Here is a 54,121-nt window from a genome sequence, read left to right as displayed (position 1 = left end):
CCCGACGAGATATTCCCCGCAGATGTCGCCCGCGTGGTCAATGAGCAAGACCGCAGGGTCGTTGCCAGCGGGATGCCGATGTTCCTCGAGGAGCATCTGCTCGAAATCGGCGTCAAGGGTCACGACCGGGTCGTCAACTCGCGAAAGATGCTGATCACCGGCGATGCCGGCGATCCGCAATATCTGGTCGGCGTGATCGAGGACGTCACCGAGCGCGTCAACACCCAGGAACGCATCAGTCACCTCGCGCATCATGACGTGCTGACTGATCTGCCGAACCGCAGCGCCTTCAACGCCGCGCTCGACGAGCGGTTGGAGCGGGCGCAGGAGGCGGCGACCAGTTTTGCCGTGCTCAGCCTCGATCTCGACCGCTTCAAGGAGGTCAACGACGTGTTCGGCCATCCCGTCGGCGACATGCTGATGCGGGGGGCGGCGGACCGGCTTGCCGCGGAAGCCGACGGCGCCTTCGTCGCTCGTATCGGCGGCGACGAGTTCATGATCCTGATGCCTGACGACATCAGGCGTGAGGACGTTCTGGCGCTCGCCGAACGCCTGGTCGAGACGATCGGCAAGGAGCTCGAGGTCGACGACTATCTTCCCCATGTCGGCCTCAGCGTCGGCATCGCGTTTTATCCTGATGACGGCGTGAATGCCGCCACGCTGCTCGCCAACGCCGATTCAGCGCTCTATCGTGCCAAGCGCGAGGGCAGGGGGCGGGTGCGCTTCTTCGAATCTGAGATGGACCGGGAGCTGCGCGACCGCAGGCTGTTGCAGCACGATCTGCGACATGCGCTGGAGCAGAACCAGTTCCTGGTCTATTTCCAGCCGCAGGCGCGGGTGGATGGCGAGGTGATCGGCTTCGAGGCCCTGCTGCGCTGGAACCATCCGAGCCGCGGCTTCGTGCCGCCGGACCAGTTCATTCCGCTGGCCGAGGAGAACGGGCTGATCGTCCAGATTGGCGAATGGGTCTTGCGCAAAGCGTGCCGCGAGGCGGCATCCTGGCCGCGGCCCCTGCAGGTCGCCGTCAATTTCTCGCCGGTCCAGTTCCAGGCCGGCGATCTCGAACGTTCGATCCATCAGATCCTGCTGGAGACGGGGCTTGCCCCGACGCGGCTCGAGGTCGAGATCACCGAGGGTGTGCTGATCGGCGATTTCACCCGCGCGCTCAATTTGCTGCGGCGGCTGAAGGCGCTCGGCGTCCGCATCGCGATGGACGATTTCGGTACCGGCTATTCCTCGCTGTCCTATCTGCAGTCGTTTCCGTTCGACAAGATCAAGATCGATCGCGGTTTCATCTCCAATCTAGAGGCGACGCCGCAATCGGCCGCGATTGTCCGCGCGGTCCTGAGCCTCGCGCACGCCCTGAATATCCCGGTCCTTGCCGAAGGGGTGGAGACGGAAGCGCAGCGTGCCTTCCTGGTGCGCGAGGCCTGCGAGGAGATGCAGGGCTATCTGGTCGGCCGGCCCGACTTGATCGAGCGCTATCTCGACCTGGTCGGCCCGCTTGGAACTTTGGCCCGGACATATATTTCCTAACAACGACGCCGAGAGCAGGCGCGCGATGGCCGCAGTAAATCTTTTGCACAACCGCCATCGGCCTGACGCAAATCGGGGCAATAAGCTTTGCCAATGCGAGGGAGGGTCTCATGGAGAACGTACGTCGCTACCGGGCGCTGGCGTCCCTCTGTCGCCAGCAGGCGGCCTACCGGCCGCTTCAGAACTGGGAACTCCTCGGCCAGGCCGAACATTTCGAATATCTCGCCGAGGTCGAGCTCAAGGCGCATTTCGACGCGTGCAATGGGCAACACGACGAGGGCGCCACAGCGCCCACGACGTGGGAGACCCCGGTCGCGGCGTGACGGCGCCTGTCAGGCTCAGTGCGACATCAGCGTCGGGACCGTCATGGCTTCCAGCATGGCGCGGGTGACGCCGCCGAGAACGCGCTCCTGCAATCGCGAATGGCCGTAGCCGCCCATCACCAGGAGATCGAGGCCCTCGTCGGCCGCCAGCGACAGGATGGTCGGCTGGATGTCGGCGCGCGTCGCCGACAGGCCGACCGTGCGGGTCGACAGTCCGCGCCGGCCGAGATGTCTTGCCAGACCGCCCGCTGAAGCTTCGTCGGGGACCGCGTTGGCCTCGTTGACGGTGATGATTACGATCTCATCGGCGCGCGCCAGGAACGGCGCTGCGTCGTGCACGGCGCGGGCGGCGAGGCGGCTGCCGTCCCAGCAGATGCCGATCCGCCCCGCCTTGAAAGCTCCTTGGAAGGTGTAGGGCAGCAACAGCACCGGGCCGCCCGCCTGGAACAGGATCTCGCGCGGCACGTCGTTGTCGAACGAGGCTTCCCCCGGATCGGGCTGAACCACGACGCTGAGGTCGTGCAGGCGCGCCATCTCGCCGAGCGAGCCGGCTGCATCCACCGGGATCGCGCCGAGCGGGCGGCAGGCGTAGGAGATGCCGGCGTTCGCCGCTTCGATTCCGAACACGGCGAGCGCGGCCTCGGCCCGCTCCAGCGCGCGCTCGCGTTCGAGCTCGAACACGGCCGCCACCGCGGCGCCGCCCTCCATCACGTGAGCCGCCCTGGTTGCGACATAGCCGACCGCGACCGCGTCGAGATGAGCGTTGAACTGTGCCGCGAGCGAAATCGAGCCTTCGATCGCGGAACGCATGGGACGCTCGGTAGGGATGTGAACGAGAATGTCCTTGTACATGGGCCGCCTCCGATGAACATCACCCGGTGGCTGCAGTCTTTCACTGCCGGAAGCATCGGCGTTGAGCTGCATCAAATGCGCAAGGACGACCTTCCCCGTGCCGCCCGCTCGCATATTCTTTGCCAAGATTTAATCGGACGGACGGGACGCCGTAAGGTGACGATGTCCATGTTGGATGCAAGGCGACAGCTTCCAACATGGACATTTCGACATGAACGACCGCGTCAATTCCGACACCTCGACGTCCCGCAAGATCTTGAGGCCGCGCCGGCTCGCGCTGCTCGGCACCGTGGCCGCGCTCGGCGTGGCCGCGCTGGCGGCTTCTCCCGGCTCTTCGCCGTTCGCTCTGAACTCCTTCATTGCCCCGGCCCAGGCCGCGGAATCCGCCACGACGCCGCCGGGCTTCGGTGACCTCGTCAGCAAGGTCAAGCCCGCCGTCATCTCGGTGCGGGTCAAGATCGACCAGGCCAACGACAAGAGCGCCATGCTGCAACAGAACCGGATGGATTCGGACGAGGAGACGCCGTTTGACCAGTTCTCCCGGCAGTTCGGCTTTCGTGGCCCAGGCGGCATGAATGGCATGCCGCGCCAGCGCCATCAGATGATCACGGGCGAAGGCTCCGGCTTCTTCATCTCCGCTGACGGCTATGCCGTGACCAACAACCACGTCGTCGACCACGCCGAGTCGGTGCAGGTGACGATGGATGACGGCACGAGCTACACCGCGAAGGTCGTCGGCACCGATCCGAAGACCGATCTCGCGCTGATCAAGGTCGATGGCAAGAAGGACTTCCCGTTCGTCAAATTCGCCGACCAGAAGCCGCGCGTCGGCGACTGGGTGGTCGCGGTCGGCAATCCCTTCGGCCTCGGCGGCACCGTGACTGCCGGCATCGTCTCGGCCAGCGGCCGCGACATCGGCAATGGTCCCTATGACGACTTCATCCAGATCGACGCGCCCATCAACAAGGGCAATTCCGGCGGCCCCGCCTTCGACATGAACGGCAACGTGATCGGCGTGAACACTGCGATCTTCTCGCCCTCCGGCGGCTCGGTCGGCATCGGCTTCGACATTCCGGCCTCGACTGCAAAACTCGTCGTCGCGCAGCTGAAGGACAAGGGCGCGGTGACCCGCGGCTGGCTCGGCGTGCAGGTGCAACCGGTCACCGCTGAGATCGCCGACGGCCTCGGCTTGAAGGAGGCGCGCGGTGCGATCGTCGACAATCCGCAGGACGGCAGCCCGGCGGCCAAGGCCGGCATCGAGGCGGGTGACGTCATCACCGCCGTCAACGGCACCGCGATCAAGGACTCCCGCGACCTCGCCCGTACCATCGCCACCCTGTCGCCGGGCAGCTCCGTGAAGCTCGACGTCTTCCACAAGGGCGGGACCAAGACGCTGACGCTCGCACTCGGCGAGCTGCCGAACGAGCGGCAGGCCAAAGGAAATGGCAGCGCTGACGAGGGCAAGGGGCAGCCGAACGACGGCACGCCGCGTCTCGGGCTCGGCCTGGCTCCGGCCGGTGACGTCCAGGGCGCTGGCCAAAAGGGCGTTGTCGTCACCGAAGTCGATCCGCAAGGGCCGGCGGCGCAGCGCGGCATCCAGACCGGCGACGTCATCCTCAATGTCGGCGGCAAGGCGGTCGCCAATGTCGGCGACGTCCGCTCCGAGCTGGCGCAGGCCAAATCGTCCGGCAAGCGCAGCGTGCTGTTGCAGGTCAGAAGCGCGGAGGCGACGAGGTTCGTGGCCGTGCCGCTCGCCTGAGGCGAACGTCGACCAGCCAAAAAACAAACAAGGCGGCCCTCGGGCCGCCTTGTCCGTTTGCCTTCAGCGTCCCGGGAGGGCCATCGATAACATTCTCGTTAACGGCAGGGACAGTGACTGGGTTCGTCCGAAAAAGCCGTGTTCACTCATCACAGTTCGAAGTTACACCGGTCTTCAGCGGCAACGACGCCGGCAAGACGGGTTGCAAGCGTGGAACTTCGAACTGGCCGCCGCTTTGTGGAGCTGGCCGGTGGTTCGCATTTGATCGGTGCCGACATGGATCGATTGAAGCTCTCGCTGAGGGGGGCGCTGCTCGCGGCGCCGTTCGTGCTTTGGGGCGGAAACGCGCTCGGTCGTGATGACGGCCGCTACGCGGACTCACCCCTCAAGCCATGGTTCGACAGCCTGCGCAGCCACCTCGGTCCCTGCTGTTCGGACGCCGATGGGTTTGCCGTCGCCGATCCCGACTGGGAGTCGCACAACGGGCATTATCGTGTGCGTCTCGACGGGGAGTGGGTCGAAGTGCCTGATGAAGCCGTCATCACCGAGCCGAACCGCGCCGGCCGTACCATGGTGTGGCCGGTGAAGACGGCCTTTGGGGTCTCGATCCGCTGCTTCATGCCGGGCAGCATGATCTGAGACAGGTCAGCGTCAACGCTTGCTGGATTTGCGCTTCGACGATTTCTTGGTTGTCTTCTTGGTTGTCTTTTTGGTCGCCCTCTTCTTGGACGCTTTCTTCTTCGAGGCCTTCTTCGGGACCTTCTTGCCCTTCTTGCGCGCCTTCGACAGTCCGATCGCGATCGCCTGCTTGCGACTCTTCACGCGTCCGCCACGGCCTTTACGGCCGCTCTTTGCCGTGCCCTTCTTGTAGCGTCGCATCTCGCTTTCGACATCGCTGCCGGAGCTGCGCGAGTAGCGACGCTTCTTTGCCTTGCGTGCCATGCATGTTCTCCCTTGGCCGAGGAGAACCGTTCGACCCGGGCATGGTTCCGAAACTGCGCACCCGACATTCCGAGCGCATGCGCAGCCTAGAAGGAATTTGCCAGCTCGATTTCCGCTTCCAGCACCTGGATGCGCCGTGCGGCCTCGGTGAAGGATAGATCGCGCGCATATTGTGCGGGCTGATACGCCTCATCGCTCAGCCGCTTCAGCCTCAGCCCCTGCGCCCGGGTCATCTGCTCGGTGAGGAAGACTCTGGCGTCGTATTTACCTTGAACCTGCATCTGGCTTCTCCGTCCTGAAATCGTGACTTGACTATATGTTCTTATTTTGTTCTAACAAGCCATGGACAACAGAATTAATGAAATTCGACGTAAAATCAGCGTCTTGAGGCTGGAAATGGCCGACGTCGAGGCCGCCGTGCGCGATCGCATCAACGGCGATCGCGATTGCGGCCAGCAGGCCCTGGCGCAGATGGATTTGCGCCGGAGGATCAATCTGCTGGTCGGCGAATGGAAGGCTGCCGGAGGCGGCGACGTGCTGCCCGACGTCCGCGACCGGATGCGTCGTCGTTCGTTGAAGACAGTCGGCAATCCCGAGCGCGCGAACACACGGCGCTGAAAATCTTTGAGGGGGCGCCATGGAGGAAGACCCGGACACTTACCGGATCTTGAGGTTGCGCGCCGAGATTCTCGAACTTGGCTCTGCCATCCGGCAATTGCAGCGCGCGGGTCTCGATGATGCGGCGGCCCAACTTCTGATCGGACGCAAGCGGGCGCAGCTCGAGCATCTCGTGAAGACGAATTCTGTGAGCCTCGGGCTCAACTTGCAAGCGCGCCGGCCGCAATGAGCTGACGCAGGCGCTCGCCGATACGGCGCGCGATTGCCGATCGATCATCGAGACGAAAAAGCCCCGCGCCGCCGCGGGGCTTTTGTCTGAGATGGGCGCCTGAGCTTACTTGGTGTTGCTCATGCCCTTGCTGCTCTGGTTCGTCATGGTGCCGCCCTGGTCCGATCCGGGACCGGAGCCACCTTGGCCGGACGGATCCGCGCCCTTCGAGGACTTGGTGTTGGCGCCGGTGGTCTGTGATGACGACATCGAGGATCCGTGTTTCGCCTTGTGCGACTTGGCCTGCGCGGCGAGCGGTGCAGCGGCGAGACCAGTTGCCAACATCACGGTGAGAGCGAGCTTGGTCGTTGTCATGCGAGGGAACTCCCTGAGTTAAATTGACGCAGGCAGCCAACCGCCATTTACCGCAGGAGTTCCCGACAAAGCATCTGCCCCGCTTCACGACGCTTCAAGATTGCTTGTCCTCAGCGAGGATGAACACCACGCCGGTGAGGGTTGCGCCGATCGCGAACGTCGTCACCAATGTAAGGGCAAAAACGATCGCGGCCTGGCTTCCACCGTGATTGAGCAGGTTGGCGACGGCGGGATTGCACAGGATCAGCGCGAGACTGAAGGCGAGGCCGAGGGCCGCGCCCATCATTGTATGCGTCATCAGCTTGATGAGGCCGGCAGGAGAGACCAGGTCCGACGACTTTTTTGCGCGCATGGGACTGCATCCCGATCTGGCATGCAAACGCGGGCGATAGTCGCCGGTTCCATATAAATGAAGGAATTGTCATCACCGGCTTCATCCGACGTTCATGCCGGCCTTGCGAGGATGAGCGCCATCAAAACGGGACATTCGATATGGGCAAGGTCGTCTTTCTTTACCGCTCACTGGCCTATCGCAACGCCGCCGCGGACATTCTGCGCAAAGCGCGCAAGCTGCCGCGGGGCGCGGAGCGAAGCGCGGCTCGCCGCTATGCCAGGGCGCTACGCGATCTCGCCCGAACGGAGGCCTGGCTCGAAGGCCGGGTCGCGCGCGAACCGCGGATGGCGCAACGTATGACGAGCGCGGCGTCCGGCTAGAGCTTTTGTCATTCCGATTGAATCGAAACGGAAGCTCTCGATTCTCGTCTTGACGCGTTTTCTCGACGCGAAACAGTCTTCACTTCGCTGCGAACGCTCTAACCGGATGCACGCTGCAATTCGGCGGCGCTGGCCTCTTCGAATTTGCCGGATGCGGTTGTCGCCGCCGTCTTGCGTATCAACGGCACCTCCAGACGGCACAACAGGCCCTCGGCTCGCCAATCGAACAGCGCCTGTCCACCGAGCTGCGACTCGACGCTTGCGAGCAAGCTCCGGGTGCCGAAGCCGCGAGATTTCGGAGTCATGACGAGCGGACCGCCGGATTCCTCCCAGCTCAGCGTCAGCACTTGATCCTTGACCTGCCAGCCGATCGTGAGCCGTCCCGACCTGGTCGAGAGGGCGCCATACTTGGCTGAGTTGGTGAAGAGCTCATGCAGCGCGAGCGCGAGCGTCTGGGCCGTCGCCGGCAGCAACTGGACCTCCGGACCGGCCAATATGATCTGGCCACCGAGCGAATAGGGCGCAAGCTCCTCGTCGATCAGCCTGGAGAGCTCGGCGCCCTGCCAGCTCGACAGCGACAGGATGGTGTGCACGCGCGCCAGCGCATTGATGCGTCCCTCGACGGCGTTGACATAGTCCTTGACCTCGTCGGCACGGGTGAGGCGCACGATCGACTGCGCCAACGCCAGCGCATTCTTGGCGCGATGATCGACTTCCCGCGCCAGCAGATTCTGCCGTTCCTCGGCACGCTTGCGTTCGGTGATGTCCACGGTGACGCCGCTCACGCGCACGACGCGACTGCTATCGTCCACGGTTGCTGCCGCCGTGCCGACGCACCAGCGCACCTCTCCGTCGGGCCGCAGGATGCGGAACTCGGTCTCGTAGGCGCGCGCGCCCTTGTTGAATTCGGCGATCGCCTTGCGCAGCTGATCGACGTCGTCGGGATGCAACAGCGCCTGAACGTTGGCCGGGTTGACCTCGAAGCTCTCGGGGCCGACGCCAAAGATGCGATATTGCCCCTCGTCCCACATCCAGTCGCCGGTGATCCAGTCCCAATCCCAGGAGCCCATCTTGCCTGCGGCGATCGCCATGCTGCGCCGCTGCTCGCTCTCGCGCAGCCTCGCGGTGGAGTTCTCCAGCTCCGCCGTGCGCGCGCGGACGCGATCCTCGAGCTCCTGGTTCAGCCGTTCGAGCTCGCGGGTCTTGCGGTAGAGCTCGGCGAACACCTTGATCTTGGCGCGCAGCACCTCCGGCACGACCGGTACCGGCACGTAGTCGACCGCGCCCATCTCGTAGCCGCGCAACCGGTCGATGTCGCTGACCTGGATGGCGGAGATGAAGATCATAGCGGTCTTCTGGAAGCGCGGATGCTCGCGGATCATTGCGGCGAGCTCGAAGCCGTCGAGCTCGGGCATGCAGACGTCGACCAAGATCACCGCGATCTCGGTCTTGAGCAGCAGCTCCAGCGCCTCGCGTCCGGACGAGGCGATCACGAGGTTCTCGCCGAGCTCCTTCAGGATCACCTCATAGGCGAGCAGCTTGGCCGGCTGGTCGTCGACGAGCAGGATGTTGACCTTTTCGTGGTCCATTCGCGGGCCCAACTCAGCGGTGCAGCCACATGCGGATCGCAAGCAGCAATTGATCGGTGTTGACGGGTTTGGCGAGGTAGTCGGACGCGCCGGCTTCGAGGCATTTCTCCCGGTCGCCCTTCATCGCCTTGGCGGTCAGCGCGATGATCGGAAGGCGGGCGAAGGCCGGATTTTCGCGAATGACGCCGATGGTCTGGTAGCCATCCATCTGCGGCATCATGATGTCCATCAGCACGATGGCGATCTCCGGGTTGGATTCGACCAGGGTCACCGCTTCGTTGCCGGTCGTCGCAGTCAGCACTTTCATGCCGCGCCGCTCCAGCACGCTCGACAGCGCGAAGATGTTGCGGGCGTCGTCGTCGACGAGCAGTGCGGTCTTGCCGATCAGGTCCTCGTCGGAACTGTTCAGCTTCTCCAGCATGCGTTGCTTCTCGACCGGAAGTTCCGTGATGACCCGGTGCAGGAACAGCGCGGTCTCGTCGAGCAGACGCTCAGGCGATTCCACGCCCTTGACCACGATGCTACGCGCCATGGTGTGGAGTTCCGCATCCTCTTCCGCCGAGAGTTCGCGGCCGGTGAACACCACGACCGGAATGTTCGACAGCGCCTCGTCGTTGCGGATCTGGTCCAGTACCTCGAAGCCGCTCATGTCGGGCAGCCGCAGGTCGAGCACCACGCAGTCGCATGGCGCCTCGCGCAGCGTCGAGAGCGCGCCTGCGCCCGTGTCGGTCGTTACGATCTCGATGTCGTCGTGGTGCAGCAGCTCGCGGATCGAGAGCTGCTCGGCCTCGTTGTCCTCGACGATCAGGAGCCGCTTGCGCCTGGGACGTGCATATTCCTTGATCTGCGTCAGCGCGGCCGCGACGCCTTCGGTCGTCGTCGGCTTGTTGACGAAGGAGAACGCACCACGCGCCAGCGCATGCTGGCGGTCCTCGTCGAGCGTGATGATCTGCACCGGGATGTGACGGGTCAGCGGATTGTGCTTGAGCTGGCTCAGCACGGTCCAGCCGAGCATGTCAGGCAGGAACACGTCGAGCGAGACTGCTCGCGGCTGGTATTGCTTGGCAAGCTCCAGCGCCTCCGCGCCGCGGGCGGCGACCAGCACCTTGAATCCCTTGTCGCGCGCGAGATCGACCAGCACGCGCGCATAATGCGGGTCGTCCTCGACGATCAGGAGGATGCTGTCGCCGGGTTCGAGGCTGAGCCGGTCGTCGGGAAGCTGCTCGATGACGCGCTGCTGCTCCGGCGCGGCCGGCTGCAGCGCCGGCGGCTGGTTGTGCTGCTGTGGCGCAGGCGCCGCGCGGGGGGCGAGCGTCGGGCCGGAATATTTGAGCGGCAAATAAAGCGTAAACGACGAGCCCTTGCCCGTGGCGCTGCGCAGATGGATCTCGCCGCCGAGCAGGCTTGCAAGCTCGCGGCTGATCGCAAGTCCGAGTCCGGTGCCGCCGTATTTCCGGCTGGTGCCGGCATCCGCCTGCTGGAACGCCTCGAAGATCAGCTTCTGCTTCTCCACGGGTATGCCGATGCCGGTGTCGGACACTTCGAACGCGATCACGGCCGGCGCGGAGTTCAGAACCGGGTGATCCGTACCCCAGCCGCCGACGGCGCCGGCGACCTTGAGGCGCACCTCGCCTTCGGCGGTGAACTTGAAGGCATTGGAGAGCAGGTTCTTCAGGACCTGTTGCAGGCGCTTGGAGTCGGTGACGATGCTGCGCGGAAGGCTCGGATCGACGTCGATCTTGAACGACAGATTGCGGTTGTCCGCCTCGTGCCGGAACGGCCGCCCGACGGTCTCGAGCAGGTTCGCGGTCAGGATTTCCTCGGCGTCGACCGTCACCGTGCCGGATTCGATCTTGGACAGATCCAGAATGTCGCTGATCAGATTGAGCAGGTCGGTGCCGGCGCCGTGGATGGTGCGGGCGAATTCGACCTGCTTGGCCGAGAGGTTGCCGTCCGGATTGTCGGTGAGCTGCTGTCCCAGGATCAGGATCGAGTTCAGCGGCGTGCGCAGCTCGTGGCTCATATTGGCGAGGAATTCGGACTTGTACTTCGAGGTCAGCGCGAGCTCGGTCGCCTTTTCCTCCAGGGCGCGGCGGGCCTGCTCGATCTCCTGGTTCTTGCGTTCGACCTCGACATTGCGCTCGGCGAGCTGCTGCGCCTTCTGCTCGAGCTGGTCGTTGGTCTGCTGCAATTCGCGCTGCTGGGTCTGAAGCTCGCCGGCGAGCTGCTGCGACTGCTTGAGCAGGCCTTCAGTCTGCATCGTCGCTTCGATCGAATTGAGCACGATGCCGATGGAGTCGGTGAGCTGCTCCAGGAACGTCATCTGCGAGGTCGTGAAGGAGACGAGCGAGGCGAGCTCGATCACGGCCTTCACCTGGCCCTCGAACAGCACAGGCAGCACGACGAGGTTCTTCGGCGCGACGCGGAACAGCGCCGAGTTGATCGGCACCACGTCGGACGGAATGTCGGCGACCACACGCGGCCGCCTGTCGAGGGCGCACTGGCCGATCAGTCCGTCGCCGAACTGCAACACGCGCTGGTACGGATAGATGCCGTCGCTGGCATAGGAGGCCAGCAGCAGGAGCTGCGGATTGTCCTCGCTCTCGATCTGGTAGATCACGCCGGTATGCGCGTTCACCAGTGGCGACAGCTCGGTGAGCAGCAGCCGGCCGACGGTGGTGAGGTCGCGCTGGCCCTGGAGCATGTTGGTGAATTTGGCGAGGTTGGTCTTCAGCCAATCCTGCTCGGTGTTCACGTCCGTCGTGAGACGGAGATTCGTGATCATCGTGTTGATGTTGTCTTTCAGTTCGGCCACCTCGCCGCGGGCGTCGACCTGGATCGATCGCGTCAGGTCGCCCTTGGTGACGGCAGTCGCGACCTCGGCGATCGCGCGCACCTGCGAGGTGAGGTTGGCAGCGAGCAGGTTGACGTTGCCGGTGAGGTCCTTCCAGGTGCCGGCAGCGCCGGGCACGTTGGCCTGACCGCCGAGGCGGCCCTCGACGCCGACCTCGCGCGCCACGGACGTCACCTGGTCGGCGAAGGTCGCGAGCGTCTCGGTCATGTTGTTGATGGTGTCGGCGAGAGCGGCGACCTCGCCGCGCGATTTCATCGTCAGGTTCTGCTTGAGATCGCCGTTGGCGACCGCGGTCACCACCTTGACGATGCCGCGCACCTGCTCGGTCAGGTTCGCAGCCATCAGGTTCACCGTGTCGGTGAGGTCCTTCCAAGTGCCGGCGACGCCGGGCACCTGGGCCTGGCCGCCGAGCTTGCCCTCGGTGCCGACCTCGCGCGCGACGCGCGTCACTTCGCCGGCGAAGGCGTTGAGCTGGTCCACCATGGTGTTGATGGTGTTCTTGAGCTCGAGGATTTCGCCCTTCACGTCGACGGTGATCTTGCGGGAGAGGTCGCCGCGTGCCACGGCCGTGGTCACTTCGGCGATGTTGCGGACCTGGGTGGTGAGGTTCGCCGCCAGCAGGTTGACGTTGTCGGTCAAGTCCTTCCAGGTGCCGCCGACGCCGGGCACGACGGCCTGACCGCCGAGGCGGCCTTCGGTGCCGACCTCGCGCGCGACGCGCGTCACTTCGGCGGCGAAGGAGCGGAGCTGCTCGACCATGGTGTTCAAGGTGTCCTTGAGCAGCAGGATCTCGCCGCGCACGTCCACCGTGATCTTCTTCGACAGGTCGCCGCCGGCGATCGCGGTCGCGACCTCGGCAATGTTGCGGACCTGAGCCGTCAGGTTCGAGGCCATGAAGTTGACGTTGTCGGTGAGGTCCTTCCAGGTGCCGGCGACGCCGGGCACCTCGGCCTGGCCGCCGAGCTTGCCCTCGGTGCCGACCTCGCGCGCCACGCGCGTCACTTCGCCGGCAAAGCCGTTGAGCTGGTCCACCATCGTATTGATGGTGTTCTTGAGCTCGAGGATCTCGCCCTTCACGTCGACGGTGATCTTGCGGGAGAGGTCGCCGCGCGCCACGGCGGTGGTCACTTCGGCGATGTTGCGGACCTGGGCCGTGAGGTTGCCCGCCATCGAGTTCACGCTGTCGGTGAGGTCCTTCCAGGTGCCGGCGACGCCGGGCACGTTGGCCTGACCGCCCAAGCGGCCTTCGGTGCCGACCTCGCGCGCCACGCGCGTCACCTCGCCCGCGAAGCGGTTGAGCTGGTCGACCATCGTGTTCAGCGTGTCCTTGAGCTGAAGGATCTCGCCGCGCACGTCCACGGTGATCTTGCGCGACAGGTCGCCGCCGGCGATCGCGGTCGCCACTTCGGCGATGTTGCGGACCTGGGCGGTGAGATTGCCCGCCATCGAGTTCACGGAGTCGGTCAGGTCCTTCCAGGTGCCGGCGACGCCCGGCACGCCGGCCTGACCGCCGAGCTTGCCGTCGGTGCCGACCTCGCGGGCCACGCGCGTCACCTCGCCGGCGAAGGCGTTGAGCTGGTCCACCATCGTGTTCAGCGTTTCCTTCAGTTGAAGGATCTCGCCCGACACGTTCACCGTGATCTTCTTCGACAAATCGCCCTTGGCGACCGCGGTCGCGACCTCGGCGATGTTGCGGACCTGGCCGGTGAGGTTCGAGGCCATCGAGTTGACGCTGTCGGTGAGATCCTTCCAGGTGCCGCCGACGCCGCGCACGACGGCCTGTCCGCCGAGCTTGCCTTCGGTGCCGACCTCGCGCGCGACGCGCGTGACTTCGCCGGCGAAGGCGTTGAGCTGGTCCACCATGGTGTTGATGGTGTCCTTCAGCTCCAGGATCTCGCCGCGCACGTCCACGGTGATCTTCTTCGACAGGTCGCCGCCGGCGACCGCCGTCGTCACCTCGGCGATGTTGCGGACCTGTGCGGTCAGGTTCGACGCCATCGAGTTGACGCTCTCGGTGAGGTCCTTCCAGGTGCCGGCGACGCCGAGCACGTTGGCCTGGCCGCCGAGCCGCCCCTCGGTGCCGACCTCGCGCGCGACGCGCGTCACTTCGCCGGCGAAGGCATTGAGCTGGTCGACCATGGTGTTGAGCGTCTCCTTCAGCTGAAGGATTTCGCCCGAGACGTTCACCGTGATCTTCTTCGAGAGATCGCCGCTCGCGATGGCCGTGGCGACGTCGGCGATGTTGCGGACCTGCGCGGTCAGGTTCGAGGCCATGAAGTTGACGTTGTCGGTGAGGTCCTTCCAGGTGCCGGCCACACCGGGCACCTGGGCCTGGCCGCCGAGCTTGCCCTCGGTGCCGACCTCGCGCGCCACGCGCGTCACTTCCGAGGCGAAGGAGTTGAGCTGGTCCACCATGGTGTTGATGGTGTCCTTCAGCTCCAGGATCTCGCCGCGCACGTCCACCGTGATCTTGCGCGACAGGTCGCCGCGCGCCACGGCGGTGGTGACGTTGGCGATGTTGCGCACCTGTGCGGTCAGGTTGCCGCACATCGCGTTGACGGAATCGGTGAGGTCCTTCCAGGTGCCGGCGACGCCGGGCACGATCGCCTGGCCGCCGAGCTTGCCGTCGGTGCCGACCTCGCGGGCCACGCGCGTCACTTCGGAGGCGAAGGAGCGGAGCTGGTCCACCATCGTGTTGATGGCTTCCTTGAGCTGAAGGATCTCGCCACGGACGTCGACGGTGATCTTCTTGGAGAGGTCGCCGTTCGCCACCGCAATCGTCACCTCGGCGATGTTGCGAACCTGGTTGGTCAGGTTGTTCGCCATCGAGTTGACGCTCTCGGTGAGGTCCTTCCAGACGCCGGTCACTTCCGGCACCTGGGCCTGGCCGCCGAGCTTGCCTTCGGTGCCGACCTCGCGCGCCACGCGCGTCACCTCGGAGGTGAACACGCCGAGCTGCTTGATCATGGTGTTGACGATGGTCGCCGACTGCAAAAACTCGCCCCGGAGCGGACGGCCGTCGACGTCGAGCTTGACGGTCTGGAGCAGGTCACCTTGCGCGACGGCGGCGACCGCACGCGTCACCTCGCGGGTCGGCCACAACAGGTCGTCGATCAGCGTGTTGACGGAGCCTTCCATGTCGGCCCAGGAGCCGGAGGCGAGGCCGAATTTCACGCGCTGGCGCGTCTTGCCTTCGCGGCCCACCACCTGGCCGACCAGTTCGAGCTGCTGCGCCATGCGCTGGTTGGCGGCGATGATTTCATTAAAAGTGTCGGCGATCTTGCCGTCGATTCCGAGATAGTCGCCGCTCATCCGCACGGAAAAGTCGCCGCTCCGCATCGCCTGCAAGGCGAGCAGCAATTCCGCCCGGGAATCAGGATCCGACATACCGTTGGCTTTTGGTTTTGGGACGCGACGACCGGACCGTGATGCAGTTCCGGGATCGAGGTCGCTCATACTGATTCCCCCGCAGGCGCCGGCCGAATCCAAGGCGTGACGCGTCTGGTCGAAATAGAGCGTCAGCCTAATTCGAAATCAAGCGCCAAGGTGCGGCGCGAGACGATGGAACCTGCTTTGCTCAGCCCGATGCAAATAACGGCGATCGGCCGATTTGGTTCCATGCCAACCCGGAAAGAAATGGCGTCGGCGGTCCCAGCGGCTCGTTCGTCCGTCACCGCCCATCCTTCGGAACGGACCGCCGAGCCTCGCGGTTAGCCCGCAAAGAGGGAGAACGGACATGAAAGCAGGACTTGCTAAAGAAGGACTTGGCAAAGGAGGACTTGCCAAAGGAGGACTTGCCGCGATCGTCGTCATGCTGTTTGCCGGGTCGGCATTGGCACAGGGCGGTGCCCCCAGCGGTCGCGGGGCGGTGACCGGCGATCCCGCCGCGAGCTCCGCCAGCCCGCAGGCGGATACCCCGACCACCGGAGCGGCGACCCGGTCGAACCCGAGCGGAAGCGGCACCTCATCTTCGGGCGGCAAGGATGACAATGGCGATGCAGGCCGGGACAAGATGCCGGAGAGCGACCGCACCGTGCGACCGCAGAGCCAGCAGCATCATCCGAACGACAAATAAAGCTGGCTACTTGTCCGCCATGGTGCGCTCGGCGTCCTTGACCTGCGCGCGCAGCATCGGGAGCTGCTCGCGCGCGAACGCTGCGAGCGCCGTGTTGTCGGGCGCCGTCAGATAGCGTTCGAGCAGGTTGATGGCCGATTCATATTCAGGAATCTGCGAGGCATAGAAGCTTCGGACGTAGGTCGGTCCGTCCGAAGCTTCGGGCTCGACTAGGCTCGCGCCAGCAGACGACGTCTTGTCGACGCGCGGCTCCGCGCCGATTGCTTGCTGTATCCGCTTCAGCGCCTTGTCGCGCTTGGCGGCCTCCTCGGCGCGCAAGGCGGCGAGGTTCTTGACCTCGGCGTTGCCCTTCAGATCGGTGCTCTCCAGAAGGCCCTGCTGGAAGCGGCTGAAATTGTAGAGACCGCTGATGACGTCGGTTGCGCTCGGCGGACGATCGCCGGGCTTTCGTTCACCGGTGCTGTCGGCAAGCGCCGCGGTGCTGATGAATGCCAGGATGATCGCGGCGAGAACTCGCATCGATGTCAATTGCGGATCGCGTGCAAAGTTCCCTCAACATTACGATCCAGCAAGCGGCTTGCGACGCCGGAGTTCCGTCCCCACGTCTTCTGCATGAAACAGTCTGACATCTTCAGAGATAACGCCGACAACTGTCTCCAGCTCGCCGAGCGCGCCGAGGGACAGCCCGCCCACAAGCGCTATTCGCGCATGGCGGACGCCTGGACGGCGCTCGCTCATGAGCAGGATTGGCTCGATGGCGAGATCGCGCCCGTTGCGGTCCGTTTCCCGCAGAAGCAGGACGCCTGAGCGCTCGCCTTTTCGTGAATCCGCGTGTGAGACCGCTCACGGAATGCAACCGACCAATCCAGGATGATCAGGGAACAGTCAATCGCGTTGGTTTTCGATTCCAGAAGGAGGTTCTGCGATGGCTCCACGTCTGGCTCTTCTTTCACTCATTCTCGCCTTTGGCGTCTCGGTCGCGTTTGCGACAGTGACGACGGTTCGTCAGGTGCAGCTGGAGAACGCATCGGCCGCCGTCCACGCAACGCACAGCTAGGGCGACGCCGGAACATTCGGCGCCGCAGTGCGTAAGCGCTTCGAGATATCAAGAGGCGAAGGCACATCATGGCCCATTCCAACCACGGCATCGTCAGGGACAAGCGGGGAGAGGAGCAGCCCCGCGACAAGCAGCGCGCGCAGTACGTGCACAAGACAGATCCGCAGAAGGCTGATCAGAAAGGCTCGCCGTCGCGGGAGGCGACGCGCGATCCCAGACTGAACGACAAGAGCAAGACGCCGGGCTCCGGCATGACGCCGGATGATTCCGGCGACGCGCCGAGCGGCTAGAGGGACGGTAGTTTTCGCGCGAGGAACGAATCCTCGTGCGCGGAGTGGACAGGTTGCTTCCGGTTGTCATGCCCCCGGTGCGCCGGAAGCAATCTCCAAGGACGGCCCCGGCACTCACCGTGCCGGGGCCGTTCGCTTGTGGAAGGCCTCTACGCCTCAGTCGTCGGTACCGCTCTCGGGATCTTTCTGAGTATGTCCCTCAGTTCCGCGGCCGAACACGCCGAAGCTGCTCGACTTCACACCGGCGGCTGCGTCGACGCCTGCGGCAGCCAGTCCGAACTTGAGGAGCTCGCGGACCGCCGCCGCCCGCGTTGGCATGCGATGCTTGAACCGGAAATCGTCAACGGCGGCCAACTCTTCCGGCGAGAGCATGACCTGAAGGCGTTCGGCGCGAAGGTCTTTCATGGTCGATCACGCAAATTGAGTAGGTTGAGTAGATTACTCAACGAACCAACTTGGCGGGAGTTCCACAAGAGACGAGAACGCCTCCAAATGAGTAAAAATATATAGCAAAATCAATAAGTTATTATTGCAACGACTTTCGCTGTCGCGCATTTCTCATGGAAAGGGAGAGAGACCATGACGGACGAAGTCAGGTTGCCCCGTAAGCTTTCCGAAGAGCCGGAAGGTCCCAAGCCGATGCGCCCGAGCCACCAGAAGGTCATCGAGCAAGTCGAGCGCTGGGCCAACAGCCCGGGCCTTCAGCCACCGAGGACGGAAGATGCGAAGACGATCTGAGCCACATACGTTCGAACAACGTCTCACGGCGCAGAAGCTGCGGCTTGAGCACGAACTGTCGGGCCTGCCGAATGGGCGCCAGCGCGACGTTGTTGTCGCGCGCATCGATCAGCTTCAGACCGCTGCCGAGATGTATGGCTTTCTGATGCTACGGGGCGATGCCGCGGTCCCTCGCTGATTGCCCGATGCGCTCGGTCCGCACCGCGCGGGAGGTGATGCGAAACTTTCGTCGCAACCACCACGCCAATACCGACACGGCCGCCCATACCAGAATGGCAGCCACGAACGCCCCAATCGTGGTTGTCGGAACCACGACGTAAAAAACCAAGGCGAATGCGGCAAGACCGATGCTTCCCAAGCCAGCACCCGCAGCATCGAGCGCTGCGGCCTGCTGTCCGCGTCTCCGTCCGCTGAGGCCGGCTTTTTCCTTGGCGCGGCGCTCATGGCTTTCGATCAGCGTTGCGCTGGCGCAGAAGATGGCGGGAAGCGCGAGGAAGAGCCCGCCGACGGAGACGCCGAAACACGCGCCCACGATCCCCGCGATGACCGTTGCCAGTCCGCCAAGCAGGAAGCGAACACCGTACTCGTACCACCGTGTCTGTTTTAGCGCCGATGGAGACAGCTTGACCAGCATCAGGCGGCACCTCCAAAGCCCGCGAGCAGACCGAAGGCGACGACGAGCCATACGGCAAAAGCGGCGATGGTGGCTGGCAGTGCGCCGAGATGAAACCTCATCAGGAGATGGCAGACGACGAGGCTGTAGCAGGCGAGTGCGATCGCGCCATAGATCATCGTCCAGCTTTCGGCGGCGACATATTGCGGGCCGTGCTGGACGACGGCGATGCTGAGAGTGGCCAGCGCGACCGACGGAGCCGCGCCAAGCAGCCCGGCAAAGCTCTTCGGCTTGAGCATGTCTCCCAGGATCGCGAAGACGGAGACGATGACCCCGCCCGCGATGAAGCGCACGAGATATTCCGTCATGACCGTACCCGCGTGGCAGGAGGCCGCTGCCGTAGCTTTCCGAGTGTGAGCGGCCTGAACAGTCGCTCGACGACGACGCCGAGGGTGAAGCCCGCCACGACGTCACTGGCCCAATGTGCAAGCACGATTACGCGGGTCAACGACAGAGCCACGGCAAGCGAGCGCACCAGCCGGCGTGGGACGGGGTTCAGCAGCCCGGCCGCCGAGGCCAGCGCGCCCATGTGCAGAGCATGGCCGGAAGGAAACGCATCGCGGGATCGCCCCGAGATGGGAACACCGTTGGCATGACCGAGGACTGTCAGTCGGTCGGGCCTCGTCTGGTCGAACAGTGACTTCAGCAGGTGCGGCAGCACCGCAGTCGCCAAGGAGACCGCCAACACGTGATTTGCAGCAGGACGCGCTTCGGGTCGCCGAAGCTGGGCGTAAAGCCATCCAGCCGCAGCGAGCGCGAGCAGCACGTGCTCGTCCGCAGCCCACGTCAAAGTCTGGGCGACTTGCTCGAGGCCTGAATTGGTGTCGTGCGCAATTTCGTTGGCGAGCGCCTGGTCGATCCGGGTGGGTTTTACTTTTACGAGTGCCATCGGTTGGGCGAGCTATCCTTGATGACTGTTTTGTAAATTCTGTATGACAATGAAGGTTCCGGTGGCACGCTAAGCGTAGGCGTCGCGAGCTCGGCGCACGGAGAGATGGCGTCGTCGCCGGGAAGGAGGACGCCGAGGGGCGGCCTCCTCGTCCGACGCGTTACTTTGTCTGGCCGACGCTCGGCGCCTTGCCTAGCTCCTTGGCCATGTCGAGATGGTGCTTGAGCGCCGGCAGCGTCTTGCCGGCCCAGTCCTTCAGCGCGGAATTGTCACCGCCCTTGGCGTAGCGTTCGAACAGCGACACCGCATCTTCATGGGCGCTGACCTGGTAGGAGTTGTAGTCCGAGCTGAAATCCTTGCCCGAGGCGTTCTTGAGCTTGTCGAGCTTGCTCTGGTGCGAGCTGTCGAGCGCCGTCGGCAGGGTCGCTTGCACCTTGCCGTCACCAACGAGACCCTTGAGTTCGGTGCTGGTCTTGGTGTGGTCGGTCACCATCTGCTGTGCGAAGCTCTTCTCCTGCGCGTTGCCCTTCTGCTGGGCGAGCTTGCTCGACTCGATCTCGAACATGTCGCTGATCGCGACCTCCTTGACGAAGTCGGCGGTAGCAGGTGCGACGCCGAGCGCCGAATTGACGCCGGTCTTCTCGCCCAGCGACTGGGCGAGCGCGGGGCCTGCGAGAAGCACGCAGGCAAGGGCGATGACGGTCCGTTTCATGTCTGGTCCCTTCGATTGGGCGCGCAGCCTCTTGCCGCGCGATGTTGCGCCGATCAACACGTCGCACGGGCCGCGGTTCCTAACGACTAATCCGCGGGATTCCGTCCGGTGCGCGGATTGATGGGATCGGTCGGCTTGCGTCGAAGCCGCTCGGGCAGAAACGGTTCAGTGGGGGCGGCCGTGGCGTCGGCACGCACATCGGCATGGCGCTGCGCGCGCTCGTGCGGCGTCTTGTTGTCGTTGAAGTGGTATTTCACGTCGACGCCATCGACGGGGTCATTGACGCCATGCTGGATATCGCGGAAATCGCTCATGGTTCACCTCATTCCTTTCCGGGCAGGATCGTTTCGAGCACCTGCCGCGCTGCTCCCTTGATCATCCCGCTTTCGTTCGGATCGCCCTTCATCAGGGCGAGCGAGAAGTTCTTTGCCTGTTGAAGCGTGATATGCGGCGGCAGCGGCGGCACTTCGGGGTCGGTCTTCACCTCCAGCACGACGGGCATCTCGCTCGCCAGCGCCTGTTCCCAGGCCGAGCCGAGCAGCTGTGGACTATCGACGAAGATGCCGCGCAGGCCGATGAGCTCGGCGAAGCGGGAATAGGAGACGTCGGGAATGCGCTGCGAGGCCTCGAATTTGGGATCGCCGTTGATGATGCGCTGCTCCCACGTCACCTGGTTGAGATCCTCGTTGTTGAAGACGCAGACGATGAAGCACGGGTCGCGCCAGGAGCGCCAGTACTTGGCGGCGGTAATCAGCTCGGCCATGTTGTTCATCTGCATGGCGCCGTCACCGACGAGGGCGATCACGGGGCGGTCGGAATGGGCGTATTTCGCGGCGAGGGCGTAGGGCACCGCGGCGCCCATCGAGGCGAGGCCGCCCGAGAGCGAGGCGGTCATGCCGCGCCGCATCTTCAGGTCGCGCGCGAACCAGTTGGCACAAGAGCCGGAATCACTGGTGATGATGGCGCGGTCGGGCAGACGCGGAGACAATTCCCAGGCGACGAGCTGCGGATTGACCGGCGCGGCAGGCTGATGCGCGCGGTCGTCCAGCGTCTTCCACCATGCCGCAACGTTCTCTTCGATGCTCTGGCGCCAGGCGCCGTCGCTCCTAGATTTCAGTCGCGGCAGCAATGCGCGCAACGTCTCGGCGGCATCGCCCACAAGGCCGACCTCCATGGGAAAGCGGATCGACATCATGCTGGCGTCGATGTCGATCTGCACGCCGCGTGCGCTGCCTTCCTTGGGGAGGAATTCGGCGTAGGGGAAGGCGGAGCCGACCAACAGCAGCGTGTCGCATTCCATCATCATGTCGTAGCTGGGCTCGGTGCCGAGCAGGCCGATCGAGCCGGTGACCCACATAAGATCGTCGGGCAGCGCGGCTTTTCCGAGCAGCGCCTTGGCGCAGCCGGCCGACAGCCGATCAGCGACGGCGATCACCTCGTCGGTGGCGTGAAGCGCGCCGGCGCCGACGAGCATCGCAACCTTCTTGCCTGCATTGAGGACCTCGGCAGCGAGATCGAGATCGGCCTCACGCGGCATGATGCTGGGTGCGCTGTAGCCGATGCCGGAATGCACCGTGCCGTGTGCGCGGGGTGGGTCCTCGTAAGGCTCTTCCTGCAAATCATTGGGCAGGATGATCACGGTCGGGGTCCGCCGCGCCAGCGCGATCCGCACCGCACGATCGATCAGATGTCGCACTTGCGCCGGCGAGGATGCCTGCATGACGTAGGCCCCGGCGACGTCCTTGAACATCGAGAGAAGGTCGAGTTCCTGCTGATAGCTCCCGCCGAGCGCGTTCCGCGCCTGCTGGCCGACGATCGCCAGCACCGGCTGGTGATCCAGGAGCGCGTCGTAGAGCCCGGTGACGAGATGCGAAGCGCCGGGACCGGAGGTCGCGATGCAGACGCCGAGCTCCCCTGAGAATTTTGCGTAAGCGCTCGCCATGAATGCCGCCATCTCCTCGTGCCGCGCCTGCACGAAGCCGATCTTGCCGTCGGCCCGGTTCATCGCGCCGAACACGCCGTTGATGCCGTCGCCGGGATAGCCGAAGATGTGGCGCACACCCCATTGATGCAGACGCTGAACGATGAAATCGGAGACGGTCTGGGACACCATGCGCGGCCTCGAATTCGAGAGCTGTTTTGAAGCTCAGAGAACCACTCGCTCGCTGCGATGTTCCTGCCCGGGTGCGGAACAGCGGCGCACGGAACAGCGGCGGAACGATCGTTCGCCTGTCCGGTTGATTCATGCACTGTCTGAGTGGAGCACTGAGATGTTGAATCAAGCAGAGCTGGACCGCGCCGAGATTGGCCGTTTGATTGGCAGCGACAAGGTCGAAGGAACATCCGTCTATGGTGCCGACCGCAACAGGATCGGCTCGATCGAGCGTGTGATGATCGACAAGATCAGCGGCAAGGTGTCCTACGCCGTGCTTGGGTTCGGCGGCTTCCTTGGGCTCGGGAACGATCACTACCCGTTACCGTGGCAATCGCTGAAATACGACACGGAGCTGGGCGGTTATGTCACCGCGATCACGACCAAGGATCTGCAAAGCGCGCCGAAATACGGCGAGCGAAGCGATTGGAACTGGGGTGATGAAGCCGCAGTTCGTGGCATCAACTCCTATTACGGTGTTCCCTTCGCATAGACGTTGCATGGAAAGGGAGTTCGATGAGCAAGGAACGGCCGACCGACGATCCCCGGGAGCAGAATGACTGGGGATCGCACAGACAGACGGACAAGCCCTGGAAGGGCAATCCGGAGAAGGAACAAGGATCGGACAAGGTGAAGCCCGATCTGGAGAAATGGCACGAGACGAAGACGCACTGACACGAGTGCTTCCCGTGGGAGAACGAGATGAAGCGCGGCGTTGATGACGCCGCGCTTCATTCTTGAGGATCGCGTTCACGAATGGCCATGGGGCTCTCACAAGGCGGAACCATGCTTCGGTGCTGCGGTTAGGCTCGCGGCAGGCGAGGGGGCGGAAAGCCGCTCGCCGCCGGTTGAATCCCGAGAAAGGTGTTGGCCGTGGATGCTCAGACACGGGAACGTGGGTTGTCCGCGGAGCAGCCGCAGAGGGCGAAGGAAGCTCCAAACACGCCTCCTGATCAGACCCGCGACACCAGGGATCAGCAGGCCAAGCCGCCTTCGCTGCGCCAGCGGCTTCGCGAGCATTGGTTGCTCGCAACCGCCGGCGCGATCGTGCTGATCGCCGCGCTCGTTGGCGGTCTGCTCTACTGGCTCGACGCGCGTCATTATGAGTCCACCGACGATGCGTTCGTCGCGGCGCGCAGCTTCTCGGTGGCCTCGAAGGTCGGCGGCTATGTGACCGATATCGCGGTGACGGACAATCAGCATGTCAATGCCGGCGATCTTCTCGCCAAGATCGACGAACGCGACTACCGGATTGCGATCGACCAGGCCATTGCGCAGGTAGCGGCGGCCAAGGCGAACATCGCCAATGTCGAGGCGCAGATCGATTCCCAGCAGGAGCAGATCAAGCAGGCCCAGGCGCAGCTCGAACAGGCCCAGGCCCAGCTTCAGTTCGCGCAGGAGGAGTTCAAACGTGCGGAAGAGTTGGTCGAGAAGGGCGCCGGCACCGTGCAGCGCCAGCAGCAGACCCGCTCCGATCTTCAGGCGCAGCAGGCCAATACCGAGCGCGCCAAGACGGCCGTGACGTCGGCGCAACTCGGCATCAAGACGTTGCAGGCCCAGCTCGAAGGCGCCAAGGCGCAGCTCGGGCAGTCGCAGGCGCAGCTCGATCAGGCCAAGCTGAACCTGCAATACACCAGCGTCGTCGCGGCGCAGTCCGGCCGCGTCGTCAAGCTCTCTGGCGCCAAGGGCACGTTCGCCACGGCGGGACAGAGCCTGATGATGTTCGTCCCCGACGAGGTTTGGATCGTCGCCAACTACAAGGAGACGCAGCTGGGCGACATGCGTCCGGGCCAGCGGGTCGAGCTCCGCATCGATGCCTATCCCGGCCGCAAGCTCACGGGCCATGTCGATTCCGTGCAGCCGGGCTCCGGCACCGCGTTCAGTCTGCTGCCGGCCGAGAACGCCACCGGCAACTACGTCAAGGTGGTGCAGCGCGTGCCGGTCAAGATCGTGGTCGACAACTGGCCGGCCGATCTGCCGGTGGGTCCCGGCATGTCCGTCGTGCCCTGGACCAGGGTGCGATGACGGACGCTACGCAAGGCGGCGCGTCCGCCGGCGGCTGGTCGCCGGAGCGCTCGGCGGCCGGCGGGCACAATCCTTATCTCATTGCTTTCGTGGTCTCGATCGCGACCTTCATGGAGGTGCTCGACACCACCATTGCCAATGTCGCGCTGCGCCACATCGCGGGGAGCCTGGCGGTGGGGATCGACGAGAGCACCTACGTCATCACCAGCTATCTCGTCGCCAATGCCATCGTGCTGTCGATCTCGGGCTGGCTGTCGACCGTGATCGGCCGCAAGCGCTTCTACATGATGTGTGTCGCGACCTTTACGCTGGCTTCGCTGCTCTGCGGCTTCGCCTGGAATCTGGAGTCGCTGGTGCTATTCCGCATTGTTCAGGGGCTGGGCGGCGGCGGCATGGCGACCAGCGAGCAGGCGATCCTCGCCGACTCCTTCCCGCCGCACAAGCGAGGCCAGGCTTTTGCCGTCTACGGAGTCGCCGTCGTGGTCGCGCCGGTGATCGGCCCGACGCTCGGTGGCTGGATCACCGACACTTACACCTGGCACTGGGTGTTCCTGATCAACGTTCCCATGGGAGTGCTGTCGTTGTTCCTGGTCGGTACGCTGGTCAAGGAACCGTCGAGTGCGGAGGAGGAACGGGAAAAGCTGCTCAGCAAGGGTTTGCGCGTCGACTATATCGGTTTCGCCCTCGTCGCGATCGGGCTCGGCTCGCTCGAGTTCGTGCTCGACGAAGGCCAGCGCAAAGACTGGTTCGGGTCGAACATGATCATCCTCTTCGCGGTGCTTTCCGCGGTCTCGCTGCTCGCGCTGATCCCGTGGGAGTTGTCGCGCGAGGATCCCATCGTCGATCTTCGCTTGCTCGGCCGGCGCCAGTTCGCCGCCTGCTTCCTGGTCATGCTCGGTACCGGCGCTGTGCTGATCTCGACGACCCAGCTCTTGCCGCAACTGCTCCAGACCGAGCTGAACTACACGGCGATGCTGGCGGGTCTTGCGCTGTCGCCCGGCGGCGTCGCGACCCTGGTGCTCATGCCGGTGGTCGGCCGCCTCATCAGCATTGTTCAGCCGAAATATCTGATCATGTTCGGCGCTGCCATCGTCGCGTTCTCGATGTGGCATCTCACCGGGCTCACCGGCGACATCACCTATGGCTATGCAGCGCTGTCGCGCATCTTCCTCGCGCTAGGTCTGCCCTTCCTGTTCCTGCCGGTGACGACTGCCTCGTATGACGGCATTCCGCCGGACAAGACCAACCAGGCTTCCGCCCTGATCAATGTTGCCCGCAACATCGGCGGCTCCATGGGCGTCGCGCTGGCGCAGACGGTTTTGGCGCAGCGCCAGCAATTCCACCAGAGTCGCCTGACCGAGCACACCGCGCCCTCCGATCTCGGCTACCAGCAGACCATCGATGCGATGACGCGCTACTTCCAGTCCCAAGGCTCCAATGCGAGCGATGCGGCATCACAGGCGCTCGCCTGGGTCGGCCGCACCTTGCAGCAGCAGGTCGATTTGCTCGCCTATATCGACGTGTTCTGGACGCTGGCGATCATTGCGGTGCTGATGATCCCCACGGCGGCTGTTCTGCGCTCGATTGATCTGAGCGCGCCGGCGCGGGGACATTGACGGGCCTTCCCCCCATCTCAGAGAAATGGTGACCGCAGCACGAGACTGCGGCTAGACTGCACCCAACTTGAGCAAAATTCCGGGAGGTACCTAAGTGAAGACCGCGATCACCGAGCTGTTCGGCATCGAGCACCCCATCATTCAGGGCGGCATGCATTTCGTCGGCTTTGCCGAGCTGGCCGCCGCGGTGTCCAATGCCGGCGGGCTCGGCATCATCACCGGCCTCACCCAGAAGACGCCGGAACTGCTCGCGAAGGAAATCGCGCGTTGCCGCGACATGACCGACAAGCCGTTCGGCGTCAACCTCACCTTCCTGCCGACCTTCGCGGCGCCGCCTTATCCCGAATATATTGCCGCTATCGTCGAAGGTGGCATCAAGGCGGTGGAGACCGCGGGCCGCAGCCCGGAGGCCTACATGCCGGCGCTGAAGGCCGCCGGCATCAAGGTCATCCACAAATGCACCTCGGTCCGCCACTCGCTGAAGGCCGAGCGCATCGGCTGCGATGCCGTCAGTGTCGACGGCTTCGAGTGCGGTGGTCATCCCGGCGAGGACGACATTCCCAACATGATCCTGCTGCCGCGCGCAGCGGAGGAGTTGAAGATCCCGTTCGTCGCCTCCGGCGGCATGGCCGACGGGCGCAGCCTCGTTGCGGCATTGTCGCTGGGCGCAGCCGGCATGAACATGGGCACACGTTTCATCGCCACCAAGGAAGCGCCTGTGCATCAGAATGTGAAGAACGCGCTGGTCGCGGCCACCGAGCTCGACACCCGCTTGATCATGCGCAGCCTGCGCAATACCGAGCGCGTGCTGAGAAACGCCAATGTCGATCGCCTCATCGAGATCGAGCGCGAGAAGGGCGACAAGCTGAAGATCGACGACATCCACGACCAGGTCGCGGGCGTCTATCCCAGGATCATGCTGGAAGGCCAGATGGACGCCGGCGCCTGGAGCTGCGGCATGGTCGCAGGGTTGATCCACGACATTCCCTCCTGCAAGGAACTCATCGACAGGATCATGGACGAGGCGGAACAGATCATCCGCAACCGCCTGATCGGGTTCCTGGATGGGACGGGGGCGTCGCGAAAGTCGCCTGACACCGTCAAACTTCTTAACCACGGCGGCACTTGACCGCTGGAATTGCGCGTGACGCCTCCTAAATAGGGGTAAATTCCCCCTTTCAAAATCAATTTCAGGAGGCGTCCGTGGTCCTGAAGAGCGTTCATTTTGCAGTTGCCGTTGCCCTCCTGCTCGCTGGCGGCGGCATCGCACGCGCTGACGACTACAAGCCCGACGAATATCTCGGTCTCGATCTCTCCAAGGCGGTGCTGTCGCCGAAGCGGCTCGGGCCTGAGACGCAGTTTGCACCGGTGGCTTTGGAGGCACGTGGCGGCAACGAGGCGCAGGGCCGCGCCGAGCCGGTCGACGTGCCGAAGAAGGTTGCCGCCGAACGCGTTCGTGTGGCCGAGCCCAAGGTCGCCCACGCCAGGCCCGCCCAGCCGCGCGGCGCAGCCCGCGCGAAGCTTGTGCATCGTCACCGCAATCCGCTGGATGCGCAGGCGATGGATACCCGCATCCAGACCTGGCCGTGCCGCTCCGGCGGCATCTGTAACTGGAAGCACTAGACGAGGCTGGAGCCGTCATCCGCGCGTCGCAAAACCGTAGGCGGGGAGTCAAGAAACCGTAAGCCGGGAGTCAAGGAGCGCAGGCACCTTCCGTCGCGATTCGACGAAGGTTTCCTGAATGGCAACGCTCCGCGCTTCGCGCGCATGGACCCGGCGGCAATTCCTGGTCCGTTCGACTTCAAGCCTGGCGGTTGCCTCGCTCGGCACGCTCGCGGCACCGTACCTCAGCCGCGCCGCCGATCGTCCACAGATCGCCGGCGGAATCCAGTCCGGCGATGTCTCGGATGGCTCTGCCGTGATCTGGGCGCGCGCGGACCGGGCCGCACGGATGCACGTGGAGTGCTCGACTGTGGAGAGCTTCAGGAGCGTCATAGCGTCGGCCTCAGGCGATGCGTTGCCGGACGCGGACTTCACCGCAAAGCTGCTGCCGAACGACCTCCCGCCTGGGCAGGACGTCTTCTATCGGGTCCGCTTCGACGACATCGCGACTGGCCTGCCCGGCGAAAGCCGTCTCGGCCATTTCCGCACCGCGCCGGCAGTAAGCCAGTCGATCTCATTCGTGTGGTCCGGCGACGTCGCGGGACAGGGCTGGGGCATCGACATTTCGCGCGGCGGCTATCGCGGCTATCGCACCATGCTCGACAACCGTCCGGATTTCTTCATCCATTCCGGCGATCACATCTACGCCGATTGCACGATTCCATCCGAACAGAAGCTGCCGAACGGCGAGATTTGGCGCAATCTGGTGACCGAGGAAAAAGCCGAGGCCGCGCACACGCTGGGGCAGTTCCGCGGCAACTACAAATACAACCATCTCGACGAACACTTTCGCGCTTTTCACGCCGAGGTGCCGATGTTCGCGCAATGGGACGACCACGAGGTCACCAACGACTGGTCGCCCACCGGAAGCTACGATACCGCCGGTTATGAGGACGACGGCACCCCGCGCCTCGTCGCGCGCGCCCGCCGCGCCTTCTTCGACTTCATGCCGATCCGCGATATCGGCGCGCAGCAGGGCCGGGTCTACCGCCGCATCGGCTACGGTCCGCTGCTCGACGTCTTCATGATCGACATGCGCAGCTACCGCGATGACAGCTGGAACAAGGGCGGCGATCACCGCGGCTGGATCCTCGGCGCCGAGCAGCTCGCCTGGCTGAAGCGGGAGCTCGCCGCCTCGCGCGCAACGTGGAAGGTCATCGCCGCCGATTTGCCGATCGGCCTCATCAGTCTCGATGCTGTTGCGCTCGGCAATGGGGCGCCCGACCGGCGCGAGCACGAGATCGCCGACCTTCTCAGCTCCATCAAGCGCGCCGGAATCCGCAACATCGTCTGGCTCACCGCGGACATGCACTACACGGCCGCGCACTATTACGATCCCGGCAAGGCACAATTCCAGGACTTCGAGCCGTTCTGGGAGTTCGTCTCCGGTCCGCTGCACGCCGGCAGCTGGGGCCCGGGCGAGCTCGACAACACCTTCGGGCCGGTCGCGATGTACCAGAACGGCTGTAGCGCAGCGCAGGGCGAGAATTTGGCGCCCTGTTTCGGATTGCAATTCTTTGGCCGGGTCGACATCGATGGCCGCAATGGCGTCATGACCGTCACTTTGAAGGACGTGGACAATCGCAGCCTCTGGTCGGTCGACATCGCGCCGCAGCCACAGCTGCGTCCCGCTGTGGTCGCGCAGCATTCGTGAGCACTCTTTCCGCCGTCATGGCCGGGCTTGACCCGGCCATCCACGCCTTGTGGTCAGGCACAGAGAACGTGGATGCCCGGGACAAGCCCGGGCATGACGACGGGAGGCACCACACTCCGGCACTTAACCCGATCTTGATTGGCCGCCCCGGGAGCTCTGGCGCTATAGTTGGGCCCCCGCCATTTCGTTTCCATCCCCGAAAAAGTCTGCTCACGCGGCAACGCGGCGCGACATCGGTGCGATGAACGACGTCAGGAGCCTGTTCATGGACAATCTGAAGACCCAGGCCATCAGCATGCCCAAGCTCGGCCTCGGCACCTTTCGCATGCAGGGCGATGCCTGCCGCGCCGCTGTCGAGAGCGCGCTGTCGATCGGCTATCGCCACATCGATACCGCCGAGATGTATGCCAATGAGGAGCCGATCGGATCAGCCATCGCCGCGTCCCGCCTGCCGCGCGGCGAGTTGCACGTCACCACAAAAGTCTGGCACGAGAACCTCACCCCCGACGTGATGCGGCGTGCCTTCGATGCCAGCCTGAAGAAGCTTCGGCTCGACCATGTCGATCTCTATCTCGTGCACTGGCCCTCGAAGGCTGCGAATTGGGGTGCGGTGTTCGAGACCTTGATGAAGCTCAAGGAGGAGGGACGCACGCGGGCCATCGGCGTCGCCAATTTCACCACGGCGCTGCTCAAGATGGCGGTCGAGGACATCAGGGCGCCGATCGCCTGCAACCAGATCGAATATCACGCGATGCTCGATCAATCGAAGGTGCTGGCCTATCTCGCGGCAAAGTCGATCCCGCTCGTCGCTTATTGCCCGCTCGCGCAGGGGCGCATTGCTTCGGATCCGGTGCTGGCCGAGATCGGTGCAAGGCACAACGTGACCGCCGCGCAAGTGGCGCTGAAATGGCTGCTCGACCAGGACGGCGTCGCCGCGATCCCGAAGGCCTCGCGCCGCGAGAGCCAGCAGGCCAATCTCGATGCGCTGAAGATCACGCTCGACGATGCCGACCGCAACAAGATCGCCGCGCTGCCCAAGGACAAGCGCTGTGTCAATCCGGGCTTCGCGCCGGCGTGGGACTGACCGGAGGCATGTCGCGAACGCAAAGAAAATGGCCCCGTGAGGGGCCATTTCCATTTTGCGTTGCGCGTTAGTCCCAATGATGATGGCGATGGCTGCGCTTGATCACGACCACGCGGTCACCGCGATGGTGACGATGCCAGCCGCGGTCATGATTGTGCATGCGATATTCGGCGCGGGCGCCATACGGGGCGTGATGATGATGACCGCGCTTGATCACCACCGTCTCCGCGCTTGCGAGCGTCGGCGCCGCGATCACGAGTGCACCCAGGGCCGCAACCACATAACCAAGCTTCTTCATGATGTCCTCCTCCAATTCGAATGCACATCTAAACCGCGCATTCACGCGAACGTTCCGGAGGAATCACAGGAGAATTCTGAACAGCTGTTCAGACAGAGCGTGATCATGCTTAAAGCGTAACGCTTAGTCGCAGCGTTGCTGCACTGGTGTCGGCGCGCCTGTCGCGACGTATCTGCCGTCCCTGATCGTGTACTCGCCGCGCTCGCTGCGATTGTAGATCGCGCGCAGGCTGCCGTCCTTCGCCAGCAGCAAGCCGAACTCACGCGTCTGGTGCAGCGAGGGGAAGTACACCATCACATTGAGCAAACCCTCGGCGGTGATTGTGGTCGACACCACCTCGTTCTCGTCCTTGGCCTCGCCGAAATTGCGCCGGTACATCACGCGGCCGTCCTTCCGGATCTCGTAGGTCAGCAGCGCGCCCTTGTCGCGGTTGGGCCGGGCCGCGCAGTCGACCGCCCATGAGCCGAGCAGGCCCCATTGCTCCACCGTCGCCGCCAACGTCTCGGCACCCGCCGTGGGGGTGATCGCCGCCCACAGCATCGCAGCCGCGATCCAGCGGCTCAAACAACGCGTCATGTCCCAGAAGAACCCCCGCCTCGAAGAATTGCAAAATTGTAGCATCCCGCCCGCTTCCGTCCATGGCAGCCGCCGATCGCTCGCGAATTTGATCCGCGTCAATGAGGCCAGTCTTTTCGAGGATAGGATGGCGCTTCCCGAAGGCGAACCTGGATAGAGCAATGCTGAATCAAGTCATGGATTTTGCGGGCGAAGTGCTGCCGGGGAGCTGTGCCGTGCCGCCGTATTCCGAGACCGCGTTTCTGACCGAGCTGGGCGATCGCCTGCGGTCCTCGCGCATGCGCTGCGACCTGTCGCGCCGCGAGCTGGCCCGCCGTTCCGGAATTTCCGAGCGCTATATCGCCCAGATCGAGGCCGGCAAGGGCAATGTCTCGATCGTCCTTCTGCTGCGGCTGGCCTCCGCGATCCACGGCAGCCAGCCCCGGGCGGCTTGAGGAGACGGACTGAAGCGAACCTCAGGCCCGCTTCTCCACATTGGCACTCCGGGCCGGCACGCCGAATTCCTTGCGGCAGACCTCGGCCAATGCAGCGACGCCTTCGCGGATCTGCTGATGCGACGGACTTGCAAAGCACAGCCGCAGGCGCGATCTGGAATGGCTCTTGTTGGTCGACCATTCCGGCCCCGGATTGATCGAGACGCCGGCGGCGAGCGCGGCCTGATACAGTTTCAGCGTATCGACCTGATCGGGTAGCTTGACCCAGAGGAAGATGCCGCCCTTGGGCTCCTCGAATTCCGCCGCGGTCCCGAACTGCTCGTTCAGGGCTTCCATCAGCGTGTCGAGCTTGGTGCGCAGCGCCTTGGTCAGGGCCGGCACATGGCTTGCGAAATGCGGCTTGCAATAGGTGGCGAGCACCATCTGCTCCAGCGCGCCGGAGCCCGCATCCGTCTTCAGCGCCAGCATCCGCGACATCACATCCCAGGGCGCCACGATGAAGCCGACGCGCAGCGCCGGTGCGATCGATTTGGAGAACGAGCCGATATGGATCACGCCGCCGTTCGGGCTCATCGCGTAGATCGCCGGCGGCCGCTGCCCTGACCAGACGAGGTCGGCATAGCAATCGTCCTCGAAGATGGGCACGCCATACTCGGTCGCGAGCCGCACCAGCTCGGCGCGGCGGCTCTCCGGCATGATGCTGCCGGTCGGGTTTTGCACCGTCGGAATGGTGTAGATGTATTTGGGACGGATGCCGCGGTTCTTCAAATCGGCCAGCGTCGCCGCCAGCACGTCCATGCGCATGCCGTCCTTGTCGAGCGGGATGCCGACGACGTTGACGCCGAGCCGGGCGAGGCGGGTCAACGAGCCCTGATAGCTGTCCTGCTCGAAGATCACGGTGTCGCCGCGCGTCAGCAGCGTCGCGTTGACGAGGTCGAGTGCCTGCAGCGAGCCGGAGACGATCATGAGATCATCGACCGTGCAGTTGATGCCGGCATCGCGCTTCAGCTTCGTCACCAGGAATTCGCGCAGGGGCAAATAGCCCTGCGGACCGTGCGCCAGCCCGTAGGTCGCCAGCGACCGGCCTTCCTTTTGCAGGGCGGAATTGGTCGCCTCGATCAAGCCGTCGAGCGGCAATTGCTCGGAATCGTTGTTGCCGCCGACAAAGCTGTATTTGGCAAGGCCCGTCCAGCGCGCAGAAGGGGCCGGCAGCCCTGCGGGAAACAGGGGCGCGAAATCGAAGCTGGACGTCATGGGAGCGTTCCTCGTTTTGTTCTTGTTGAGCGACCGGCCTTGCACCGGGCCGCCTTACTTCTTGCCGGCCGTCCGGGTCGGACGGCCTTACTTCTTTGTGGCCGTCCGGGTCGGACGGCCTTGGCTGATAAAAGCGTAATGCGCATTGGCGACGCCGCCAACCATCAGGGCCTCGACCACGGGCTCGGCGATCTCGCCCGTCGCGGCCCAGTCGACCAGAAAATTGGCCCCGGTCCCGCCGCGCACGTCATCGGTCGGAATGAAGATCGAGATCGTGGCCAGCGGCTTCAGGGCCACCTGCCCCTTCAGGTAGGTCTCGACCTGCTTGCCTGCGGTGTCGAAATAGGCGATGCGTTTGACCACCAGCGGTTGGGTCTCGGAGGCGTTGTGAACACTCAAGGTCACCGAGAAGTCGACGCGCAGCTTGCCCTGGCTCATCGCGACGCTGGAATAGGCGGGCACGTAGAACCCGCCGGAGACGGCAAGTTCTTCCTTCGGCATTGCGGTGAGGGAATCGGCAAAGTTCTGTTCGATATTGACCTTGGATTGTGCGGCGGCGGGTACGGTTAAGGCGAGGGGGCATAGCAGCATTGCTGCGAACAGCCCTTTTCGCATGTGACGAATTGCTCGCTTGCCGCGCTGCAACCCGTCTCTAGGGTGCGGCAAAACGGACCAATTTGGCATGCACGAGCTCATTCGCGACATCACTCTCTGTATTCTGTTTGCCTGGATGCTGGGCCTGCTCGCCCATTTCTCCCGGCAGCCGCTGATCCTGGCCTATCTTATCGCCGGCTTCTGCATAGGTCCATTCGGCGCCGGCTGGGTCCACTCGCAGGAATCGATCAGCGTCATTTCCGAGCTCGGCCTGATCTTCATGCTGTTCATGATCGGGCTGGAGATCGACCTGAAGAAGATCGTGCGGGCGGGAAAGGTGATCCTGTTCGCGGCGGGGGGGCAGCTGCTCGGCGGCTGCCTGCTCGGGGTCCTGTTCTTCGTCGGCATCGGCCTGTCGCTCGGCGGCGGGCATTTCGATGCGGTCTATCTCTGCGTCGCCTGCGCGCTGTCGAGCACCGTGATCATCGTCAAGGTGCTCTACGAGAAGCGCGAGCTCGACACGCTACCGGGGCGCATCACGCTCGGCGTGCTGGTGCTTCAGGACATCTTTGCCATCCTCTTCCTGGCGGTGCAGCCGAGCCTTGCCAATCTGCAAGCCAGCGTCATCCTGCTCTCGATCGGCCGCGTCGCGGTGCTGGTCACCGCCGCGCTGGTGGTCAGCCGCTACGTGCTGCCGCGGCTGTTCCATCAGATCGCCCGGCGCCCCGAGCTGATCCTGCTCGGCGCGCTGGCCTGGTGTTTCCTCGTCGCCGAGACCGCCGAGCGGCTGTCGCTGTCGCGCGAGATGGGCGCCCTGATCGCCGGCGTCTCGCTCTCGACCTTTCCCTACGCGCTCGACGTCACCGCCAAGGTCACCACGCTCCGCGACTTCTTCATTACCCTGTTCTTCGTCGCGCTCGGCATGACCATTCCCATCCCTGGCCTCTCCGTGATCGGGCTGGCGCTGATGATCGCGGCCTTCACGGTCGTGAGCCGCCTCGTCACCACCTTCACGCCGCTCTATCTGATGAAGCAGGGCCTGCGCGCCAGCCTGTTGCCGGCGCTGAACCTCGCGCAGATTTCCGAGTTCTCGCTGGTGGTGATCCAGACCGGCGTCGCCGATCACCATATCGCGGCGCAGACGGCGAACGCGGCCTCCTTCGCCTTCGTGGTGCTCGCGGTGCTCTCGACCTTCGCGATGAGCCGCAGCGACGAGATCACCCGCTGGGCGATCGGCCCCTTGAAGCGGATGGGCCTGCGCGACCTTGACCATGGCAATGGCCATGCCGAGGAGGGGCACGAGGCCGGCCATGGCGAGGCCCGCCGTATCGTCATCCTCGGCTTTTTCCGTGCCGCGAGCGCGCTGCTGGCCGAGATCGAGCGGCAGACGCCGGTGCTGCTCGAGCAGATCACCGTGGTCGACTTCAACCCCAATGTGTACCAGACCCTGCTTTCGCGCGGCTTGCACGTGATCTATGGCGACATCAGCAATGTCGATACCCTGCTCCATGCCGGCATCGCCAAGTCCGAGATGATCATCCTCAGCGTGCCGGATTCGCTGCTGAAAGGCGCCACCAACGAGAAGCTGGTCCGCCACGTCCGCGCGCTCAATCCGACCGCCCTGATCGTGGCCACGGCCGACCTCTTGGCCGACGTCGGCGCGCTCTACGAGGCCGGCGCCAGCTACGTCACCGTGACCCGGCTCAGCGATGCCCACGAGCTGTTCACGGTGATCGAAGCCGCCCAGGCCGGCCTTTTGGCCGACAAGCGCGCCGAGCTCGATCAGCGGATCGGCGAACGGCGCGAAGTGCTGCCTTGACGGCGCCCGGCCGCCTTCCTCTCCGGCTGTCTGCGCCTATATCCTGGTATCCTCGGTGCAAGCCTGGCCTCCGATGGCCCGCTGCCCGGAATATGTGGTTGCGTCCAGGACACTAGCGTCCCGGCCCAAGTCCGGCTAAGCCTCCCGGCATAACCGATAGAGATTGGGACATGCCCGATAACGTTCAGGAAGTCTTGCAGGCCTTTGCCCGGGGTGAGCTCGTGGTCGTCACCGACGACGACGACCGTGAGGGCGAGGGCGATCTGATCGTCGCCGCCTCGCTCTGCACCGCCGAGAAGATGGCCTTCATCATCCGCCACACCTCCGGCATCGTCTGCGCGCCCGTGACCACCGAGGACGCGCGCCGTCTGCGGCTCGATCCGATGGTGGCCCATAACGATTCCGCGCACACCACTGCGTTCACGGTGTCGATCGACTACAAGCCCGATGGCGGCACCGGCATTTCCGCCGAGGAGCGGGCCTCATGCTGCCGGGCGCTGTCCAATCCCAATGTCGGAGCCAACGATTTTGCCCGGCCCGGCCACATCTTTCCGCTGATCGCCAAGGACGGCGGCGTGCTGCTGCGCTCGGGCCATACCGAGGCCGCCGTCGATCTCTGCAAGCTCTCCGGCCTGCCGCCGGTCGGCGTCATCAGCGAATTGATGAACGACGACGGCAGCGTGATGAAGGGCGAGCAGGTCGCCAGCTTCGCCGCCCAGCACAAGCTCAAGCATGTGACCATCGCGGACATGATCGCCTACCGCCAGGCGCGCGAAAAGTTGATCGAGCGGGTCTCGACCTTCGTCACCGAGAGCCCGATCGGACCCTTGCAAGGCTATGCCTACCGTTCGCCGTTCGATTCCATTGCCCACGTCGCTTTCGTCTATAATGGTGTCGGCGACGGCAAGAACGTGCTTACGCGCTTCCACAAGCCGAACATCGTCAAGGACACCTTCACCGGCCACAAGCGAATGGCCGCGGTGCTCGAGCACTTCAAGAAATCAGGCCGTGGCGTGCTGGTTTACTTACGAGACGGCGCGGCCGGTGTCCCCGTGTCCCCGTTGCCCGACGAGAGCGCGAGCGAGGCTGACCGCAACCGCCAGTGGCGCGAAGTCGGCGTCGGCGCGCAGATCCTGCGCGATCTCGGCGTCACCTCGATCCGGCATCTCACCTCCTCGGTGCACGACTACAAGGGCCTGTCGGGCTTCGGTATCGAGATCGTCGCCAACGAGCAGCTTGAAAGCTGACACGCAAGTCATTCCGGGATGGCGCCGAAAGCGCCACACCCGGAATCTCGAAGTTGTAGAGGTGAGTAGATTCCGGATTCGACGCTCCGGGCCGCACTTACGCGGTCCCGTTGCATCGCCCCGGAATGACCGAAACCAGGATGCAATTGCACTTGTTGCCGCGGCGCTTTACTTTGTCGGGCAAATTTTGACGGAACCAGACGAAAGGACGTTTCATGAGCGTGCGCCCTCAGGCCAAGGACAAGCCGGCTGCGGCTTCTTTCCAGTGGGACGATCCGTTCCTGCTTGACGAGCAGCTGACCGAAGACGAGCGCATGGTGCGCGACACCGCCCGCGCCTACGCCCAGGACAAGCTGCTGCCACGCGTCACCAAGGCGTATCTCGAGGAGAAGACCGACCGCGAGATCTTCAACGAGATGGGTGAGCTCGGCCTGATCGGCATCACGCTGCCGGAAGAATATGGCTGTGCCAATGCGAGCTATGTCGCCTATGGCCTCGTCGCGCGTGAGATCGAGCGGGTCGATTCCGGCTATCGCTCGATGAACTCGGTGCAGTCCTCGCTGGTGATGTACCCGATCTACGCCTATGGCGACGAGAACCAGCGCAAGAAGTACCTGCCGAAGCTCGCCAGCGGCGAGTGGGTCGGCTGCTTCGGCCTGACCGAGCCCGATGCCGGCTCCGACCCGGGCGGCATGAAGACCCGCGCCGAGAAGGTCTCTGACGGCTATCGCCTCACCGGCACCAAGATGTGGATCTCGAACGCGCCGATCGCCGACGTGTTCGTGGTCTGGGCCAAGTCGGCCGCGCACGACAACCAGATCCGCGGCTTCGTGCTGGAGAAGGGCATGAAGGGCCTCTCCGCGCCGAAGATCGGCGGCAAGCTCTCGCTTCGCGCCTCGATCACCGGCGAGGTCGTGATGGATGGTGTCGTGGTTCCGGAAGACGCGCTGCTGCCCAACGTCTCGGGCCTGAAGGGTCCGTTCGGCTGCCTCAACCGCGCCCGCTACGGCATCTCCTGGGGCGCGCTTGGCGCGGCCGAGGACTGCATGCATCGCGCGCGCCAGTACACGCTCGACCGCAAGCAGTTCGGCAAGCCGCTCGCCGCGACCCAGCTCGTGCAGAAGAAGCTCGCGGACATGGAGACCGAGATCGCACTCGGCCTGCAGGGCTCGCTTCGCGTCGGCCGCTTGATGGACGAGGGCAAGTTCGCGCCCGAGATGATCTCGATCATGAAGCGCAACAATTGCGGCAAGGCCCTCGACATTGCCCGTGTCGCCCGCGACATGCACGGCGGCAACGGCATCTCGATCGAGTACCACGTGATGCGCCACGTCCATAACCTCGAGACCGTCAACACCTACGAGGGCACCCACGACGTCCACGCCCTGATCCTGGGCCGCGCGATCACGGGCATTCAGGCGTTCTTCTGAGCCCCAGAACGGGCGTGGTTGATATGCTCCGCTGGATCGTCCGCGAAAGCGGACGATCCAGTATTCCAGAGACCTAGCCTTCGCCACAGACGCCTCGGCGTACTGGATACCCCGCCTTCGCGGGGTATGACGGCGAGGGTTGGGGCAGCAGTGCGCAGGTAGTCCCATGTCCGACAATGACGACGTCCCGTTCAACCGCAACTTTCCGCTGAAAGCCGGCATCGTCGAGGAAGTCCGACCCGGCGTGCGCCGCGTGCTCTGTAACAATCCGAGCCCGTTCACCTTCACCGGCACGGTCAGCTACATCGTCGGCAACGGCAATGTCGCGATCATCGATCCCGGTCCGGACGATGCGGCGCATGCGGCTGCGCTGCTCGATGCCGTGCGCGGCGAGACGGTGAGCCATATCTTCGTCACCCACACCCATCGCGACCATTCGCCGAACACCGCGCGGATCAAGCAGGTGACAGGGGCGCCGGTCTATGCCGAAGGCCCGCACCGGGCCTCGCGCCCACGTTTCGAGAGCGAGAAGCACAATCCGGAATCCGGCGCCGACCGCGATTTCGCACCGGACGTCAACCTCGCACATGGCGACGTCGTCGAAGGCGACGGCTGGCGGCTCGAGGCCGTCGCGACGCCGGGGCATACCGCCAATCATCTGGCATTCGCCTGGCCGGAGCGAAAGTTCAACTTCGTCGGCGATCACGTCATGGGCTGGTCCACCTCGATCGTGGCGCCGCCCGACGGCTCGATGATCGACTACATGGACTCGCTCGAGCGGCTCGCCGCACGCGAGGAAGACCTCTATTTCTCCGGCCACGGCCCCGAGATTCCCGACGGCCAGCGCTTCGTGCGCTTCCTGATCCGTCACCGCAAGGCGCGCGAGGCTTCGATCCTGCACCGCCTCGCCAAGGGCGAGACCGACATCCCGACCATGGTGCGCGCGATCTATATCGGCATCGACCCCAGGCTCACGACGGCGGCCGGTTATTCGGTGCTGGCGCACCTGGAAGACCTGGTCGCCCGCGGCGTGGTCGCGACCGAGGGCGATCCGGTGATCGGCGGAACGTATCGGATGGCTTAGGGGTGAATAGCGAGTAGCGAATAGGAAAGGTGGCTTCCATTTGCTATTCGCCACTCGCCATTCGCTACTTCTTGACCGTCTTTGCCGGTGCCTTCGGTGGCGTCACCGGCGTCTTCTTCACTGGCTTGAGCGCGTCGGCATCGGCCGCGGTGTTGAGATCGTCCATGAATTTCTTGACGCGCGCGGCGTTGCTGCCGAGATCGCTGTCGAAATTGCGCGAGGCCGAGCGGATATCGACGCGGGAATCATCGCCGTCCGCCACGAACCTTATCGAAATGTCCTCGCGAAAACCCATGATTGGCGTGCGCGCCACCGCCTCGATGCGGCCGATGCGGCGCGGCGGCTGCGGTGCGCGCTCGTCGATGACGATCCATTTGCGCTTGTTGACGAGCTGGAGCGCGATCGCATAGGCGCGGTCGACGGAGATCTCGAGCTCGACGGGCTCGATATCGGGGTAGAAGTGGCGCTGCTGCTCCGCCGAATACAGGCCGGCATAGACCGCGGTGTTGGTGCCCTCGCCGGTGCGCAGGCGCGCCAGCGCGTCGAAACGCGGCGGATCGATCGGGTCGGTGGTGATGTCGTGAATCGCGGGCAGCTTGCGATATTGCAGGCCGAGATAGGCGGGGTAGGCGAGGATCGCTCCGTCGATCAGGAGGGCAAGCAGGATGCGCGCCATGCCGCGCGAGCCGTTCTGCCAGATCGCGGCAAAGCCGGCGAGCCCGAACAGGATCGAGAGGCCGGCGATCGCGAGCCCGCCGAAGAAGGTTGCAAGCGCCGGCTTCGGCTCCAGGAAATCGAAGCGGACGACGATGACCGACACCACCACTGCCACCACGGCGAACACGGCCAGATTGCGCGCCCAGCTCGCGAGGCTGGACACGGGCTCCGACTGATAGGGAGCGGAAAACCTGCGGGCCATCGAGTGAGCTCTGCCGGGGATTTGGAGCGATGCCGGCCGACTGGGCGCGACGATGGGCAGTTGAGACCACGGCGCGGAGGCAAATTCAAGGGTTCCGCAGGCACCTAGTTCGTCATGCCCGGGCTTGTCCCGCCTGCGCGGCCGAAGCCGCTTCGGCGAGGCGAAGGCCCGGGCATCCACGTTCTTTGGACCGTCGAGCAAGGCGTGGATGGCCGGGACAAGCCCGGCCATGACGTCGTGGAGGCTTCAATGCGTCAAACGCTTGCGCCCTCCAGGGGAGGGTGGCATCGAGCCCTACGCCGCCGCGTTCGGGAAGCGGTAATCCTTGAACTGGTCGCGCAGCGCCGTCTTCAGGATCTTGCCGGTGGCGGTATGCGGAATACCTTCGACGAAGGCGACGTCGTCGGGCATCCACCATTTTGCGATCTTGCCGTCCATGTATTTCAGGATGTCCTCGCGCGTGGCCTGCTGGCCCTGCTTGAGCTGCACGATCAGGAGCGGCCGCTCGTCCCATTTGGGGTGAAATACGCCGATCACGGCAGCTTCCGCCACGGCCGGATGGCCGACCGCGAGATTTTCGAGGTCGATCGAGGAGATCCACTCGCCGCCGGACTTGATGACATCCTTGGAGCGGTCGGTGATCCGCATGTAGCCGTCCTCGTCGATGGTCGAGACGTCGCCGGTGTCGAAGAAGCCGTCCTCGTCGAGAATGTCAGTATCCACCCGGTAATAGGCCTTGGCGACGGCCGGGCCGGCCACCTTGAGGCGGCCGAAGGTCTTGCCGTCCCAGGGCAACTCCTTGCCGGCATCGTCGGTGATCTTCATCTCGACCGCGAAGGGCGCATAGCCCTGCATCTGCAGCACGTCGAGCCGCGCATCGCCGGTTGCGTCGGCAAACGGCGGCTTCAGCGCAGCGACCGTGCCGATCGGGCTCATCTCGGTCATGCCCCAGGCGTGGCGGACGTTCGAGCCCATATCGAGGAAGGCCTTGATCATCGAGCGCGGCATCGCCGAGCCGCCGCAGATCACCATCTTCAGATGCGGCAGCTTGAGATTATTGGCGGCCATGTGCTGGAGCAGCATCAGCCACACCGTGGGAACGCCGGCAGTGTGCGTCACCTTTTCGGTCGAGAGCAGCTCATACACCGAGGCGCCGTCGAGCTTGGCGCCGGGCATGACCAGCTTGGTGCCCTGCGAGGGCGCGGAGAAGGCGATGCCCCAGCTGTTGGCATGGAACAGCGGAACCACCGGCAGCATCGTCTCGGACGCACTGGTGCCGAGCGCGTCGACATTGTTGGCCATCAGCGCGTGCAGCACGTTGGAGCGATGCGAATACAGCACACCTTTCGGGTCGCCAGTCGTGCCCGACGTGTAGCACATCGCGGCTGCCGTGTTCTCGTCAAAGTCCTTCCATTTGAATTCGCCGTCGGCCTCCGCAATCCAGTCCTCGTAGGCGACCACATTCTTCAGCGTCGTCTGCGGCATGTGCGCCTTGTCGGTCAGCACGACGTAGCGTTCCACGCTCGTCAGCTTGTCGGCGATCTTCTCCAGGACCGGTACGAAGGTGATGTCGGTCATCACGATGCGGTCCTGCGCATGGTTGATGATCCAGGCGATCTGCTCGGGGAAAAGGCGGGGGTTGACGGTATGGCAGATGGCGCCGATCCCCATGATGCCGTACCACACCTCGAGATGGCGCCAGGTGTTCCAGGCGATCGTTGCGACACGGTCGCCGAGCTTGATCCCGTCGCGCTCCAGCACCTGCGAGACCTTGAGCGCGCGCTTGTGGATCTCGGCGTAATTGGTGCGATGAATCGGTCCCTCGACCGAGCGTGTGACCACCTCCTGCTTGCCATGAATCCTGGCGGCGTGTTCGATGATCCGGTGGCAGAGCAGGGGCCAATCTTGCATCAAACCAAGCATTCTCACGTTCCTCCGAGAAGTCGCTGGGCGCGTTGTCGCTCTCAGCGTTGGGCCAAAGAATTGCCATGAGTTTTAGCCTGCCGGACTTTCGCCGCAAATGGTCTTGTCGCGGCTATATGTCCGCTGGCGCGGCAATGGTTACCGCCGCGCTTGGGCTATCGCTCGTGCTCACCGAGAGGGCAGAGGCGCGAAAACATACGTCCCCGCTCGATATCTTCGGTATTGCCGCACCACGGCCGCGCGTAGCGGTTCATCCCGCCAAGATCCCGCTGCCGAGACCGCGCCCCGAGGAGGCGCCCAAAGCACCGGACGAGGCCCCGCCGGAAGCTGACGGCAAGCCTTCTCCGGACAAGCCCGGCGCCGACAAGCCTGCCGAGGCCGCGCCGCCACCCCAGAAACCGGTCTCGGCCTGCCGTCTCGCGCTGACCGAGGAGATCGCGATCGCGCCCTCAATTCCGGATATCCGCGGCCCCGGCGCCTGCGGCGGCGAGGATCTGGTGCGGCTGGAAGCCATCGTGCTGCCGGACAAGCGCAAGGTGACGGTCAAGCCGGCGGCGATTCTCCGCTGCACCATGGCGTCCGCGATCGCTGATTGGCTGCGCAAGGACATGGTTCCGCTGGCCACCAGCCTCGGCTCGACCATTGGCGAACTCGATAATTTCGATAGCTTCGAGTGCCGCGGCCGCAACCGCGTCGTCGGCGCGATGCTGTCGGAGCACGGCAAGGCCAATGCGATCGACATCCGTGCCATCAAGCTGACCAACGGGCAATCGATCGGCCTCACCGACCGCACCATGTCGCGCGAGGTGCGCGAGCGCGTGCTGCACTCGGTGTGCGCGCGGTTCTCCACCGTGCTCGGTCCGGGTTCGGACTGGTACCACGAGGACCATATCCATCTCGACCTGGCGCAGCGGCGCAACGACTACCGGATCTGCCAGTTGAACGTCTGGGATCCGCTGCCACAGGTCGCTCCGCTGCTGCCGGCGGAACGCCCCGAGGAGGCGCCGCCGCGCGAGGTCGCGGCCAAGCCCGAGGCACAGGAAGGCGCTGACGACAAGGCGGCGGAGAAGGCTCCAGCACCTGCGGGGAAACCGGCGGCCGATGGCGGCAAGTCCCAGCCGCACAAGCCGGCAACAAAAAAGCGCCGGTGAAACCGGCGCTTTTGGATCTCGGGGATTTTGGAGGCGATCAGTAGCTGCCGGCCTGGCCGGTTTGGCTGCCGCCGAGCGCAAGCCGCGAATTGTAGGGCGAGTCGCCATGCTTCGGCTCCAGCACCACGACGAGGGTGCCGAGCTTAACGCGATCATAGAGATCGATCGCGTCCTCGTTGGTCAGGCGGATGCAGCCTGACGAGATCGAGGCGCCGATATATTCCGGCTGGTTGGTGCCGTGAATGCGGAACAATGTGTCTTTGCCGCCGGAATAGAGGTAAATCGCGCGAGAGCCCATCGGATTGTCCGGGCCGGGTGCGACATAGGTCGGCACGCCCAGGCGCGAAATTTCGCCGGGGGTGGGGTGCCAGGCCGGCCACTCAGTCTTGCTGCCGACCTTGGCAATGCCCGACCAGGCCATGGCCTCTTCGCCGACGGTGATGCCGTAGCGGATCGCCTTGCCGCCCTCCAGCACGTAATAGAGGTAATGGTTGTCGGAATCGACCACGATCGAGCCTGGCGATTCCTTGCGGTGGTACTGCACGATGGCGCGGCGGAACGGCTCCGCGACCGGAGTATTCTCGTACCGGACCTTGGCGAGCAGTTCCTTGTCCTTCGGCTTGAAGGCCTTGGTGTCGGTCGCCTCGAAATGCGTGGCCTGCATGCAGCCCGACAGCAGCAGGCCGGCGGCCAAAATTACCAATTTAACTTTCAGCGACGACATGATTTGGTTCCAATCAAAGCAATACCGTGCGGAAGGCCTGAGCTTACCGCCCAAGTTCCTCGACTCCGTTAATCCCATTATCGTTGAAATCTGCCACAATTCCAGCACTGAAGGCCTTATCCCGCGCTGCGAGACCCAACCTGTGGCTTTTCTGCCGCAAATTTTGCGGGTCTGTGGAAGTTTTGTGGCCGTCAGCCTCAGACTGTCGATTCCGTGCCACAGTTGAGACGCGACTCCGCCACAAATGCCAACGCTTCGTTAATGCGGTTGTCATCGTGAACTTGTCAGAATCGCGCTAAGGGCTGTCATTCTGACGCAGGTTCTCTGGAGTTGTGCATGTTTTCGGTGTTTGTTCCCTCGGAGTCCTCCCTTAAGAAGGCCGTCGTCGAGGACCTCACGGTGCTGCCGGAGAGCGCAGTCTGGATCGATCTCGTCAATCCCAGCGCTGCCGAGGACAAGGCGGTGGAGCGGCTCGCGGGCATCGCCATCCCGACCCGGGAAGACATGCAGGAGATCGAGATCTCCAGCCGCCTCTATATCGAGAACGGCGCGCGCTACATGACCGCGACCCTGATGTGCCACTCCGATACCGACATGCCTCGGACCACGGCGGTGACCTTCATTCTGGGCGACCACCGCCTGGTGACGGTGCGCTACGACCAGCCCAAGCCCTTCGCCCTGGTCGAGGCCAAGCTCGCCCGCTCCTGCACGCCCGCGATCACCGGCGAGATGGTGCTGATGGAGCTGCTGGACGCCGTGATCGACCGCTGCGCCGACATCCTGGAGCGATGCGGCGCCGAGATCGACCAGGTCTCGCACGACATCTTCGAGCCCGAGAGCGAGCGCCACGGGCAGGCCAAGCGATATTCCCAGATCCTGATCTCGATCGGCCGCAAGGGCGATCTGACTTCGAAGGTTCGCGAGAGCCTGGTCTCGATCGGCCGCGTCGTCACCTTCCTCTCGGCGGTGGTTGAGGGCATCAAATGGTCGAAGGACATGCGCGAGCAGCTCAAGACCATGCAGCGCGACGTCGCCTCATTGACCGACCACGCCTCCTATCTCTCCAACAAGATCACCTTCGTGCTCGACGCCATGCTCGGCGTCGTCAATCTCGAGCAGAACAACATCATCAAGCTGTTCTCGGTCATGGCTGTTGTCCTAATGCCGCCGACGCTGATCGCCTCGATCTACGGCATGAACTTCAAGGTGATGCCGGAGCTCGAATGGGTGCACGGCTATCCGATGGCGCTGGTGATGATGCTGATCGCCGCGATCGTCCCGTACTGGATTTTCAAGTGGAAGAAGTGGCTGTAGAAGCATGATCCGGAAAAGTGTGCAGCGGTTTTCCCTCGCGACAAACGCCGAGCGCGTTTGCGCGGAGATCATGCTCAAGCGAAGATCCCTACCGAGACCTTACACCGTTTGCAGAGACATGGCGGTTGGTGTCGCAGAATAGAGCGGGATTGCGGCCACGCGGTGATGCGTGCCTGCCGCCCCAATTCCTCCGGTAAAATTTGAGCGGTGGGCTGAACGTTTGCGCGAAACTTGTCTGCGATAAGCAGTGCGTAGCCGCGAGGAACAACCATGGTTGAAAAACACATAACGTCGCCCCGCAACGTCATCGATCTGGCGAACTATCGTCAGGCGATGACGAGCGGCAAGGCGTCGTCGATGTCGGCACGCATGTGCCGGCACTGTGGTGCTCCGCTGCTCGACGGTGAGAACGACGACGACTGCTCGACTGCATTCAGCACGGCCGCTCCGCGGCCGCGCGACCGGTCACGTCGGATTCGAATCGATTGAGGAACGGAAGGCGAGGGCGATCCAGGTCTTGCGGCGGCGTTGTCTGGATCGCCTTGCTTCCCTCAGCAGCATTCCGTCATTGTGAGGAGCGCGGGGACGAAGCAATCCAGACCGTCTCGCCGGAGACAGTCTGGATTGCTTCGCGGAGCTTGCAATGACGATGTGGCGAGTGCGTGCGCCACATTCTGTTCTCGTGCCCCGGACGCAGCGCAGCGTCACTTCGACGGTGCGCTGCAGGGCCGGGGCCCATCTCTCCATGCGTGCCGAGTCGTGATCTGGGTCCCGGCACTGCGCAGCCACGCTTCGCATTGCAGCGCGTCCGGAACACGGGAGCGAAGTTGCCGCTATGGCTCCGTCAATGCCGTGCAATGACGCGAACGGATCACACGTGCTGGCCGCCGTTGATGTGGATCTCGGCGCCGTTGACGTAAGAACTGGTGTCCGTGCACAGCACGTAGATGATCTTGGCGACCTCGTCGGGCGTGCCGAGCCGGTGCATCGGGATCTGCTGCTCGACGATCTTCTCGGTGCCCGGCGACAGGATCGAGGTATCGATCTCGCCCGGCGCGATGGCGTTGACGCGCACGCCGACGCGGCCGAAGTCGGAGGCCATCTCGCGCGTCAGAGATGCCAGCGCGGCCTTCGACGTCGCGTAGGCGGCGCCCGCGAAGGGGTGCACGCGCGAGCCCGCGATTGAGGTGACGTTCACGACCGAGCCCTTGGCCGCCTTCAATTCCTCGATCAGCCCGCGCGCAATCATGATCGGCGCGAAGAAGTTGACGTGGAAGACATGCGTCCAGGTGTCGAGATCGGTGTCGACCGAGCCGAGTCTGGAGCCGCCCGCGCCCTTCGGCGAGATGGCGGCGTTGTTGACCAGCGCATGCAGCGTGCCGCCCTCCAGCCGGCTGCGGATTTCGTTGATCGCGCGCGCTGTGTCCTCGGGATTGCCGAGGTCGACCTGGATGTGGTCCTCGGGTCCCGCATCCCACGGGCAGTCCTCCGGAAAGGGATGCCGCGAGCAGGTGATGACGCGCCAGCCCGCCGAGGAGAAGCGGATCACGGTGGCGTGGCCGATGCCGCGGCTGGCTCCGGTCAGGAGCAGCGTACGGCGCGGCGCATTGGACGAATGCGGCATGGACATCTTTCAGGTCGGCTTAAAGCTCGAGACGAGGTTCGAGATCAGGCTCAAGGGTACATCCGCGTCTTGGACCACTTCTGTCCGGCCGCGTCACGGCGAAATTCGATGCGGTCGTGCAGACGGAATGGGCGGTCGTGCCAGAACTCGATCCGCGAGGGCGTGATGCGCCAGCCGCTCCACCCCGGCGGCCGCGGCACCTCGCCGATGACGTATCTGGCCGCGACTTTCGCGATGGCCTGTTCGAAGGCGAAGCGGCTCTCCAGCTCCTGCGACTGCTTGCTCGCCCAGGCGCCGATCTGCGCCTGCTTGGGGCGAGTGGCGAAATAGGCGTCGGCCTCCGTGTCGGTCACCGGCGTCACGTTGCCGCGGATGCGGACCTGACGGCGCAGCGACTTCCAGTGAAAAAGTAACGCTGCCTTAGGATTTGCGGCGAGTTCGCGGCCCTTCTGGCTCGCGATGTGGCTGTAGAAGACAAAACCCTCGATATCGAAGCCCTTCATCAGCACCATGCGCACGTCAGGAAGCCCGTCGGGGTCGACGGTTGCGAGCGCCATCGCGTTCGGGTCGTTCGGCTCGCTCTTGATCGCCTCGTTCAGCCAGGTCTCGAACAGCGCAAAAGGCTCGTCGGCGGCGGTGAAATCACCGGATGTTAAGGGTGTCTGGTGTTTCATCGAGGTCGTGTCGGTCATGTCTGGAGTCCGAGTTGCGTCCCGCGGCCCAAAACGCCTTGTTGTCCGCTACCGCCCTATATAGGGCATGGGGACGCGTTGGCCTATCGGCGATCCGGCCGTCCGGCTTTGTCATGACGATCATTCTCTTCGGGCTCGGGACCGGGGGATGCAGTTTTTCCCGCAACGACCAGAGTGCCTACGCCAAGGCCGACGACAACGACCTCACCGGCTCGATCGTGCGACCGGCGAAGGACGCCCCGCCGACCGACACCGATCTCGCCTTCGCTCGCAACGCGGCCTCCGACGTCCTCAGCAAGGGCGACAAGGATTCCAGCCAGCATTGGGAGAATCCAGAGACCGGCGCGCGCGGTTCGGTGACACCGATCGCGCAGTCCTATGCCGCCGAGGACGGCCGCAAATGCCGCGATTTCCTGGCGAGCTATGTCAACGGCAACACCGAAAGCTGGCTCCAGGGTGCCGGCTGCCAAAGCACCCGTGGCCGTTGGGAGATTCATACGCTAAAGCCGTGGCGGAGCTGAGCATGATCCGGACCCGAAGGGCCGCGTTCGCGAAAAGTGGGAACCGGTTTTCCGATAAGATCATGCTCCAAACTTAGAGATTCGGCCGGCAAGCCTAGTTGCAAAAATGCCACTCTCTCCCCACATGGTTCGTAGGTGGGGCGGGGAGCCCTTTGAACAATTCGATTTCTTGAAGGAGACGTGACGGATGCGCGACCCCTATGAGGTCTTGGGGGTGCCGCGGAGCGCCAGCGCTGCCGCGATCAAGAGCGCCTATCGCAAGCTTGCCAAGAAGCACCATCCCGACAGCAACACGGACGACCCGAAAGCCGCCGAGCGATTCTCCGAGATCAACTCGGCGAACGAGATCATTGGCGACGAGGACAAGCGCAAGCAGTTCGACCGCGGCGAGATCGACGCCGACGGCAAGCCGCGCTTCCAGGGTTTCCCAGGCGGCGGCGGGCCGCGCGGCCGCGCGGGTCCCGGCGGGTTCGAAAGCTATACGTTCCGTTCCGGCGGCGGTCCTGGCCAGGGCGGCGGCGCATTCGAGGATATCCTCAACAGCATGTTCGGCGGCGGGATGCGCGGTGCGCGGCCTGGGGCCGGCAGTGCCGGGCAGTTCGAATTCGACACCGGCGGCGTCGGGCTCGATCTCGACGTGAATGTTGCCATGTCCGTCTCGCTGGAAGAGTCGGTCAAGGGTGGCGAGAAGCGCGTCCGGCTGCCGACCGGCAAGGAGCTCAACGTCAAGATTCCGGCCGGCGTCACCGAGGGCCAGCAGATCCGGCTCCGGGGACAAGGCGAGTCCGCGCAGGGCCATCCGCCCGGCGATCTCCTGATCACCATCGGCATCGCGCCGCACGCCTACTTCAAGGTTGAGGGCGCCGACTTGCGTATCGACCTGCCGGTCACGCTCTACGAGGCGGTGCTCGGGGCTAAGGTCCGCGTGCCCACCCTCGGCAATGCCGTGGAGCTTTCGGTGCCGAAGAACACCTCCAGTGGCCGGACCTTCCGCCTCAAGGGCAAGGGCCTGCCGAAAGCTGGCGGAACCGGAGATCTCTTCGTCACCATCAGGATTATGCTACCGGACGGGAACGACGCCGAGCTTGAAGCATTGATGGAGAAGTGGCGGGACCAACACCCCTACAATCCACGTAGCGGACTCGGCTAGGGCGCTATCCGAGGCCAGCTCGACGATCGGAGCATTCTCTCCCCGAAAGGATGATGCTCAACATACGCCTGAAGCGCGGCTCGCGCTTCGACGCTGACGCTTGAGACGTGTCGGCTGTCCGGCGGGACAGCCGATAAAAAGGTGCGGCCTCGAGAGGGGGACCAGCGCGGTACCAAAAACCCCAATCGAGGCCGCCCGCGTCGATCGGCGGATCGAACGCTGCTCATTTTCGCGTGATCATCCGGTGCGATAATGAGACGCGCCGATGTCTTCATTCCAAATTTTCAATGACGGAATCGAGGCACCGCCTTATGCGGTTGCTCAGGTGCCGTTTTTCTCGGCTTGGTCGTAGACGGCCTGCGCCACCTTGGTCAGCCGGTCGCGATCACCGCCGCCGCTGACGACGTAGCCGACGCCGCGCTCGGCCCAGAACAACGCACCGTCCTTGTCCGTTCTGGCGTAACGCATTTGCGTCGCACCATTCTCGGTCTTGGCGGTGTAGATCGTGTAGCGCTCGCCGGAGGCGCCCTCATACATCAGGAACGAGGCCGGGCCGCTCGGCCCAGGCAAGAGCCGGCCGCCGACGAGCTTCAGCCCGCTGGCCTCCAGGTTCGGCGCGAACACGGTCCAGCCGCAGCGCCGGGTCAGCCAGGCCTGGAGGTGGTCGCGCTCGTTGCCGCCGACCTCGACGGGGTGGCGGACCTCGACGACATAGAGGCGGTGGGCGTCGAGCGCGTCCGCGGTAAAGTTCTGGAAGGTCGAGGGCGCGCTGGCGGCGCCATGCGCGACCCAGCCAGCCGTGCCGCCGACGACGAAAGCGACCAGCACAGCGGCGGCGGCGCCATAGAACCATTGCCGCGGGCGGCGTTCCAGCCGCTCGAGCTCGAGCCGCGCCGGCACGGGCTCCTGGGCGACGGCGTCGTAGCGGGCGTGCAGCATCTCCGCCATGGCACGCCAGGATTGCACCCGTTCGGCCTCTTCAGGATGGGCGGCAAGCCAGGCCTCGACGTCGGCGCGGCGCTCGGCCGGCAGCTCGCCGTCGACATAGGCGTGCAGTTCGTCCTCGGTCACTGGGATCTTGCGCTCGTTCATTTCGATCGTCTCTGGCTCTCTGGCCCTAAATGTCGTTCAAAGCTCAACTTCGCTCGCGGCATCGGCACGCCGCAGGCGGACGATACGCGATGCATCAACCCTGCCATCATTTCACCCGCCTGAGCGTCGCGCGCTCGCCTTCGAGCGAAGCCTTGACGTGGGCGCGGGCGCGGGCCAGGCGCGACATCACGGTGCCGATCGGCACGCCCTGGATGTCGGCGACCTCGCGGTAGCTCATGCCTTCCAGCATGACCAGGAGCAGCACCGAACGTTGCTCCTCGACGAGCGTGGCCAGTGCCCTCTCGATGTCGCGCCCTTCGGCTTCGGTGCCGCTGGCATCCGGGTTGTTCTCCGTCAGCTGCATGAATTGCGGCCGCCTTGCCAGCGAGCGCCGCCGATTTTTGTTGAGGTTGGTCAGGATCGTGTAGAGCCAGCTCCTGACATCGCCTCCGAGAAACAATCGCTCCGAACGCAGCGCCCGCACCAGCGTGTCCTGCACCAGATCATCGGCCGCGTCCGCGTCGCGCGTGAGCGCGCGGGCATAGCGGCGCAACGCCGGGATCATGGCTTCCACACTTTGGCGAAACGCACTCATTGCGGTCTTGACGTCCTGGTGTCCGGCGCAAGCGCCTATAGCGATCATAACACCCGAACGGAACGGCTATTCCGGCGCTCGAAACAGCGTTAACGCGGCGTATTAGGGCTGTACCGCAGGGGAGGGCTGGTGTACCTCCAGACCTCACCACGAGTTCGACGGGACGTTCAAAAATGGCGCAGAATTCAGGTCTGATGCAAGGTAAGCGCGGGGTGATCCTCGGCCTTGCCAACAACCGCTCGATCGCCTGGGGCATCGCCAAGGCGTGCCACGCCGCCGGCGCCGAGCTCGCCTTCACCTATCAGGGCGATGCGCTGAAGAAGCGCGTCGAACCGCTCGCCGCCGAGATCGGCGGTCTCGTGCTCGGCCATTGCGACGTCACCGATGCCGCGACCATCGATGCGGCCTTCGCGGTGCTGCAGGAGAAGTGGGGCAAGATCGACTTCCTGGTGCACGCGATCGCCTATGGCGAGCAGCTCGAGGGCCGCTACGTCGACACCACGCCGGAGAATTTTTCCAAGTCGATGCTGATCTCCTGCTATTCGTTCACGGCGGTGGCGCAGCGCGCCGAGAAGCTGATGACGGATGGCGGCTCGCTCATCACGCTCAGCTATTACGGCGCCGAGAAGTGGATGCCTCATTACAACGTGATGGGCGTTGCCAAGGCGGCGCTGGAGGCCAGCGTGCGCTATCTCGCCGCCGATCTCGGCGAGAAGAACATCCGCGTCAACGCGATCTCGGCAGGTCCCATCAAGACGCTCGCCGCCTCCGGCATCGGTGACTTCCGCTATATCCTGAAGTGGAACGAGGCCAACGCGCCGATGCGGCGCAACGTGTCGACCGAGGACGTCGGCGGCAGCGCGCTGTATTTCCTCTCCGACCTCTCGCGCGGCGTCACCGGCGAAGTGCATCACGTCGATTCCGGCTATCACGTGCTCGGCATGAAGCGGCCCGATGCGCCGGACATTTCGTTCGGCGGGAAGGACTAGCCTTAGATCTGGAATGGCCGTGCCCACGATCTATTATCTTCGCCACGGGGAGACCGAGTGGAATGCGCTCGGGAGGCTTCAGGGCACCAAGGACGTTCCGCTGAATGCGCGCGGGCGCGGTCAGGCCGTCCAGGCCGGCGGCATTCTCGCCGACCTGTTCAGACGCGACGGTTGCGACAAGGCGGCGTTGCCTTACGTGTCGAGCCCGCTCGGCCGTGCGCGCCAGACCATGGAACTTGCACGCGGCAAGCTCGAACTGCCGCCTAGGGAATATGCCCTGGATGATCGGCTGCGCGAGATCGGCTACGGCACCTGGGAAGGGCTGACGCTGGCCGAGAGCGAGGCGACTGATCCCGAAATTTACGCCAGGCGCCTTGCCGACAAATGGACGGTGGGCCCCGCGGGCGGGGAGACCTACGCAGATGTGCAGGTCCGCGTGCGCGCCTGGTACGACCAGCTCCGGACCGACACCGTCGCAGTCGCCCATGGTGGGACCTGCCGGGCCCTGATGGTTTCGCTTGGCTTGGAGGCGCCGGCCAGCGCCGCCGAGCTCTATATCCAGCAGGGTGCCGTCTACGTGTTCCGCGACGGCCGGCTGGAGAAGTTCAGTTAGGTTTGACCCCCGGCCCCTCGCGCGTTACCAAACCCTGGAACCGAGCCTGCAGCGATGTCCTTCAACACCTTCGGCCACATGTTCCGCGTCACCACCTTCGGCGAGAGCCATGGGGTGGCAATCGGCTGCGTGGTCGATGGCTGTCCGCCCATGATCCCGCTCACCGAGGCTGATATCCAGGGCGATCTCGACCGCCGCCGGCCGGGCCAATCGCGCTTCACCACCCAGCGCCAGGAGCCGGACCAGGTCAAAATCCTCTCCGGCGTGATGGCGCATCCGGAGACCGGCGTGCAGGTGACGACGGGCACGCCGATCGGGCTCCTGATCGAAAACACCGACCAGCGCTCCAAGGACTATTCCGAGATCAAGGACAAGTTTCGTCCGGGTCACGCCGACTTCACCTATGAGGCCAAATACGGCCTGCGCGATTATCGCGGCGGCGGCCGCTCCTCGGCGCGCGAGACCGCGACGCGCGTTGCGGCCGGTGCCATCGCGCGAAAGGTTCTGCCCGACGTCAGGGTGCGCGGCGCGCTGGTGCAGATGGGGCCGCACAAGATCGACCGCGGCAAATGGGACTGGGACGAGATCGCCAAGAATCCGTTCTTCTGCCCGGACAAGGACAAGGCCGCGTTCTTCGAGACCTATCTCGACGGCATCCGCAAGAGCGGCTCCTCGATCGGTGCCGTGATCGAAATCGTCGCCGAAGGCGTGCCGGCCGGCCTTGGCGCGCCGATCTATGCCAAGCTGGATTCCGATCTCGCGGGCGCGATGATGACCATCAATGCGGTGAAAGGCGTCGAGGTCGGCGCCGGCTTTGGCGCGGCCGAGCTCACCGGCGAGGAGAACGCCGACGAGATGCGCACCGGCAATGACGGCACGCGCTTCCTGTCCAACCATGCCGGCGGCGTGCTGGGCGGCATCTCCACCGGGCAGCCGGTCGTGGTCCGTTTCGCCGTGAAGCCGACCTCGTCGATCCTGCAGCCCCGCCTGACCGTCGATCGCCAGGGCGCGGACACCGAGATCTTCACAAAAGGCCGCCATGACCCCTGCGTCGGCATCCGCGCCGTCCCCGTCGGCGAGGCCATGATGGCCTGCGTGCTCGCCGATCACTTTCTGCGCGATCGCGGGCAGGTCGGGCGCTGATGTCGCGGTACTAGCCCACCGCGCAGCTTGACGATCCCACAACTTCGCCCGCAAATGCTGGCATGAACAGCTCCGAGCTTCAGCGCATCTCCAACTGGCTGATCGACGGCGCCTGGTCGTCGATAGAGCCGGTCGAGATGATCGCGGATTTTTGCGAACGTCTGGTCGCGGCCGGCCTGCCGGTGTTCCGGTTCGGCATCTTCATCCGCACGCTCCACCCTGAAATATTCGGCCGCAACTTCATCTGGCGGCAGGGCGAACCGGTCGAGATCGGCGCCGTCGAATTCGATGTCCTGGACTCGCCGGAGTTCGCCCAGAGTCCGCTTCGGATCGTGTTCGAGCAGGGGCTGGAGGTCAGAGGACGCGTCGACGATCCCGGCAGCAAACGATTCCCGATCATCAACGACTTGCGCGCCGAAGGCGTGACCGACTATGTCGCGGTGCCGCTGCGGTTCCTCGACGGCTCGGTCAACGCGACGAGCTGGATGACGCGGCAGCCCGGCGGCTTCAGCGACGACGACATCGCGGCGATCCGGAC

The 54,121-nt window shown here is 64.3% G+C and carries 60 protein-coding genes (2 of these 60 cut by a window edge); 34 read left to right on the top strand and 26 right to left on the bottom strand.

Annotated elements, in window-relative coordinates:
• Nucleotides 1-1,536, top strand: the 3' portion of a protein-coding gene (locus IVA81_RS33020) for an EAL domain-containing protein (RefSeq protein WP_247326003.1). The gene continues 327 nt to the left of window position 1, outside the view; only the last 1,536 of its 1,863 coding nucleotides appear in the window; the start codon falls outside the window, past its left edge; its stop codon occupies nt 1,534-1,536.
• Nucleotides 1,537-1,646: 110 nt separating this feature from the next.
• Nucleotides 1,647-1,859: a hypothetical protein gene (locus IVA81_RS33015; protein WP_247326001.1), complete on the top strand. Its 213-nt coding sequence runs from the start codon at nt 1,647-1,649 to the stop codon at nt 1,857-1,859.
• A gap of 15 nt (nt 1,860-1,874) precedes the next feature.
• Here the strand turns inward: IVA81_RS33015 and IVA81_RS33010 are convergent, their stop codons facing one another.
• The gene (locus IVA81_RS33010; RefSeq protein ID WP_247325999.1) at nt 1,875-2,711 is read right to left on the bottom strand and encodes a universal stress protein; all 837 of its coding nucleotides are present in this window, start codon (nt 2,709-2,711) and stop codon (nt 1,875-1,877) included.
• A gap of 211 nt (nt 2,712-2,922) precedes the next feature.
• On the opposite strand from IVA81_RS33010, the gene IVA81_RS33005 reads away from it, so the two are divergent.
• Together IVA81_RS33005 and IVA81_RS33000 are read left to right on the top strand one after the other, a co-directional pair.
• Nucleotides 2,923-4,470: a Do family serine endopeptidase gene (locus tag IVA81_RS33005; protein ID WP_247325996.1), complete on the top strand. Its 1,548-nt coding sequence runs from the start codon at nt 2,923-2,925 to the stop codon at nt 4,468-4,470.
• Between the two features lie 276 nt (nt 4,471-4,746).
• A complete protein-coding gene (locus tag IVA81_RS33000; RefSeq protein WP_194408207.1) occupies nt 4,747-5,109 on the top strand; it encodes a hypothetical protein in 363 nt (120 codons plus the stop codon).
• Nucleotides 5,110-5,121: 12 nt separating this feature from the next.
• Here IVA81_RS33000 and IVA81_RS32995 read toward each other — a convergent pair whose 3' ends face one another.
• Nucleotides 5,122-5,412: a DUF6496 domain-containing protein gene (locus IVA81_RS32995; protein ID WP_247325994.1), complete on the bottom strand. Its 291-nt coding sequence runs from the start codon at nt 5,410-5,412 to the stop codon at nt 5,122-5,124.
• A gap of 86 nt (nt 5,413-5,498) precedes the next feature.
• Nucleotides 5,499-5,693, bottom strand: a complete 195-nt coding sequence (locus tag IVA81_RS32990; RefSeq protein ID WP_246928423.1) for a DUF3072 domain-containing protein — start codon at nt 5,691-5,693, stop codon at nt 5,499-5,501.
• 115 nt (nt 5,694-5,808) lie between these two features.
• On the opposite strand from IVA81_RS32990, the gene IVA81_RS32985 reads away from it, so the two are divergent.
• Nucleotides 5,809-6,030 carry a hypothetical protein gene (locus tag IVA81_RS32985; protein ID WP_247325992.1) on the top strand — a complete coding sequence of 74 codons (222 nt, stop codon included), beginning with the start codon at nt 5,809-5,811 and terminating at the stop codon, nt 6,028-6,030.
• A gap of 19 nt (nt 6,031-6,049) precedes the next feature.
• Nucleotides 6,050-6,259: a hypothetical protein gene (locus tag IVA81_RS32980; RefSeq protein WP_247325990.1), complete on the top strand. Its 210-nt coding sequence runs from the start codon at nt 6,050-6,052 to the stop codon at nt 6,257-6,259.
• 105 nt (nt 6,260-6,364) lie between these two features.
• Here IVA81_RS32980 and IVA81_RS32975 read toward each other — a convergent pair whose 3' ends face one another.
• Complete coding sequence (locus IVA81_RS32975) at nt 6,365-6,613, bottom strand: hypothetical protein (RefSeq protein WP_247325988.1); 249 nt, start codon at nt 6,611-6,613, stop codon at nt 6,365-6,367.
• 94 nt (nt 6,614-6,707) lie between these two features.
• Entirely contained in the window at nt 6,708-6,965 is a 258-nt protein-coding gene (locus IVA81_RS32970) for a hypothetical protein (RefSeq protein WP_247325986.1), read from the bottom strand.
• 140 nt (nt 6,966-7,105) lie between these two features.
• Between IVA81_RS32970 and IVA81_RS32965 the strand changes: the two genes are divergently transcribed.
• Complete coding sequence (locus IVA81_RS32965) at nt 7,106-7,327, top strand: hypothetical protein (protein ID WP_247325984.1); 222 nt, start codon at nt 7,106-7,108, stop codon at nt 7,325-7,327.
• Between the two features lie 98 nt (nt 7,328-7,425).
• Here IVA81_RS32965 and IVA81_RS32960 read toward each other — a convergent pair whose 3' ends face one another.
• Nucleotides 7,426-8,916, bottom strand: a complete 1,491-nt coding sequence (locus IVA81_RS32960; protein WP_247325982.1) for an HWE histidine kinase domain-containing protein — start codon at nt 8,914-8,916, stop codon at nt 7,426-7,428.
• 13 nt (nt 8,917-8,929) lie between these two features.
• Nucleotides 8,930-15,226 (bottom strand): HAMP domain-containing protein, encoded by a 6,297-nt coding sequence (locus tag IVA81_RS32955; protein WP_247325980.1) that lies wholly within the window; start codon nt 15,224-15,226, stop codon nt 8,930-8,932.
• 355 nt (nt 15,227-15,581) lie between these two features.
• Between IVA81_RS32955 and IVA81_RS32950 the strand changes: the two genes are divergently transcribed.
• Nucleotides 15,582-15,845 carry a hypothetical protein gene (locus IVA81_RS32950; protein WP_247326085.1) on the top strand — a complete coding sequence of 88 codons (264 nt, stop codon included), beginning with the start codon at nt 15,582-15,584 and terminating at the stop codon, nt 15,843-15,845.
• Between the two features lie 6 nt (nt 15,846-15,851).
• Here the strand turns inward: IVA81_RS32950 and IVA81_RS32945 are convergent, their stop codons facing one another.
• On the bottom strand, nt 15,852-16,364 hold the full coding sequence (locus IVA81_RS32945; RefSeq protein ID WP_247326082.1) for a DUF4142 domain-containing protein: 513 nt from the start codon (nt 16,362-16,364) through the stop codon (nt 15,852-15,854).
• Nucleotides 16,365-16,457: 93 nt separating this feature from the next.
• Here IVA81_RS32945 and IVA81_RS32940 point away from each other — a divergent pair, with 93 nt between their 5' ends.
• The 3 genes from IVA81_RS32940 (at nt 16,458) to IVA81_RS32935 (ending at nt 17,192) form a co-directional block, all read left to right on the top strand.
• Nucleotides 16,458-16,652, top strand: coding sequence for a hypothetical protein (locus IVA81_RS32940; RefSeq protein ID WP_247325978.1), 195 nt, complete (start codon nt 16,458-16,460; stop codon nt 16,650-16,652).
• 118 nt (nt 16,653-16,770) lie between these two features.
• Nucleotides 16,771-16,902, top strand: a complete 132-nt coding sequence (locus IVA81_RS40530; protein ID WP_256469407.1) for a hypothetical protein — start codon at nt 16,771-16,773, stop codon at nt 16,900-16,902.
• A gap of 68 nt (nt 16,903-16,970) precedes the next feature.
• The gene (locus IVA81_RS32935) at nt 16,971-17,192 is read left to right on the top strand and encodes a hypothetical protein (protein ID WP_247325975.1); all 222 of its coding nucleotides are present in this window, start codon (nt 16,971-16,973) and stop codon (nt 17,190-17,192) included.
• Nucleotides 17,193-17,348: 156 nt separating this feature from the next.
• On the opposite strand, the gene IVA81_RS32930 is transcribed toward IVA81_RS32935, so the two are convergent.
• Complete coding sequence (locus IVA81_RS32930; protein WP_247325971.1) at nt 17,349-17,597, bottom strand: hypothetical protein; 249 nt, start codon at nt 17,595-17,597, stop codon at nt 17,349-17,351.
• 174 nt (nt 17,598-17,771) lie between these two features.
• Between IVA81_RS32930 and IVA81_RS32925 the strand changes: the two genes are divergently transcribed.
• Nucleotides 17,772-17,930: a hypothetical protein gene (locus tag IVA81_RS32925; RefSeq protein WP_247325968.1), complete on the top strand. Its 159-nt coding sequence runs from the start codon at nt 17,772-17,774 to the stop codon at nt 17,928-17,930.
• Nucleotides 17,931-18,078: 148 nt separating this feature from the next.
• Here the strand turns inward: IVA81_RS32925 and IVA81_RS32920 are convergent, their stop codons facing one another.
• From IVA81_RS32920 to IVA81_RS32895, 6 genes are all read right to left on the bottom strand, one after another.
• A complete protein-coding gene (locus tag IVA81_RS32920; protein ID WP_247325965.1) occupies nt 18,079-18,564 on the bottom strand; it encodes a DUF3147 family protein in 486 nt (161 codons plus the stop codon).
• Nucleotides 18,564-18,911 carry a DUF3147 family protein gene (locus IVA81_RS32915; RefSeq protein WP_247325963.1) on the bottom strand — a complete coding sequence of 116 codons (348 nt, stop codon included), beginning with the start codon at nt 18,909-18,911 and terminating at the stop codon, nt 18,564-18,566. Before IVA81_RS32915 ends, IVA81_RS32920 begins: the two co-directional genes overlap by 1 nt.
• Nucleotides 18,908-19,492 (bottom strand): phosphatase PAP2 family protein, encoded by a 585-nt coding sequence (locus IVA81_RS32910; protein ID WP_247325961.1) that lies wholly within the window; start codon nt 19,490-19,492, stop codon nt 18,908-18,910. Before IVA81_RS32910 ends, IVA81_RS32915 begins: the two co-directional genes overlap by 4 nt.
• A gap of 160 nt (nt 19,493-19,652) precedes the next feature.
• Entirely contained in the window at nt 19,653-20,204 is a 552-nt protein-coding gene (locus IVA81_RS32905; protein WP_247325959.1) for a DUF4142 domain-containing protein, read from the bottom strand.
• Between the two features lie 86 nt (nt 20,205-20,290).
• Complete coding sequence (locus tag IVA81_RS32900; RefSeq protein ID WP_247325957.1) at nt 20,291-20,518, bottom strand: hypothetical protein; 228 nt, start codon at nt 20,516-20,518, stop codon at nt 20,291-20,293.
• An 8-nt stretch (nt 20,519-20,526) separates the two neighbouring features.
• Nucleotides 20,527-22,314: a thiamine pyrophosphate-requiring protein gene (locus IVA81_RS32895; protein ID WP_247326080.1), complete on the bottom strand. Its 1,788-nt coding sequence runs from the start codon at nt 22,312-22,314 to the stop codon at nt 20,527-20,529.
• 160 nt (nt 22,315-22,474) lie between these two features.
• Here IVA81_RS32895 and IVA81_RS32890 point away from each other — a divergent pair, with 160 nt between their 5' ends.
• From IVA81_RS32890 to IVA81_RS32855, 8 genes are all read left to right on the top strand, one after another.
• Entirely contained in the window at nt 22,475-22,849 is a 375-nt protein-coding gene (locus tag IVA81_RS32890) for a PRC-barrel domain-containing protein (RefSeq protein ID WP_247325955.1), read from the top strand.
• Between the two features lie 23 nt (nt 22,850-22,872).
• Entirely contained in the window at nt 22,873-23,031 is a 159-nt protein-coding gene (locus tag IVA81_RS32885) for a hypothetical protein (protein ID WP_247325953.1), read from the top strand.
• 198 nt (nt 23,032-23,229) lie between these two features.
• Entirely contained in the window at nt 23,230-24,381 is a 1,152-nt protein-coding gene (locus tag IVA81_RS32880) for an HlyD family secretion protein (protein ID WP_247325951.1), read from the top strand.
• Complete coding sequence (locus IVA81_RS32875) at nt 24,378-25,997, top strand: DHA2 family efflux MFS transporter permease subunit (RefSeq protein WP_247325949.1); 1,620 nt, start codon at nt 24,378-24,380, stop codon at nt 25,995-25,997. Before IVA81_RS32880 ends, IVA81_RS32875 begins: the two co-directional genes overlap by 4 nt.
• A gap of 94 nt (nt 25,998-26,091) precedes the next feature.
• Nucleotides 26,092-27,126: a nitronate monooxygenase family protein gene (locus IVA81_RS32870; RefSeq protein WP_247325947.1), complete on the top strand. Its 1,035-nt coding sequence runs from the start codon at nt 26,092-26,094 to the stop codon at nt 27,124-27,126.
• Between the two features lie 74 nt (nt 27,127-27,200).
• Complete coding sequence (locus IVA81_RS32865; protein ID WP_247325944.1) at nt 27,201-27,620, top strand: hypothetical protein; 420 nt, start codon at nt 27,201-27,203, stop codon at nt 27,618-27,620.
• Nucleotides 27,621-27,738: 118 nt separating this feature from the next.
• Nucleotides 27,739-29,313 carry an alkaline phosphatase D family protein gene (locus IVA81_RS32860; protein WP_247325941.1) on the top strand — a complete coding sequence of 525 codons (1,575 nt, stop codon included), beginning with the start codon at nt 27,739-27,741 and terminating at the stop codon, nt 29,311-29,313.
• 265 nt (nt 29,314-29,578) lie between these two features.
• Nucleotides 29,579-30,397 carry an aldo/keto reductase gene (locus IVA81_RS32855; RefSeq protein WP_247326077.1) on the top strand — a complete coding sequence of 273 codons (819 nt, stop codon included), beginning with the start codon at nt 29,579-29,581 and terminating at the stop codon, nt 30,395-30,397.
• A gap of 67 nt (nt 30,398-30,464) precedes the next feature.
• Here IVA81_RS32855 and IVA81_RS32850 read toward each other — a convergent pair whose 3' ends face one another.
• Both IVA81_RS32850 and IVA81_RS32845 read right to left on the bottom strand, forming a co-directional pair.
• Entirely contained in the window at nt 30,465-30,695 is a 231-nt protein-coding gene (locus IVA81_RS32850) for a hypothetical protein (protein ID WP_247325939.1), read from the bottom strand.
• Between the two features lie 123 nt (nt 30,696-30,818).
• Nucleotides 30,819-31,271 carry a hypothetical protein gene (locus tag IVA81_RS32845; RefSeq protein WP_247325936.1) on the bottom strand — a complete coding sequence of 151 codons (453 nt, stop codon included), beginning with the start codon at nt 31,269-31,271 and terminating at the stop codon, nt 30,819-30,821.
• A 161-nt stretch (nt 31,272-31,432) separates the two neighbouring features.
• On the opposite strand from IVA81_RS32845, the gene IVA81_RS32840 reads away from it, so the two are divergent.
• On the top strand, nt 31,433-31,705 hold the full coding sequence (locus IVA81_RS32840; protein WP_247325933.1) for a helix-turn-helix domain-containing protein: 273 nt from the start codon (nt 31,433-31,435) through the stop codon (nt 31,703-31,705).
• Between the two features lie 21 nt (nt 31,706-31,726).
• Here IVA81_RS32840 and IVA81_RS32835 read toward each other — a convergent pair whose 3' ends face one another.
• Together IVA81_RS32835 and IVA81_RS32830 are read right to left on the bottom strand one after the other, a co-directional pair.
• Nucleotides 31,727-32,959 carry a PLP-dependent aminotransferase family protein gene (locus IVA81_RS32835; protein WP_247325930.1) on the bottom strand — a complete coding sequence of 411 codons (1,233 nt, stop codon included), beginning with the start codon at nt 32,957-32,959 and terminating at the stop codon, nt 31,727-31,729.
• A gap of 87 nt (nt 32,960-33,046) precedes the next feature.
• Complete coding sequence (locus IVA81_RS32830) at nt 33,047-33,574, bottom strand: DUF3124 domain-containing protein (RefSeq protein WP_247326075.1); 528 nt, start codon at nt 33,572-33,574, stop codon at nt 33,047-33,049.
• A gap of 67 nt (nt 33,575-33,641) precedes the next feature.
• Between IVA81_RS32830 and IVA81_RS32825 the strand changes: the two genes are divergently transcribed.
• From IVA81_RS32825 to IVA81_RS32810, 4 genes are all read left to right on the top strand, one after another.
• Entirely contained in the window at nt 33,642-35,372 is a 1,731-nt protein-coding gene (locus IVA81_RS32825; RefSeq protein WP_247325928.1) for a cation:proton antiporter, read from the top strand.
• A 170-nt stretch (nt 35,373-35,542) separates the two neighbouring features.
• Nucleotides 35,543-36,619, top strand: a complete 1,077-nt coding sequence (ribB, locus tag IVA81_RS32820) for a 3,4-dihydroxy-2-butanone-4-phosphate synthase (protein ID WP_247325926.1) — start codon at nt 35,543-35,545, stop codon at nt 36,617-36,619.
• A gap of 215 nt (nt 36,620-36,834) precedes the next feature.
• Nucleotides 36,835-38,049 carry an acyl-CoA dehydrogenase gene (locus tag IVA81_RS32815; protein WP_247325923.1) on the top strand — a complete coding sequence of 405 codons (1,215 nt, stop codon included), beginning with the start codon at nt 36,835-36,837 and terminating at the stop codon, nt 38,047-38,049.
• Between the two features lie 166 nt (nt 38,050-38,215).
• Nucleotides 38,216-39,133, top strand: coding sequence for an MBL fold metallo-hydrolase (locus IVA81_RS32810; protein WP_247325921.1), 918 nt, complete (start codon nt 38,216-38,218; stop codon nt 39,131-39,133).
• A gap of 64 nt (nt 39,134-39,197) precedes the next feature.
• On the opposite strand, the gene IVA81_RS32805 is transcribed toward IVA81_RS32810, so the two are convergent.
• Entirely contained in the window at nt 39,198-40,052 is an 855-nt protein-coding gene (locus IVA81_RS32805; RefSeq protein WP_247325919.1) for a DUF1499 domain-containing protein, read from the bottom strand.
• A 294-nt stretch (nt 40,053-40,346) separates the two neighbouring features.
• On the bottom strand, nt 40,347-41,975 hold the full coding sequence (locus IVA81_RS32800; RefSeq protein ID WP_247325916.1) for a fatty-acid--CoA ligase: 1,629 nt from the start codon (nt 41,973-41,975) through the stop codon (nt 40,347-40,349).
• Between the two features lie 65 nt (nt 41,976-42,040).
• On the opposite strand from IVA81_RS32800, the gene IVA81_RS32795 reads away from it, so the two are divergent.
• Nucleotides 42,041-43,126, top strand: a complete 1,086-nt coding sequence (locus tag IVA81_RS32795) for an extensin family protein (protein WP_247325914.1) — start codon at nt 42,041-42,043, stop codon at nt 43,124-43,126.
• 37 nt (nt 43,127-43,163) lie between these two features.
• Here the strand turns inward: IVA81_RS32795 and IVA81_RS32790 are convergent, their stop codons facing one another.
• On the bottom strand, nt 43,164-43,850 hold the full coding sequence (locus IVA81_RS32790) for a L,D-transpeptidase (protein ID WP_247325912.1): 687 nt from the start codon (nt 43,848-43,850) through the stop codon (nt 43,164-43,166).
• A gap of 336 nt (nt 43,851-44,186) precedes the next feature.
• On the opposite strand from IVA81_RS32790, the gene IVA81_RS32785 reads away from it, so the two are divergent.
• Together IVA81_RS32785 and IVA81_RS32780 are read left to right on the top strand one after the other, a co-directional pair.
• Complete coding sequence (locus IVA81_RS32785; RefSeq protein ID WP_247325910.1) at nt 44,187-45,164, top strand: magnesium transporter CorA family protein; 978 nt, start codon at nt 44,187-44,189, stop codon at nt 45,162-45,164.
• A 270-nt stretch (nt 45,165-45,434) separates the two neighbouring features.
• Nucleotides 45,435-45,653, top strand: coding sequence for a hypothetical protein (locus IVA81_RS32780; RefSeq protein WP_084251817.1), 219 nt, complete (start codon nt 45,435-45,437; stop codon nt 45,651-45,653).
• A gap of 382 nt (nt 45,654-46,035) precedes the next feature.
• On the opposite strand, the gene IVA81_RS32775 is transcribed toward IVA81_RS32780, so the two are convergent.
• A complete protein-coding gene (locus IVA81_RS32775) occupies nt 46,036-46,788 on the bottom strand; it encodes an SDR family oxidoreductase (RefSeq protein ID WP_247325908.1) in 753 nt (250 codons plus the stop codon).
• Nucleotides 46,789-46,838: 50 nt separating this feature from the next.
• Nucleotides 46,839-47,480 carry a pyridoxamine 5'-phosphate oxidase gene (pdxH, locus tag IVA81_RS32770; protein ID WP_247325906.1) on the bottom strand — a complete coding sequence of 214 codons (642 nt, stop codon included), beginning with the start codon at nt 47,478-47,480 and terminating at the stop codon, nt 46,839-46,841.
• Between the two features lie 113 nt (nt 47,481-47,593).
• Between pdxH and IVA81_RS32765 the strand changes: the two genes are divergently transcribed.
• Nucleotides 47,594-48,001 (top strand): RT0821/Lpp0805 family surface protein, encoded by a 408-nt coding sequence (locus tag IVA81_RS32765; protein ID WP_247325903.1) that lies wholly within the window; start codon nt 47,594-47,596, stop codon nt 47,999-48,001.
• Nucleotides 48,002-48,188: 187 nt separating this feature from the next.
• Nucleotides 48,189-49,151, top strand: coding sequence for a DnaJ C-terminal domain-containing protein (locus tag IVA81_RS32760; RefSeq protein WP_247325900.1), 963 nt, complete (start codon nt 48,189-48,191; stop codon nt 49,149-49,151).
• Nucleotides 49,152-49,472: 321 nt separating this feature from the next.
• Here IVA81_RS32760 and IVA81_RS32755 read toward each other — a convergent pair whose 3' ends face one another.
• Together IVA81_RS32755 and IVA81_RS32750 are read right to left on the bottom strand one after the other, a co-directional pair.
• The gene (locus IVA81_RS32755) at nt 49,473-50,243 is read right to left on the bottom strand and encodes an anti-sigma factor (RefSeq protein WP_247325898.1); all 771 of its coding nucleotides are present in this window, start codon (nt 50,241-50,243) and stop codon (nt 49,473-49,475) included.
• A 106-nt stretch (nt 50,244-50,349) separates the two neighbouring features.
• Nucleotides 50,350-50,838, bottom strand: a complete 489-nt coding sequence (locus IVA81_RS32750) for an RNA polymerase sigma factor (RefSeq protein ID WP_246924781.1) — start codon at nt 50,836-50,838, stop codon at nt 50,350-50,352.
• Nucleotides 50,839-51,011: 173 nt separating this feature from the next.
• Between IVA81_RS32750 and fabI the strand changes: the two genes are divergently transcribed.
• The 4 genes from fabI to IVA81_RS32730 all read left to right on the top strand — a co-directional run.
• A complete protein-coding gene (fabI, locus tag IVA81_RS32745) occupies nt 51,012-51,827 on the top strand; it encodes an enoyl-ACP reductase FabI (RefSeq protein ID WP_247325895.1) in 816 nt (271 codons plus the stop codon).
• 13 nt (nt 51,828-51,840) lie between these two features.
• Nucleotides 51,841-52,440: a histidine phosphatase family protein gene (locus IVA81_RS32740; RefSeq protein ID WP_247325890.1), complete on the top strand. Its 600-nt coding sequence runs from the start codon at nt 51,841-51,843 to the stop codon at nt 52,438-52,440.
• 54 nt (nt 52,441-52,494) lie between these two features.
• Complete coding sequence (aroC, locus tag IVA81_RS32735; protein WP_247325884.1) at nt 52,495-53,583, top strand: chorismate synthase; 1,089 nt, start codon at nt 52,495-52,497, stop codon at nt 53,581-53,583.
• A 62-nt stretch (nt 53,584-53,645) separates the two neighbouring features.
• Nucleotides 53,646-54,121, top strand: the 5' portion of a protein-coding gene (locus IVA81_RS32730) for an adenylate/guanylate cyclase domain-containing protein (protein WP_247325881.1). The gene runs 715 nt beyond the window's last position; only the first 476 of its 1,191 coding nucleotides appear in the window; the start codon lies at nt 53,646-53,648; its stop codon lies off the right edge, out of view.

The sequence above is a fragment of the Bradyrhizobium sp. 141 genome, assembly GCF_023074055.1.
Lineage (GTDB): Bacteria > Pseudomonadota > Alphaproteobacteria > Rhizobiales > Xanthobacteraceae > Bradyrhizobium.
This window is presented reverse-complemented; position numbering and strand designations above follow the sequence as displayed.

Excerpts from the sequence above, each read along its gene's own strand:
- IVA81_RS32930 (WP_247325971.1), bottom strand. The coding sequence starts at position 17,597 with ATGAAAGACCTTCGCGCCGAACGCCTTCAGGTCATGCTCTCGCCGGAA.
- IVA81_RS32830 (WP_247326075.1), bottom strand. The coding sequence starts at position 33,574 with ATGCGAAAAGGGCTGTTCGCAGCAATGCTGCTATGCCCCCTCGCCTTA.
- IVA81_RS32760 (WP_247325900.1), top strand. The coding sequence starts at position 48,189 with ATGCGCGACCCCTATGAGGTCTTGGGGGTGCCGCGGAGCGCCAGCGCT.
- IVA81_RS32945 (WP_247326082.1), bottom strand. The coding sequence starts at position 16,364 with ATGCGAGTTCTCGCCGCGATCATCCTGGCATTCATCAGCACCGCGGCG.
- IVA81_RS33005 (WP_247325996.1), top strand. The coding sequence starts at position 2,923 with ATGAACGACCGCGTCAATTCCGACACCTCGACGTCCCGCAAGATCTTG.
- aroC (WP_247325884.1), top strand. The coding sequence starts at position 52,495 with ATGTCCTTCAACACCTTCGGCCACATGTTCCGCGTCACCACCTTCGGC.
- IVA81_RS32845 (WP_247325936.1), bottom strand. The coding sequence starts at position 31,271 with ATGACGCGTTGTTTGAGCCGCTGGATCGCGGCTGCGATGCTGTGGGCG.
- IVA81_RS32885 (WP_247325953.1), top strand. The coding sequence starts at position 22,873 with ATGAGCAAGGAACGGCCGACCGACGATCCCCGGGAGCAGAATGACTGG.
- IVA81_RS32805 (WP_247325919.1), bottom strand. The coding sequence starts at position 40,052 with ATGGCCCGCAGGTTTTCCGCTCCCTATCAGTCGGAGCCCGTGTCCAGC.
- IVA81_RS32890 (WP_247325955.1), top strand. The coding sequence starts at position 22,475 with ATGTTGAATCAAGCAGAGCTGGACCGCGCCGAGATTGGCCGTTTGATT.
- IVA81_RS32940 (WP_247325978.1), top strand. The coding sequence starts at position 16,458 with ATGAAACAGTCTGACATCTTCAGAGATAACGCCGACAACTGTCTCCAG.
- IVA81_RS32855 (WP_247326077.1), top strand. The coding sequence starts at position 29,579 with ATGGACAATCTGAAGACCCAGGCCATCAGCATGCCCAAGCTCGGCCTC.
- IVA81_RS32815 (WP_247325923.1), top strand. The coding sequence starts at position 36,835 with ATGAGCGTGCGCCCTCAGGCCAAGGACAAGCCGGCTGCGGCTTCTTTC.
- IVA81_RS32780 (WP_084251817.1), top strand. The coding sequence starts at position 45,435 with ATGGTTGAAAAACACATAACGTCGCCCCGCAACGTCATCGATCTGGCG.
- IVA81_RS32835 (WP_247325930.1), bottom strand. The coding sequence starts at position 32,959 with ATGACGTCCAGCTTCGATTTCGCGCCCCTGTTTCCCGCAGGGCTGCCG.
- IVA81_RS32790 (WP_247325912.1), bottom strand. The coding sequence starts at position 43,850 with ATGTCGTCGCTGAAAGTTAAATTGGTAATTTTGGCCGCCGGCCTGCTG.
- IVA81_RS32985 (WP_247325992.1), top strand. The coding sequence starts at position 5,809 with ATGGCCGACGTCGAGGCCGCCGTGCGCGATCGCATCAACGGCGATCGC.
- IVA81_RS32905 (WP_247325959.1), bottom strand. The coding sequence starts at position 20,204 with ATGAAACGGACCGTCATCGCCCTTGCCTGCGTGCTTCTCGCAGGCCCC.
- IVA81_RS32980 (WP_247325990.1), top strand. The coding sequence starts at position 6,050 with ATGGAGGAAGACCCGGACACTTACCGGATCTTGAGGTTGCGCGCCGAG.
- IVA81_RS32910 (WP_247325961.1), bottom strand. The coding sequence starts at position 19,492 with ATGGCACTCGTAAAAGTAAAACCCACCCGGATCGACCAGGCGCTCGCC.
- IVA81_RS32740 (WP_247325890.1), top strand. The coding sequence starts at position 51,841 with ATGGCCGTGCCCACGATCTATTATCTTCGCCACGGGGAGACCGAGTGG.
- IVA81_RS32825 (WP_247325928.1), top strand. The coding sequence starts at position 33,642 with ATGCACGAGCTCATTCGCGACATCACTCTCTGTATTCTGTTTGCCTGG.
- IVA81_RS32755 (WP_247325898.1), bottom strand. The coding sequence starts at position 50,243 with ATGAACGAGCGCAAGATCCCAGTGACCGAGGACGAACTGCACGCCTAT.
- IVA81_RS33000 (WP_194408207.1), top strand. The coding sequence starts at position 4,747 with ATGGATCGATTGAAGCTCTCGCTGAGGGGGGCGCTGCTCGCGGCGCCG.
- IVA81_RS32750 (WP_246924781.1), bottom strand. The coding sequence starts at position 50,838 with ATGAGTGCGTTTCGCCAAAGTGTGGAAGCCATGATCCCGGCGTTGCGC.
- IVA81_RS32975 (WP_247325988.1), bottom strand. The coding sequence starts at position 6,613 with ATGACAACGACCAAGCTCGCTCTCACCGTGATGTTGGCAACTGGTCTC.
- IVA81_RS32860 (WP_247325941.1), top strand. The coding sequence starts at position 27,739 with ATGGCAACGCTCCGCGCTTCGCGCGCATGGACCCGGCGGCAATTCCTG.
- IVA81_RS32915 (WP_247325963.1), bottom strand. The coding sequence starts at position 18,911 with ATGACGGAATATCTCGTGCGCTTCATCGCGGGCGGGGTCATCGTCTCC.
- IVA81_RS32850 (WP_247325939.1), bottom strand. The coding sequence starts at position 30,695 with ATGAAGAAGCTTGGTTATGTGGTTGCGGCCCTGGGTGCACTCGTGATC.
- IVA81_RS32875 (WP_247325949.1), top strand. The coding sequence starts at position 24,378 with ATGACGGACGCTACGCAAGGCGGCGCGTCCGCCGGCGGCTGGTCGCCG.
- pdxH (WP_247325906.1), bottom strand. The coding sequence starts at position 47,480 with ATGACCGACACGACCTCGATGAAACACCAGACACCCTTAACATCCGGT.
- IVA81_RS32925 (WP_247325968.1), top strand. The coding sequence starts at position 17,772 with ATGACGGACGAAGTCAGGTTGCCCCGTAAGCTTTCCGAAGAGCCGGAA.
- IVA81_RS33015 (WP_247326001.1), top strand. The coding sequence starts at position 1,647 with ATGGAGAACGTACGTCGCTACCGGGCGCTGGCGTCCCTCTGTCGCCAG.
- IVA81_RS40530 (WP_256469407.1), top strand. The coding sequence starts at position 16,771 with ATGGCTCCACGTCTGGCTCTTCTTTCACTCATTCTCGCCTTTGGCGTC.
- IVA81_RS32960 (WP_247325982.1), bottom strand. The coding sequence starts at position 8,916 with ATGGACCACGAAAAGGTCAACATCCTGCTCGTCGACGACCAGCCGGCC.
- IVA81_RS32800 (WP_247325916.1), bottom strand. The coding sequence starts at position 41,975 with ATGCTTGGTTTGATGCAAGATTGGCCCCTGCTCTGCCACCGGATCATC.
- ribB (WP_247325926.1), top strand. The coding sequence starts at position 35,543 with ATGCCCGATAACGTTCAGGAAGTCTTGCAGGCCTTTGCCCGGGGTGAG.
- IVA81_RS32955 (WP_247325980.1), bottom strand. The coding sequence starts at position 15,226 with ATGAGCGACCTCGATCCCGGAACTGCATCACGGTCCGGTCGTCGCGTC.
- IVA81_RS32990 (WP_246928423.1), bottom strand. The coding sequence starts at position 5,693 with ATGCAGGTTCAAGGTAAATACGACGCCAGAGTCTTCCTCACCGAGCAG.
- IVA81_RS32785 (WP_247325910.1), top strand. The coding sequence starts at position 44,187 with ATGTTTTCGGTGTTTGTTCCCTCGGAGTCCTCCCTTAAGAAGGCCGTC.
- IVA81_RS32840 (WP_247325933.1), top strand. The coding sequence starts at position 31,433 with ATGCTGAATCAAGTCATGGATTTTGCGGGCGAAGTGCTGCCGGGGAGC.
- IVA81_RS32935 (WP_247325975.1), top strand. The coding sequence starts at position 16,971 with ATGGCCCATTCCAACCACGGCATCGTCAGGGACAAGCGGGGAGAGGAG.
- IVA81_RS32900 (WP_247325957.1), bottom strand. The coding sequence starts at position 20,518 with ATGAGCGATTTCCGCGATATCCAGCATGGCGTCAATGACCCCGTCGAT.
- IVA81_RS33010 (WP_247325999.1), bottom strand. The coding sequence starts at position 2,711 with ATGTACAAGGACATTCTCGTTCACATCCCTACCGAGCGTCCCATGCGT.
- fabI (WP_247325895.1), top strand. The coding sequence starts at position 51,012 with ATGGCGCAGAATTCAGGTCTGATGCAAGGTAAGCGCGGGGTGATCCTC.
- IVA81_RS32795 (WP_247325914.1), top strand. The coding sequence starts at position 42,041 with ATGAGTTTTAGCCTGCCGGACTTTCGCCGCAAATGGTCTTGTCGCGGC.
- IVA81_RS32970 (WP_247325986.1), bottom strand. The coding sequence starts at position 6,965 with ATGCGCGCAAAAAAGTCGTCGGACCTGGTCTCTCCTGCCGGCCTCATC.
- IVA81_RS32920 (WP_247325965.1), bottom strand. The coding sequence starts at position 18,564 with ATGCTGGTCAAGCTGTCTCCATCGGCGCTAAAACAGACACGGTGGTAC.
- IVA81_RS32995 (WP_247325994.1), bottom strand. The coding sequence starts at position 5,412 with ATGGCACGCAAGGCAAAGAAGCGTCGCTACTCGCGCAGCTCCGGCAGC.
- IVA81_RS32775 (WP_247325908.1), bottom strand. The coding sequence starts at position 46,788 with ATGCCGCATTCGTCCAATGCGCCGCGCCGTACGCTGCTCCTGACCGGA.
- IVA81_RS32950 (WP_247326085.1), top strand. The coding sequence starts at position 15,582 with ATGCTGTTTGCCGGGTCGGCATTGGCACAGGGCGGTGCCCCCAGCGGT.
- IVA81_RS32765 (WP_247325903.1), top strand. The coding sequence starts at position 47,594 with ATGACGATCATTCTCTTCGGGCTCGGGACCGGGGGATGCAGTTTTTCC.
- IVA81_RS32965 (WP_247325984.1), top strand. The coding sequence starts at position 7,106 with ATGGGCAAGGTCGTCTTTCTTTACCGCTCACTGGCCTATCGCAACGCC.
- IVA81_RS32810 (WP_247325921.1), top strand. The coding sequence starts at position 38,216 with ATGTCCGACAATGACGACGTCCCGTTCAACCGCAACTTTCCGCTGAAA.